Origin of the sequence: Paraburkholderia xenovorans LB400 (assembly GCF_000013645.1) — a bacterium.
In the GTDB taxonomy this organism is placed as follows: Bacteria; Pseudomonadota; Gammaproteobacteria; order Burkholderiales; family Burkholderiaceae; genus Paraburkholderia; species Paraburkholderia xenovorans.
Genome location: NC_007952.1, coordinates 3218541 through 3276211, shown reverse-complemented (window position 1 = coordinate 3276211; position 57671 = coordinate 3218541). Strand labels below are relative to the sequence as shown.

46 protein-coding genes and 7 pseudogenes (1 of these 53 only partly in view) are annotated in these 57671 nt (G+C 58.7%); 36 read left to right on the top strand and 17 right to left on the bottom strand.

What is annotated here, in order from left to right:
* Both BXE_RS36360 and BXE_RS36355 read left to right on the top strand, forming a co-directional pair.
* Window positions 1–1058, top strand: the 3' portion of a protein-coding gene (locus tag BXE_RS36360; protein ID WP_040124233.1) for an L-serine ammonia-lyase. It extends 331 nt beyond the left edge of the window; only the last 1058 of its 1389 coding nucleotides appear in the window; its start codon lies off the left edge, out of view; the stop codon is at window positions 1056–1058.
* A gap of 186 nt (window positions 1059–1244) precedes the next feature.
* A pseudogene (locus tag BXE_RS36355) lies at window positions 1245–1731 on the top strand (XdhC family protein); the annotation flags it as partial.
* Between the two features lie 68 nt (window positions 1732–1799).
* Here the strand turns inward: BXE_RS36355 and BXE_RS47505 are convergent.
* Entirely contained in the window at window positions 1800–2051 is a 252-nt protein-coding gene (locus BXE_RS47505) for a hypothetical protein (protein WP_233519023.1), read from the bottom strand.
* Between the two features lie 130 nt (window positions 2052–2181).
* Between BXE_RS47505 and BXE_RS36350 the strand changes: the two genes are divergently transcribed.
* The 9 genes and pseudogenes from BXE_RS36350 (at window position 2182) to chrA (ending at window position 9148) form a co-directional block, all read left to right on the top strand.
* The gene (locus tag BXE_RS36350) at window positions 2182–2799 is read left to right on the top strand and encodes a TetR/AcrR family transcriptional regulator (RefSeq protein WP_011493108.1); all 618 of its coding nucleotides are present in this window, start codon (window positions 2182–2184) and stop codon (window positions 2797–2799) included.
* A gap of 80 nt (window positions 2800–2879) precedes the next feature.
* Complete coding sequence (locus tag BXE_RS36345; RefSeq protein ID WP_011493107.1) at window positions 2880–3926, top strand: aldo/keto reductase; 1047 nt, start codon at window positions 2880–2882, stop codon at window positions 3924–3926.
* A gap of 9 nt (window positions 3927–3935) precedes the next feature.
* Complete coding sequence (locus BXE_RS36340) at window positions 3936–4787, top strand: SDR family oxidoreductase (protein ID WP_011493106.1); 852 nt, start codon at window positions 3936–3938, stop codon at window positions 4785–4787.
* A 162-nt stretch (window positions 4788–4949) separates the two neighbouring features.
* A pseudogene (locus BXE_RS47500) lies at window positions 4950–5150 on the top strand (alpha/beta fold hydrolase); the annotation flags it as partial.
* Window positions 5151–5413: 263 nt separating this feature from the next.
* Entirely contained in the window at window positions 5414–5548 is a 135-nt protein-coding gene (locus tag BXE_RS48330) for an SEC-C metal-binding domain-containing protein (RefSeq protein WP_081435619.1), read from the top strand.
* 341 nt (window positions 5549–5889) lie between these two features.
* Window positions 5890–6393, top strand: coding sequence for a nitroreductase family protein (locus BXE_RS48325; RefSeq protein ID WP_081435607.1), 504 nt, complete (start codon window positions 5890–5892; stop codon window positions 6391–6393).
* 514 nt (window positions 6394–6907) lie between these two features.
* Window positions 6908–7246, top strand: a complete 339-nt coding sequence (gene fliE / locus BXE_RS36330) for a flagellar hook-basal body complex protein FliE (RefSeq protein WP_040125102.1) — start codon at window positions 6908–6910, stop codon at window positions 7244–7246.
* Between the two features lie 55 nt (window positions 7247–7301).
* On the top strand, window positions 7302–7562 hold the full coding sequence (locus tag BXE_RS48320; RefSeq protein WP_011493102.1) for a DUF4148 domain-containing protein: 261 nt from the start codon (window positions 7302–7304) through the stop codon (window positions 7560–7562).
* A gap of 347 nt (window positions 7563–7909) precedes the next feature.
* Window positions 7910–9148, top strand: coding sequence for a chromate efflux transporter (gene chrA / locus BXE_RS36325; RefSeq protein WP_011493101.1), 1239 nt, complete (start codon window positions 7910–7912; stop codon window positions 9146–9148).
* A 661-nt stretch (window positions 9149–9809) separates the two neighbouring features.
* On the opposite strand, the pseudogene BXE_RS44850 reads toward chrA, so the two are convergent.
* A pseudogene (locus tag BXE_RS44850) lies at window positions 9810–10231 on the bottom strand (NUDIX hydrolase).
* 169 nt (window positions 10232–10400) lie between these two features.
* Here BXE_RS44850 and BXE_RS36320 point away from each other — a divergent pair.
* Window positions 10401–10622 carry a hypothetical protein gene (locus BXE_RS36320; RefSeq protein ID WP_040124237.1) on the top strand — a complete coding sequence of 74 codons (222 nt, stop codon included), beginning with the start codon at window positions 10401–10403 and terminating at the stop codon, window positions 10620–10622.
* 394 nt (window positions 10623–11016) lie between these two features.
* On the opposite strand, the pseudogene BXE_RS36315 reads toward BXE_RS36320, so the two are convergent.
* A pseudogene (locus BXE_RS36315) lies at window positions 11017–12332 on the bottom strand (PQQ-dependent sugar dehydrogenase).
* A gap of 364 nt (window positions 12333–12696) precedes the next feature.
* Here BXE_RS36315 and BXE_RS36310 point away from each other — a divergent pair.
* The 3 genes and pseudogenes from BXE_RS36310 to BXE_RS47005 all read left to right on the top strand — a co-directional run bounded on the left by BXE_RS36310 (window position 12697) and on the right by BXE_RS47005 (window position 14683).
* Entirely contained in the window at window positions 12697–13272 is a 576-nt protein-coding gene (locus BXE_RS36310; protein ID WP_011493097.1) for a cytochrome b, read from the top strand.
* A pseudogene (locus tag BXE_RS36305) lies at window positions 13269–13972 on the top strand (VIT family protein). The gene BXE_RS36310 and the pseudogene BXE_RS36305 overlap by 4 nt, the downstream one beginning before the upstream one ends.
* A gap of 246 nt (window positions 13973–14218) precedes the next feature.
* Window positions 14219–14683 carry a reverse transcriptase domain-containing protein gene (locus tag BXE_RS47005; RefSeq protein ID WP_199577128.1) on the top strand — a complete coding sequence of 155 codons (465 nt, stop codon included), beginning with the start codon at window positions 14219–14221 and terminating at the stop codon, window positions 14681–14683.
* A 415-nt stretch (window positions 14684–15098) separates the two neighbouring features.
* Here BXE_RS47005 and BXE_RS36295 read toward each other — a convergent pair.
* The 7 genes and pseudogenes from BXE_RS36295 to BXE_RS36265 form a co-directional block, all read right to left on the bottom strand.
* Window positions 15099–15827 (bottom strand): annotated as a pseudogene (locus BXE_RS36295) (IS110 family transposase); the annotation flags it as partial.
* A 380-nt stretch (window positions 15828–16207) separates the two neighbouring features.
* Complete coding sequence (locus tag BXE_RS36290; RefSeq protein WP_081435606.1) at window positions 16208–16891, bottom strand: class I SAM-dependent methyltransferase; 684 nt, start codon at window positions 16889–16891, stop codon at window positions 16208–16210.
* A 52-nt stretch (window positions 16892–16943) separates the two neighbouring features.
* On the bottom strand, window positions 16944–17276 hold the full coding sequence (locus BXE_RS36285) for a hypothetical protein (protein WP_040124241.1): 333 nt from the start codon (window positions 17274–17276) through the stop codon (window positions 16944–16946).
* Between the two features lie 88 nt (window positions 17277–17364).
* Window positions 17365–17703 (bottom strand): flagellar hook-basal body complex protein FliE, encoded by a 339-nt coding sequence (fliE, locus tag BXE_RS36280; RefSeq protein ID WP_040124243.1) that lies wholly within the window; start codon window positions 17701–17703, stop codon window positions 17365–17367.
* Window positions 17704–18099: 396 nt separating this feature from the next.
* Entirely contained in the window at window positions 18100–19362 is a 1263-nt protein-coding gene (locus BXE_RS36275) for an alpha-hydroxy acid oxidase (RefSeq protein WP_011493092.1), read from the bottom strand.
* A gap of 58 nt (window positions 19363–19420) precedes the next feature.
* Window positions 19421–20914: an aldehyde dehydrogenase family protein gene (locus tag BXE_RS36270; RefSeq protein ID WP_011493091.1), complete on the bottom strand. Its 1494-nt coding sequence runs from the start codon at window positions 20912–20914 to the stop codon at window positions 19421–19423.
* A 75-nt stretch (window positions 20915–20989) separates the two neighbouring features.
* Window positions 20990–22732 (bottom strand): alpha-keto acid decarboxylase family protein, encoded by a 1743-nt coding sequence (locus BXE_RS36265; RefSeq protein ID WP_011493090.1) that lies wholly within the window; start codon window positions 22730–22732, stop codon window positions 20990–20992.
* 171 nt (window positions 22733–22903) lie between these two features.
* Here BXE_RS36265 and BXE_RS36260 point away from each other — a divergent pair, with 171 nt between their 5' ends.
* The 5 genes from BXE_RS36260 to BXE_RS36240 all read left to right on the top strand — a co-directional run bounded on the left by BXE_RS36260 (window position 22904) and on the right by BXE_RS36240 (window position 26320).
* Window positions 22904–23362: an Lrp/AsnC family transcriptional regulator gene (locus tag BXE_RS36260; protein WP_011493089.1), complete on the top strand. Its 459-nt coding sequence runs from the start codon at window positions 22904–22906 to the stop codon at window positions 23360–23362.
* A gap of 394 nt (window positions 23363–23756) precedes the next feature.
* Window positions 23757–24128 carry a helix-turn-helix domain-containing protein gene (locus tag BXE_RS36255; protein WP_011493088.1) on the top strand — a complete coding sequence of 124 codons (372 nt, stop codon included), beginning with the start codon at window positions 23757–23759 and terminating at the stop codon, window positions 24126–24128.
* A 114-nt stretch (window positions 24129–24242) separates the two neighbouring features.
* A complete protein-coding gene (locus BXE_RS36250) occupies window positions 24243–24671 on the top strand; it encodes a hypothetical protein (protein WP_148223047.1) in 429 nt (142 codons plus the stop codon).
* 169 nt (window positions 24672–24840) lie between these two features.
* A complete protein-coding gene (locus BXE_RS36245; protein ID WP_011493086.1) occupies window positions 24841–25299 on the top strand; it encodes a hypothetical protein in 459 nt (152 codons plus the stop codon).
* Window positions 25292–26320: a serine/threonine-protein kinase gene (locus tag BXE_RS36240; protein ID WP_011493085.1), complete on the top strand. Its 1029-nt coding sequence runs from the start codon at window positions 25292–25294 to the stop codon at window positions 26318–26320. Before BXE_RS36245 ends, BXE_RS36240 begins: the two co-directional genes overlap by 8 nt.
* A gap of 305 nt (window positions 26321–26625) precedes the next feature.
* Here the strand turns inward: BXE_RS36240 and BXE_RS36230 are convergent, their stop codons facing one another.
* Window positions 26626–27030, bottom strand: a complete 405-nt coding sequence (locus BXE_RS36230; RefSeq protein WP_233518991.1) for a hypothetical protein — start codon at window positions 27028–27030, stop codon at window positions 26626–26628.
* 83 nt (window positions 27031–27113) lie between these two features.
* On the opposite strand from BXE_RS36230, the gene BXE_RS46755 reads away from it, so the two are divergent.
* The 3 genes from BXE_RS46755 to BXE_RS36210 all read left to right on the top strand — a co-directional run bounded on the left by BXE_RS46755 (window position 27114) and on the right by BXE_RS36210 (window position 29209).
* Entirely contained in the window at window positions 27114–27566 is a 453-nt protein-coding gene (locus tag BXE_RS46755; protein WP_158340985.1) for a hypothetical protein, read from the top strand.
* Window positions 27563–27916: a hypothetical protein gene (locus tag BXE_RS36220; RefSeq protein ID WP_011493082.1), complete on the top strand. Its 354-nt coding sequence runs from the start codon at window positions 27563–27565 to the stop codon at window positions 27914–27916. The genes BXE_RS46755 and BXE_RS36220 overlap by 4 nt, the downstream gene beginning before the upstream one ends.
* A gap of 498 nt (window positions 27917–28414) precedes the next feature.
* Complete coding sequence (locus BXE_RS36210; protein ID WP_011493081.1) at window positions 28415–29209, top strand: HesA/MoeB/ThiF family protein; 795 nt, start codon at window positions 28415–28417, stop codon at window positions 29207–29209.
* Between the two features lie 225 nt (window positions 29210–29434).
* On the opposite strand, the gene BXE_RS36205 is transcribed toward BXE_RS36210, so the two are convergent.
* Window positions 29435–29743, bottom strand: a complete 309-nt coding sequence (locus BXE_RS36205; protein ID WP_040124253.1) for an AbiEi antitoxin N-terminal domain-containing protein — start codon at window positions 29741–29743, stop codon at window positions 29435–29437.
* Window positions 29744–30236: 493 nt separating this feature from the next.
* Between BXE_RS36205 and BXE_RS36195 the strand changes: the two genes are divergently transcribed.
* The 9 genes and pseudogenes from BXE_RS36195 (at window position 30237) to BXE_RS36160 (ending at window position 41534) form a co-directional block, all read left to right on the top strand.
* Window positions 30237–31622 (top strand): hypothetical protein, encoded by a 1386-nt coding sequence (locus BXE_RS36195; protein ID WP_040124257.1) that lies wholly within the window; start codon window positions 30237–30239, stop codon window positions 31620–31622.
* 4 nt (window positions 31623–31626) lie between these two features.
* On the top strand, window positions 31627–32247 hold the full coding sequence (locus tag BXE_RS36190) for a hypothetical protein (protein ID WP_011493078.1): 621 nt from the start codon (window positions 31627–31629) through the stop codon (window positions 32245–32247).
* Window positions 32248–32650: 403 nt separating this feature from the next.
* Window positions 32651–33214, top strand: a pseudogene (gene istA / locus BXE_RS44845) (IS21 family transposase); the annotation flags it as partial.
* An 846-nt stretch (window positions 33215–34060) separates the two neighbouring features.
* A complete protein-coding gene (locus tag BXE_RS36180; RefSeq protein WP_011493076.1) occupies window positions 34061–35455 on the top strand; it encodes a PAS domain S-box protein in 1395 nt (464 codons plus the stop codon).
* 183 nt (window positions 35456–35638) lie between these two features.
* On the top strand, window positions 35639–37123 hold the full coding sequence (gene istA, locus BXE_RS36175; protein WP_038456258.1) for an IS21 family transposase: 1485 nt from the start codon (window positions 35639–35641) through the stop codon (window positions 37121–37123).
* Window positions 37120–37971, top strand: coding sequence for an IS21-like element helper ATPase IstB (gene istB, locus BXE_RS36170; RefSeq protein ID WP_011487036.1), 852 nt, complete (start codon window positions 37120–37122; stop codon window positions 37969–37971). Before istA (BXE_RS36175) ends, istB begins: the two co-directional genes overlap by 4 nt.
* Window positions 37972–38395: 424 nt before the next feature.
* Window positions 38396–39187, top strand: coding sequence for a diguanylate cyclase domain-containing protein (locus tag BXE_RS43480; protein ID WP_052115912.1), 792 nt, complete (start codon window positions 38396–38398; stop codon window positions 39185–39187).
* Complete coding sequence (locus tag BXE_RS43475; protein ID WP_081435604.1) at window positions 39115–39852, top strand: EAL domain-containing protein; 738 nt, start codon at window positions 39115–39117, stop codon at window positions 39850–39852. The genes BXE_RS43480 and BXE_RS43475 overlap by 73 nt, the downstream gene beginning before the upstream one ends.
* Before the next feature lie 110 nt (window positions 39853–39962).
* Window positions 39963–41534 (top strand): methyl-accepting chemotaxis protein, encoded by a 1572-nt coding sequence (locus tag BXE_RS36160; RefSeq protein ID WP_148223045.1) that lies wholly within the window; start codon window positions 39963–39965, stop codon window positions 41532–41534.
* 682 nt (window positions 41535–42216) lie between these two features.
* Here the strand turns inward: BXE_RS36160 and BXE_RS36150 are convergent.
* From BXE_RS36150 to mdlC, 5 genes are all read right to left on the bottom strand, one after another.
* Window positions 42217–43391, bottom strand: a protein-coding gene (locus BXE_RS36150) for an IS3-like element ISBxe1 family transposase (RefSeq protein WP_085953580.1) whose coding sequence is annotated in 2 segments (ribosomal slippage) — window positions 42217–43136 and window positions 43136–43391 — 1176 coding nt in all. Because the reading frame shifts where the segments join, the coding sequence is not laid out codon by codon here.
* A 571-nt stretch (window positions 43392–43962) separates the two neighbouring features.
* On the bottom strand, window positions 43963–44991 hold the full coding sequence (locus tag BXE_RS36140; protein WP_148223044.1) for an AraC family transcriptional regulator: 1029 nt from the start codon (window positions 44989–44991) through the stop codon (window positions 43963–43965).
* 458 nt (window positions 44992–45449) lie between these two features.
* The gene (locus BXE_RS36135) at window positions 45450–46529 is read right to left on the bottom strand and encodes an enolase C-terminal domain-like protein (RefSeq protein WP_011493071.1); all 1080 of its coding nucleotides are present in this window, start codon (window positions 46527–46529) and stop codon (window positions 45450–45452) included.
* Window positions 46526–47710, bottom strand: a complete 1185-nt coding sequence (locus tag BXE_RS36130) for an alpha-hydroxy-acid oxidizing protein (RefSeq protein ID WP_011493070.1) — start codon at window positions 47708–47710, stop codon at window positions 46526–46528. Before BXE_RS36130 ends, BXE_RS36135 begins: the two co-directional genes overlap by 4 nt.
* Window positions 47711–47725: 15 nt before the next feature.
* Entirely contained in the window at window positions 47726–49303 is a 1578-nt protein-coding gene (gene mdlC / locus BXE_RS36125) for a benzoylformate decarboxylase (RefSeq protein WP_011493069.1), read from the bottom strand.
* A 109-nt stretch (window positions 49304–49412) separates the two neighbouring features.
* Between mdlC and BXE_RS36120 the strand changes: the two genes are divergently transcribed.
* The 4 genes from BXE_RS36120 to BXE_RS36105 all read left to right on the top strand — a co-directional run bounded on the left by BXE_RS36120 (window position 49413) and on the right by BXE_RS36105 (window position 57330).
* Window positions 49413–50315, top strand: a complete 903-nt coding sequence (locus BXE_RS36120; RefSeq protein ID WP_040125116.1) for a LysR family transcriptional regulator — start codon at window positions 49413–49415, stop codon at window positions 50313–50315.
* A 1078-nt stretch (window positions 50316–51393) separates the two neighbouring features.
* The gene (locus BXE_RS36115; protein ID WP_011493067.1) at window positions 51394–53832 is read left to right on the top strand and encodes a TerB N-terminal domain-containing protein; all 2439 of its coding nucleotides are present in this window, start codon (window positions 51394–51396) and stop codon (window positions 53830–53832) included.
* Window positions 53829–55127 (top strand): ATP-binding protein, encoded by a 1299-nt coding sequence (locus tag BXE_RS36110; protein ID WP_011493066.1) that lies wholly within the window; start codon window positions 53829–53831, stop codon window positions 55125–55127. The genes BXE_RS36115 and BXE_RS36110 overlap by 4 nt, the downstream gene beginning before the upstream one ends.
* Window positions 55099–57330 (top strand): DEAD/DEAH box helicase, encoded by a 2232-nt coding sequence (locus BXE_RS36105; RefSeq protein WP_011493065.1) that lies wholly within the window; start codon window positions 55099–55101, stop codon window positions 57328–57330. The genes BXE_RS36110 and BXE_RS36105 overlap by 29 nt, the downstream gene beginning before the upstream one ends.
* Window positions 57331–57671: the final 341 nt, after the last annotated feature.

The following is a 57671-nucleotide window of genomic DNA, read 5'->3' as shown; positions in this document are numbered from 1 at the left end:
AGCACATCACGTTCTATCGCCAGGCGCTGCCCGAGCACCCAAACGGCATGAAGCTGCGCGTACTCGATGCGAGCGGCGAAACGCTGCGCGAAAGTACCTACTTTTCCGTGGGGGGTGGCTTCGTCGTGATCGCTGGCGCACCGAAGACGAACGCTCTGTCCGCGGCAGAACGACTGCCGTATCCGTTTCGCACCGGTGCCGAACTGCTGCAACTGTGTGCGTCGACAGGCAAGCCCATCGCACAGCTCATGCTCGAGAACGAGCGCATCTGGCATAGCGACGAGGAGATCCGGTCAGGCCTTCTGCGCATCTGGGACGCAATGCAATCGAGCGTCGAGCGCGGTTGCGGCGTCGGCAATCCGGACGCCGATGGCACGCTGCCTGGCCCCTTGAACGTAAAGCGGCGCGCCCCGAAGCTCTACCGCGCTCTCACCAGCAATCCTGAGCGCGCGTTGCAGGACCAGCTTTTGATGATCGACTGGATCAACCTCTATGCGATCGCCGTGAGCGAGGAAAACGCCGCTGGCGGACGCGTTGTCACCGCGCCGACCAACGGAGCTGCCGGCATCATCCCTGCCGTGCTGCATTACTACGTGCGCTTCACGCCGGGCGCGAACGAGAAGGGAGTGATCGACTTCCTGTTCACCGCCGCATCCATCGGAATTCTCTACAAGCTCAACGCATCGATCTCAGGCGCCGAGGTGGGCTGTCAAGGTGAAGTAGGCGTCGCGTGTTCGATGGCGGCGGGAGCGCTTGCGGCCGTCCTTGGTGGTACACCCCGGCAGGTCGAGAATGCCGCCGAAATCGGCATGGAACACAACCTCGGCCTCACCTGCGACCCGGTCGGCGGCATGGTACAGATTCCGTGCATCGAGCGCAACGGGATGGCGTCGGTAAAGGCCGTCAACGCCGCGCGCATGGCGCTGCGCGGCGACGGCGCGCATTACGTGTCGCTCGACTCGGTCATCAAGACGATGCGCGAGACGGGCTCGGACATGAAGACGAAGTACAAGGAAACATCGCGCGGTGGCCTTGCGGTAAATATCGTCGAGTGCTGAGTGCGATGCGGCCCGAGAGAACTTATGCGATGAGGGAGGCGGTATTACCTCGGCAACGCGGTCGCGGACAGCTCGCCTTGTGACACACCGCGTATCGTGGATGTCGAGGTAGCCTCGTTAGCCAACATCGATAGCGCTGCCGTCGGCAAGGACGCCAGCGACAAGCCGAAAAAGGAGGAAACGATCATGGACAGCGTGGACCTCAGAGGTCCTGAAATCCACTGTACGCTGGCTCGATGAAGGGCGACGCCCCCTGCTGGTGACGGTGGTGAAAACATGGCGTTCATCGCCGCGCCCCGAAGGTGCGATGTTCGCCGTACGTGACGATGGGCTCGTGGTCGGATCGGTAGCGGGCGGCTGCATCGAAGACGACCTCATCGATCGCGTTCGGCGCGAAGGGGTGCGCATTGGGCGGCCCGAGGCGGTGAAGTGCGGCATCACAGCGGAGGATGCACACCGCTTGGGCCTTCCGTGCGGCGGCACCATCCAGATCGTGCTGGAGCCACTCAGCGAGGCCTCCTGCATCCGCGAACTCCTTGGCGCGGTGGAGCGCGGGCAACTTGTCGTGCGCGTGCTGGATATGGCGAGCGGCGCGGCGACGCTCCAACCGGCCCGAGCGACCGATGGCCTCTTCTTCAACGAGAGGCGCCTCTTCACGATTCACGGGCCGCGCTCGGCTATAGCGGGGACGGCGATTTCAACAAAGCGCTCCGAGGTCGCGTCTTCCAGCCGAAACGGTATTTACCAATATTTGATCCGAGCGCGAGCAAGGCGGCGGCTTGAGCCGCATGCGGCGCTTCTTCCCACAACCTTGATGGACCGACCCATTTGCATGGTTAACCCCGGCAGCAGCGGCGTTATGCCCAGCGATGCTAGCAGCAAACCTCGATTGAACGGGTCGCCGAGGCCGATGTTCACCGGGAAAATGGTGTAGGGAGCACCCAATTCTCGACGAGGATAGTCACCTTCTTGCCGTTCGGTATCCGCCAGCATGGACTTCAATCATGATGCGGCTCAAAGCGCGACAGACGGCTCGCGACCTGCCGTACATGAGATTTGAGGCTCATTGCGAATAGATGGTGATTGCCATATAATAAAATCGATCGGATCGACGGAGAGCTTCATGAGAGTCAGTCGTGCACAGGCGGAAGAGAATCGGCGCACAGTCATCGAGGCGGCGGGCCGACTGTTCCGCGAACGCGGCTTCGAAGGGGTCGGCCTCAATGACCTGATGGGTGCGGCGGGCCTGACGCAAGGCGGATTCTACAAACAGTTCAGGTCGAAAGACGACCTCGCCGCTCAGGCCTGTGACCGCGTGCTGGCTGACAGTACCGAGAGATTGACGCAGTTGGTGAAGAGCAGCGGCGAAAATGCGCTTGCCACAATCATTAGCAGGTATCTATCCTTCGAGCACCGCGACCAGATCGCCGACGGTTGCATCTTTCCCGCGCTTGGCCCCGATGCTGCCCGGCACAGTCCAGAATTGATCCGAAGTTTCGAAACGGGTATCAGGTCGTATCTGGATGTCATTGAGCGGGCCGCGCAGGCTTCATCTGATCAACGGGCAGAAAGCGACCCCGCTGTCGTGCTTTCGACGATGGTCGGCGCGCTCGTGTTATCGCGCGTTGCCGAGGACCAGACGCTTTCCGCGCGGATACTCGACTCGGCTATCAACAGTCTTCTCAATCGCAATCGCAGCGACAGGCCTGAAGTAGACACGGTCGATCAAGGTCGTTCATAACGATTTCATAACCCGGCGACGTTTCCGTTCACCTTCGTATTCGCGCCGGATTCTAAACTGTATATTAAGGAGTGCGATTCATGCGTTACAAGCTCTTTGGCAGGAACACCGGTTTGCGAGTTTCCGAACTGGTGCTCGGAACAGGTAATTTCGGTACGCGCTGGGGTCATGGCGCCGAACCCGACGAGGCACGTCGCATCTTCGACGCCTACGCGGACGCCGGTGTCAACTTCATCGACACAGCCAACGGTTATCAATCCGGTCAGTCCGAGGAGATCCTGGGCGATCTGCTGGCCGGTCGGCGCGAGGACTTCGTGCTAGCCACGAAATTCACCATGCGGACGGACGATAGCTCGGGCATCCTCGTCACGGGCAATAGCCGCAAGGCCATGGTCGCGTCCGTCGAGGCGAGCCTGAAGCGGCTCAAGACCGACCGGATCGATCTCTATTGGGCGCACGTATCCGACGGCGTCACACCGGTCGAAGAGATCGTGCGTGGTTTCGACGACCTTGTCCGTGCCGGCAAGATCCTCTACGCCGGTCTCTCCGATTTCCCCGCGTGGCGTGTAGCGCGTGCCGCGACGATTGCGGAGTTGCGTGGCGCTGCGCCCATCGCCGGTCTTCAGGTTGAGCACAGTCTCGTCGAACGCAGCACCGAACAGGAGCTTCTGCCGGCCGGTCACGCGCTTGGCCTCGGCATTGTGGCCTGGTCGCCGCTGGGTGGCGGCATGTTGACCGGCAAGTATCGCCAGGGTGAGAAAGGCCGCGCGGAGGGTTTCGGTGGAAAGGTATTTCAAGCCGAAAACTCCCCGCAGCGCACCGCCATCCTCGACACAGTGATCGAGATTGCGCAGGACGCCGGTGTCACGCCTGGCGAAATCGCCATCGCCTGGGTCGCGGCCAAAGGCCCGTTTCCGATCATCGGGCCGCGCACGCTCGCGCAACTCGAAAACAATCTCGCCGCAACAAAGGTAACGCTGTCGGCCGAGCAGATTGCCCGCCTCGATGCGGTGAGCGCCATCCCCTCGGGCTTCCCCTACACGATGATAAATGACGAGCCGACCCGCCAGTTGTACACGGGCGGTAAGGCCGGGCTGTTCGACGCCCCACCCCAAACCGTCGCATAAGGCCCGGCCATGACCCAGATTCTCGTGACCGGCGCGACCGGCGGCTTAGGCAACCAGGTGGTCGAATTCCTGCTGCGTCGTGTTCCTGCCGGCAACATCGTCGCGCTCGCACGCGATCCGGCGAAGCTGCACGCGTTCGCGGAGAAAGGCGTGCAGGTCCGCGCGGGGGACTATCTAGCCCCAGCCTCGCTCGAACGTGCCTTCTGCGGCGTGGACAAGTTGCTCCTCGTGTCGGCCCGTGCTTTCACCGATGCTGTCACGCAGCATTCAAATGTCATCGAGGTGGCCAAACGGGTTGGCGTGCGCTATTTGCACTACATCTCGCTGCAGCACGTTGAAGGCAGCACGGTGGAAATCCCTCAGGTGACGCAATGGGAAAACGAAACGGAGGCGCTGTTGCACACCTCGGGGCTCAACGTGACGGTCCTGCGCAACACCATGTATTTCGACACGCTGCCCTTCGGTAAGAGCGTAACCGAGGGTGGCATCAGGGTACCCGCCGGCCGTGGCGTTGGCGCTTTTGCCAGCCGGCGCGATCTTGCGGAAGGCGCCGCCGCGGCGCTGTCGAGCGACGGCCACGAAGGCAAGCTTTATACGCTCACCGGTAGCGAGGCCGTCAGCATGGCCGATATTGCTTTGGCGATGTCCGAGGCGAGCGGGCGAGAGATCGACTATCGCGAGGTATCCGTCGCCGAGTTTATTGAAGCGCGCATCAACGAAGGCTTCCCCGCACCCGTGGCAAACTTCTTCGCGGCCTGGTTTCAGGCGATCGCGGCGGGGGAATTCTCCGAGGTCACGGGAGACCTCGGGCACCTTCTCGGGCGGCCGCCACAATCGGCTCGCGATTTCTATCGCGCTTGATGGTCGTGCATTCTCGTAACGGTTGAGGCGCGGTGATCCGCTGAAGAGGTAATCTGCATTGCTTATGCATGCCAGAAAATCCGGCCTCGATGAGGAGTCCGTATTCATTGTCAGTCGATCCGAACGGACCGGCCCTAAATCTGCACGTCATAGGAGAAACACATGCCTTTTGTGACTACGAAGGATCAGACCGAGATCTTCTACAAAGACTGGGGCCAAGGTCAGCCAGTCGTGTTCCATCACGGATGGCCACTCAGTTCGGATGACTGGGATGCGCAGATGCTGTTTTTTCTGCAACACGGCTATCGAGTCGTTGCGCATGACCGCAGGCTGAAAGCGAGAACCGGGTTGAGGACTACCGGAATTGCCGCGCTGGCATATTCGCGGCAGGCTGGGAGTTTGCGACCGACGTACCAACACGCAGCGCGGCGAGGTGCTCGCTGGCCCACGTGCCGAGTGCCGGGCCTAAAGACGGTCTTCTGCGGACGTTGGCGAGGGCTGCGGGATAGAGATCACAGCAGCGTCTACACCCAAGTAGCCGACGTTTGTTGAACAAGATTCGCAACGGCCTAGACTCAAGTCCAGCAGAGACGAACGACCAATCTTACTCGGAGGGCGGGGAGAAAATGGCAAATGAACCAGGACGCAACGACCCCTGCCCTTGCGGCGGTGGCAAAAAATTCAAAAAATGCCATGGCAGGCCTTCTGCAGATGGAGAGAATCAAAAGAGCGATTGCATCTGCGCGGATGATGCGAGCTAGGCTGGAGGCAGAAGAACATCAACGAGCCGTCCAGGAAGGACTCGGAAGGCCGATCGTAGTCTTGGAAATGGATGACCGGGTTCGAATTGTTGCTGTAAAGAATCGCCTGCTTCACTCAAAGAAGTGGAAGACCTTCCATGATTTCCTCGGCGAGAACATCAAGATGGCAATCGGCCCAGGATGGGGCAACATCGAGTTAAAGAAGCCGCTGGAAGGGCGTCATCCGCTATTGGTCTGGTATCAACGAGTCTATGATCACCAGCAGCAGTTTGTCAAGGAGCCGGGGAAAGTATCTGGCGGCCCGGCGACCGGCGCGGCTCGGGCATACGTTCAGCTAGCCTATGATCTGTACGAACTTGGCCACAATGCCGAGTTGCAGACGAAACTCGTGGAACGGCTGCGCAATAAAGAAAATTTCTTTGGTGCACGTTACGAAGTGCAGGTTGCGGCCACGCTTGTGCGCGCCGACTTCAAAATCGAATTTGAAGACGAAGACGATCGAAACTCATCGCATTGCGAATTCACCGCAACCAACACGAAGACCGGGAAGCAATTTTCTGTCGAGGCGAAGCGAGCAGAAACCGGTAGGGCTCTACGGAGCAATCGACTGTGGATGCTACGTCAGCAACTTCCTGCTTGCCGCGCATGACAGCGGACTAGCGACAATTCCCCAAGCTGCGCTGTCGTCGTATGCGAAGGTCGTCAGACGGGAATTGAGCCTGGGCGGGGACCGAAAGATGGTGTGTGCAATATCCTTCGGTTATGCCGGTGAACGGCATCCTGCCAATTCATATCGAACCAGCCGCGCGCCGCTCGAAGAATCGGTCAGCTTGGTCTCCATGTAGACAACGACTCTCTCGAGAAACCCGGCGTCTCGCCGGGTAGAGCACAAGCAAGCGCACCCTTAACGCTGAGGCAGCGTCGAGACGTCATTCTGAGTGTCCAGCCTTGGTAGGTGTGGTTGCCTGCTCGACCAATGCGTGCAGCGTGACGTGATTGATGAGCCGACTGCGGAAAGAAGCGTGACCCGCGCAAACGACGTTTCCAACACAAAACCATCGGAGATCGACCCTTGACGTCACCGCTCAATTAAAGAAGCCGCCAGTCGTCATCGCCACCTGGATCGCCGACAATCGGCGATGTTCGTCTATGGTCCGTCGGGCCTTCGGCCTACGCAAAATGACAAAATTGTAATCCGTCTGTTTGAGATGTGAAATGCAGACATCGCCATGATGATGCAATGCGCAGAATAAACGGTCCGGCGGCGCAACGAGGTGGCGCCGCCCGCACATGTCAGGGCTTTATAGTCCGAAAGATTGAATTTTTTTAGCGTCGGTAGGGCGCACGTTGGGGGAACCGATGAATCAGGTGAATCCGATCGCATCTGCATTGCAGCAGATACAGGCAATGCAGACTGAAGCAGCGGGATACGGAACGCAGAACTTGGCGGCTGCCCTTTCAAGCGACGCCGGCTCAGTTAGTTTCGGAGAACTGTTGCAGAAATCGCTGGCAAAGATAAGCGATAGGCAAGCATTGGGCAAGCGTGAGGGTCAGGCATTCGAACTCGGGGCGCCAAACGTTTCGCTTAGCGACGTAATGATCGATGGGGCGGAGGCAGGTATTATGTTTCAGGATTCACTCCAGATTCGCAATAGGCTGGTAAGTGCCTACAAGACGATAATGCAGTTGGATTTGTAACCCCTGGAATGGCGCAGCAACGGTCGTCATTCGTATCTGCAGGACTCGCCCCATCATGAGAATTTTTATTCGTGCTGTCACGTTAAGCAGCATCTTTGCGTTTCCATTTCTGGTTCACGCACAGTCTGACAATGTCCCACTAACACGAGCAGAAGTTCGGGCCGACCTATTGAACGTTGAACGAGCTGGTTATATGAGCCGGTGGACTGAGCCAAACTACCCGGTCGACATACAGCAAGCAGAGGCAAAGATTGCGGCCGACAAAGCGGCGTCGGTTCCAGCAGTTAGTTCACGCCGAAGCCCTGACGGCCATTGACCTCGCCTCCCGCCAGCGCTGTTCCGGATACATTGTGCAAGGTCCGTGGGGGGCGAGCTCACATTGGAGGGCGATCAAGTTTAATTTGATGCGGTAATGACGCGCCGTACTAGGAATGACCGCGACGGGGCAAATCGAAGGTCCTATCAGGGTTGCTTTGGCGCGGTCGCTGTGGGCCCGGTTCGGCCCAATTTCAGTCACCCGTCGGCAGATCCTGGCCGCTCGGTGTTGCGTCAAGAGGGGCCTGCCGAATCGCAAAGGAACATCGCCTCGCAGTTAAGTGCAGAATGCGGGTACCTAGCCGTTAACAGCCCCATCGTCTGTCGCTACTGGAAAGCCGCAACTCCATGGAAACTGGAATGACTTCGCCGCGCTCGGCCGCCGCAGGGACTGCTTCCGAAGTCCTCACGGTGTTTCTCAAACTGGGCCTAACGTGCTTTGGCGGTCCTATCGCGCACATTGGCTACTTCCGGCGGGAATTCGTTGAGCAGCGTCGCTGGCTCGACGAAGAAGCGTACACGGATCTCGTCGGCCTCTGTCAATTTCTGCCAGGACCGACCAGCAGTCAGGTGGGATTTTCTATTGGGCTTTTGCGGGCCGGCTGGCTGGGGGGACTTGCGGCCTGGTGCGGCTTCACGTTGCCTTCGGTTCTTCTGTTACTCGGGTTTGCTACTATCGCTCCGAGCCTGGGCGGGCCGGTAGGTGGAGGGCTGATCCACGGCCTGAAGCTGGTTGCCGTTACTGTCGTGGCGCAAGCGGTATGGGACATGGCACGTCGCTTGTGTCCGGATCCTTGCCGGACGGCCATCGCACTTGTCGCCATGGCGGTGCTCAGCGTCCTGACCACCGTTTACGCGCAGCTTTTCGTTATCGGCCTCGGCGCAGTGCTCGGACTCGCATTATGCAGGACGTCCGGTTCGGCAGTGGAAGTGCGCGTGCAGCGGCATACCGATGAGAGGCGCATTTCCCGCGTGGTTGGCGCCATGGCGCTTGCGCTGTTCGTTGTGTTGCTGATCGGATTTCCAGCAACGGCCACACTTTTCCCCACAAGCCAGACGATCAATGTATTCGAGGCCTTTTATCGCTCGGGTGCACTCGTGTTTGGCGGTGGTCACGTGGTACTCCCGCTTCTCCAGCAGGCAACGGTCGTAACCGGATGGGTAGCACCGAACGATTTCCTCGCCGGTTACGGCGCCGCGCAGGCAGTCCCGGGGCCGCTGTTCACGTTCGCTGCATTCCTCGGTTGGGTTATGGCCCCGACACCGAATCACTGGACAGGTGCGGCCATCGCGACCGTAGGAATTTTTCTTCCTGGCCTGCTGCTCGTGCTGGCGGCTTTGCCATACTGGCAAGCGCTTCGGAGCCGCCCGTCAATGGGGGCGATTTTGAGCGGCGCCAACGCTGCCGTTGTGGGGTTGCTGGCAACAGCACTCTACTCCCCTGTGTGGACGACCGCGGTTCTGTCCCAAGTCGACTTCGCCATTGCCGCCATTGGCTTTTTCATGTTGACACTCTGGAAGACCCGCCCGCTCGCTGTCGTCAGCTTCTGTGCGCTCGCGGGTATCGCCGAGTTCGCACTACGCTGATAGCCTGACTTCCTGATCACGGACGGCGGGGTACTGCGAGCTACTCCGAGCACTCGCCCAGCCGAACTGCCGCGCGAAATCAAAAAGAGACGTGGTCAAATGATTGTCCACGAGACAGACTCAGCGACCGGTATCCACTACGCACGCTGGATGCGTCGCATCACGTAAACTCGTTTACCCACCTTGTCCGGAGGAGCAATGAAAAAAGCAGGCTGGTTTCCGGCGCACACGAAGGCCGCACGAGTTTGCTGGTACGAGAGCCACTGGCTGATCGATTCGTGCTCCAGGCTACGCTATTGGACGGGGACAAGTGGTTGCTCGATGACAAACAATGCGCCAGGCAGGACTACACCTAGCGCGGGCTGACCAAGGCTGCAACATGAACCTGCTCGATCGTGTCTCCGATGGCGCATGCTCGAGGCGCCCGCTGGTTTTGTCCGCTGACCATCTGACTATGAATGGAACAGGTCATCGACGATTCGCCGGCCCGCGCTATAACCGCCCGTGAGCGCATCCGCTTTGCTGAGAAATGGCTTGCCTCTTGATTCACCCAAACGAAGAGGAGATAAGACTGCTCCGGTAACGGTGCGCGCGCTCTTCCAGACGAAGTCGGCCTCAACGGCCACTTCGATGTCGAAGCCTTGATATTAGTAGGTTCGGCTCATACAGTCACATCTCCGGTCCGCTCCAGCATCCGCTGGGAATCATTGTGTTCGACAGCGGCCATATGCCGAAAGAAAAGCTCGACAATTCCCTGGGTCGGAACACTTGTAGAAAGGGTCTTGATCTTGATCGGGACGAACCATTTGCATCTGGCGATTTCGTTGCTCGGCTGCGCGGTCGCCTGATGCGCCACATCAGCGAAGAAGACATGGTGTACCGTGTTAATCCACTGAACTGAAAAAGGTACACCAGTTCGGTCGCAGCGAGCGTCGTTTCCTCTTCCAGTTCGCGCAACGCAGCCTCGTGTGGCTCTTCCCCGCGACGGATACGGCCGCCCGGAAGCGCCCATCGCGACCTCAGCCTGGCAACCAGCAAGATACGGTTGTCGCGGACACACAGAACGGTTGCCCTCAATTTCATCGGTGTCTGTCCGTTTGATCGCAAAGCGCCGAATACCTCAATGATAAATCTAGCCTGTTGATGGTGTCTTTTGCCCGCGTACGCTACCTGTATGTTATGTAGTGCGACTGCGTAGCTCGCAAGGGCCTGCAGTTGGGAAAATTCCGTGCAGGCCGGACGGAGTATAGCGATGAAAATGTCTCACAAATCAGGAAGCACCAATACGGCGGGACCGGTGTGGGGGCTTGTCTTTGGCGTTCTCATGACGGCGGTCGGCACGGGCCTTTGGTTTTACGCGACGTCGTCGGTTCCCCCCGGACGGCAAGACGAATCGCTGGCAATAGCGGTCGTGCTCGTAGGCCTGTTTCTGGTTATCTATGCGGGCCGCGAACTCTGCAACAAACGTCGGTAGATCGCCTGCTGGGACCAAGGATGCTGTCGCTTAGATCGCTCTCCTCCCTGCGCTGGAGCGCAGAGCCTTTGCCGCTGGCAGGTTGTGCCGAAGTCTGACGTTGGGCGACCTCTGCCGAAAGTTCTTCACGCGTCGGCAAGGCAAATTCGTGTCGAGGCCGAGCTGCTGACCCGCGGACGCTGGCCGAATATTTCCATCTCGGCCACGAAGAGACGGTTAAAGGGGTCTTGCGAACGGCTGATAATTGTTCAGCTATCGGTCGTTCGACAATTTGTCCGTGCAGCGATCGACTAGCGCGGATGTTCATATCAAGTTTCGCAGACTGCCGAAGCACGATAATGCGGGCTCTAAATCTTGCGCTCACGCCCTTCCGGAACAAACCGCTGGTGCCGTGTCATTTACCTACCGGCGCTATGTCAGCCAATTTGGCATTGTTACGCGGCGCTACCCGCCATACGGCGTTACCGACATCGTCAGCTACGAGCAGGGCCCCATGCGCGTTCAGTGCGACGCCAACGGGTCGACCCACTGCGTAGCCGCCTGCCGTCAGAAAGCCGCGCAGGAAACCCTCAGGCACGCCTGCAGGTTTTCCATCGACAAACGGCACAAACACCACCTTATAGCCGGTACGCGGTTTGCGGTTCCATGATCCATGCTGGCCGACAAATGCGCCTCCACGATAACGAGGCGGGAACAGCGTCCGGTCGTAAAAGACCAGACCTGGCGAAGCCGTATGATTGCCGAGCGCATAGTCCGGCGCGATGGCCTTTGCAACCAGATCGGGGCGTTGTGGTTTGACGCGGGTGTCGATGTGCTGGCCGTAGTAGCTGTAGGGAGAGCCATAAAAGCGCCATCTTTCACGGCGGTCATGTAGTCGGGAACAAGATTGTTGCCGAGATCGTCCCGCTCATTGACTACCGTCCACAACGCGCCACTGTCCGGTTGCCAGCCAAGTCCATTGGTGTTGCGAAATCCAGTCGCATAAGGCCGCACATGGGCCGTTTCGATGTCGAACACAAGGACACGCGCTCGACCTTCTTCGGAATCGACTCCATTTTCCCCTGCGTTGCTGTTCGATCCCACCGTGATGTACAGATGCTTGCCGGACCGATCGGCAAGGATATTTTTGGTCCAGTGATGGTTGATCGGCCCGCCCGGCAAGCTGGCAACCTTGACGCCGGGACTTGTAATCTGAGTGGTGCCCGTCACATAGTTGAAACGCAACAGAGCGTCCGTATCGGCAACATAGAGTTGATTGCCAATGAGCGCCATCCCGAACGGCGAGTGCAGGCCACCCAGAAGCACGGCCTGAGTCCTCGCCACGCCGCTGCCATCCACATCGCGCAACAGCACAATCCGATCGGGGCTCGGCACACCGGCGCCGGCGCGCTTCATGACCTGCTTTCTGATCCAGCCGAATAGGCCGCTGCCTTCATCGTGTTCATGTGGCGCGTCGCTTTCCGCGACCAGTACGTCACCATTGGGCAACGTGTAAAGCCAGCGCGGATGCGCGAGGCCACCGGCAAACTGGGTGACGACAAAGCCGGCGGCAGCGGTGGGTACGAAACCGTCGGGAGGCGCCTGAATGGGCGCGATGTTAACCACCGGAACCAATGACGATTCTGGAGCCGGCATGGCGGGCGATGCGCCGAAGCCCGTATCGGTTGAACTTGATGGTCCAATCGCGCAGGAGGCCAGCGGCAAAACCATTGAAATAGCCAGACGGTTTAGCAGGCGCTTATGGTTCAGAGTGAAGGGCGTTAATTGACGATGCATCCGACCGATAGCAAGAAACCGGCCTGTGACGTTGCCTGCTAACGCGTAACCTATTCGCGTGACCCGTGTGGAAACCTAGCCTCCCGGCTTCCCGGTCGTGCTGACGCCACGTTGACGGCTGCGCGGAAACAGCAGCGGAGTCAAGCATCCGGATCGCCCCTCCCCAGCGTCAGGTTCCCTTAAGGTAAGGTCGCTAGCATCGCTCGGACTTGCGGAATGCTTTTTTTGGCCATCAGTTCAGAATTCGCAGGCCGCGAACCCATCAATTCATCAAGTCGTGACAACTTGAGGAGCAAGAATGGCCAAGGTCTACGAATTGCGGCGTCCGGCTTATGACGCGGTCGCACGCACACTGCACTGGCTAACGGCCCTGTTGGTCGCATTGCAATTTATGATCGGCTGGACGATGCCAGATTTCCACAAAGATACGCAGCCGGTTAATCTGATCGCCTGGCATCTTGGGGTGGGCGCGACGCTCGTCGCCGTCATGGCAATCCGGGTGATCTGGCGACTGACGCATCAGCCGACGTCGGACGAGTTGCCGCCTCTGCTTAGCAACGTCTCGCGTATTACACATGTTCTCCTCTACGCCGCCCTCGTGATAGTGCCGCTGCTCGGATGGATCAACGCGTCCTCACGCGGCTGGACGGTCCGCTTGCTGGGCGTGGTGCGTTATCCTGCACTTAGCGAACTGGGCTCGGCTTTCGGCCGGGAGATGGGTGACGTGCACGGCATCCTCGCATGGGTGCTCTTCGCACTGATTGGTCTGCATGTCATGGCTGCGCTGTTCCACCGTCTTATTCTGAAAGACCATGTGCTGCAACGGATGCTGCCCCACGCAGGGCTGTCTCGCGATCAGGGGCGACAGCGATAGGGTCTGCCAATTCCAAAAGCTACAAGGAACCACATCGAATCAAGGCGATTGGCTGGTTACGCGCTGCGGTGCTTGGTGCAAACGACGGTATCATTTCGACGGCGAGTCTGATAATCGGCGTCGCGTCCGCGCACGCCGAACACGGTCATCTGGTGTTGACCGGCGTGGCTGGATTGGTACCCGGCGCGATGTCGATGGCTACAGGCGAGTACGTATCGGTTTCGTCGCAGGCGGATACAGAAACTGCGGCGCTCGCCGAAGATCAGGAGGAACTCGATGCGGATGGCGCGCGCGTGCATCGGGAGCTGGCGGCGATTTACGTACGGCGCGGCCTCGATATGGCGCTTGCGAAACAGGTCGCGCAGGCTCTAATGGCTCACGCCGCACTGGGCGCGCATGCCCGAGACGAATTGGGTATTTCGGAAACGACCAGGGCAAATCCGTTGCAGGCCGCGCTAGCGTCAGCCAGCAGCTTTTCGGTGGGGGCAGCTTTGTCGCTCATCGTTACGGCGCTCGCCCGTAGCCATGGGTGGCCCCGAGCATCGCGGTGACGGCGCTGGTTTCCCTGGCGATCCTTGGCGGACTTGCCGCGCGCGTTGGCGGGGCGAAAATAGGGCCTGGTGTATTGCGGGTCACCTTCTGGAGCGCGCTGTCGATGGGGGTGGCATCTGCGGTCGGTGCCATATTCGGCGCAATTTAAACCGTGACATCTTTCCGCAATAGAGTCACTTGCTATTCCGCGACGGCTGTCATCTGCTTGCTCGGCTCAAATTTTTTCGGAATGTCCAGCAGCCAAAGCCGCCGCTATTATGCTGCCTATTGCCGTTTTGAGGGTCGTCCCGACCCCGGTCGAATTGGAGCATTGTCGTAGATACGCGATCCGAGGTGACCTGTTCGAAGTGCTTCAGGTTTCCCTCAGGTACTTTCGGCAAAGTGGAAACTGGTTTTGAGACCGTTAAGACCTGTTTTGATTGCCGACCGGCGGACGATTCGCCTGATCCGTAAATGGCTGAAGGCTGGTACGATTGAGGAAGGCCGCCGCGTTGCATCGATGCGGGGCACACCTCAGAGCTCGGTGATCTCACCGTTACTCGCCAATGTCTATATGCACTACGCGCTGAGTTTATGGGCGCAGCAATGGCGTAACCGACATGCGGCCGGCGACGTGATTATCGTTCGCTATGCCGATGACAGTGTGCTGGGATTCCAGTGTGAGGGGGAAGCACGACGTTTTCTGCGAGCATTGCAGGAGCGAATGGCGCACTTTGGATTGCAACTGCATCCCGACAAAAACGCGGTTGATTCGCTTCGGGCGATTTGCCACGCAGCAGTGTCGGGAGCGCGGCATGCGCAAGCCGGAGACCTTCGACTTTCTGGGGTTCACGCATTGTTGCAGTACGCGGCGCAGTAATGGCGACTTCAAGATCGTGCGGCTGACGATCAAGGAGCGGATGCGCGCAACGCTGGCGAGCACTCGGGAAACGCTCATGCGGCGGCGTTATGAACCTGTGCTTGTGACAGGTCAGTGGCTGCGGCGAGTACTCCGGGGATATCTGAACTACCGTGCGGTGCCTGACAACATGCGGCGGCTGGCTCGATTCCTTCGGGAAGTCGGTCGTGCATGGCGGCATGCGTTACTGCGCCGAAGTCAACTCAGACGCCTGCCGTGGTCGCGTTTCGCGAGGTTGCTTCGCCGATACCTGCCACCAGGTCGAATCGTCCATCCACATCCCACGCAGCGGTCTCGGGTTAACACTTTTGGTAGGAGCCGTATGCAGTAATGCTGCACGTACGAATCTGTGCGGGGGGTGCCCCTATGTGATTCGTCAAGCGGTAGGGGCGGATTTTGGTTGGTAGAGGGTGCCGTCGCGCAGCACGTCGCAGCGTCGTCGAGCGAGAGCGATGAGCGCCTGATTGTGGCGGTTGCCCTGCTGGACCTTGCGCGCGTAATAGTCCCTTGAGATCGGGTCTCGCAGGGTAGCAAAGGCCGAGAGGAAGAGCGCTCTCTTGAGTACCTTGTTGCCCCGTCTGGACGGGTGTTCGCCACGGATGGACGAGCCCGAGCGTCGGGTCACCGGGGCGAGGCCGGCGTAGGCGGCGAGATGCGCAGCCGATGCGAAGGCTTTGTGAGCGACTTCAGTGAGGAGTCTGGCGGCGGTCCTGACGCCGACTCCCGGCATGCTGGTCAGGACCGGCCAAAGAGGGTGTGCGTGCACCAGACGTTCAACTTCGCTGGCAACCTCCTCGCGTTGCTTGCGCAAGGATGCGAGTTGCTGGGCAAGACGCGGCATGACGATGGTTGCGGCCTGAGTACCGGGCACGATCACAGCCTGTTCGCTGAGCGCCTGGACGATGTCGGCAGCCAAGCTCTTGCCCATGCGAGGTGCGAGTTTGGTGAGGCGGTTGGCGAGTGTTTTCTCGCTGGCTGAGGCGAGCTCGGCGGATGACGGGTATCGCTCAAGCAGATCGAGCACGGCCGGATGGTCGAGGCGCGGCCCCAGGACCCTTTCCAGCGCCGGATGAATCTGGGTGAGCAGACCTCGAATGCGGTTGGCCTGCAACATCGGTGGCAAGTCTCGGCATCTACGTTACGGACGGCCTCAAGATATCCTGGCCGAGCCCCTATTAGCGATCACCAGCCACCCACCAGGCCCGGTGACAACACCCCCCGGATCATGGCTGCGACTGGGGGCGAGAATCATGCCGGGCCTAGCTGGCCAAATCCCCGATTGTCGAGGAATGAAGATAGTAACGGGGCGATGGGTAACCATCGTCCCTACCGCGACCGGTGTTCCGTCCACGAGTCGATTCTGGTTAGGTCTTTGGTGCCGAACGCATCGTATACCTGAGTGCGAGGGAGCCGCTCATCTGACGAGGCTTTTCGAGTGCGCAGGTCAACTCCCCCTGGCTAGCGGCGTGCGTTCGTTCGACTAAACTACCTCTTGATGAGATACATGGGGCGGACACTCGACGAAAGATGACTCGAGAAGTTCCCCAGGTGTTGAATCTGGATGTCGAGGCATGCAGAGAATATTTCTAGAGGATCTACTGGAAGAGACGCTCGCCACGCAAAGTTAACGTCTTCGTCGCGATGAGCAAGCTCGACGATCAGTGTTGGAATGCGGGCGATCAGTTCAGCAACCAACTGCGTGACGTAGTCCATACCACGTCGTAACGTGATGTGGTGAAGCACACTCAGTGCGAGCGCTACGTCGTATTCGCCGGGAGAGATTGCGCTGACTGTCGTCAAATCGAGAGGCGCGGTTTTGAACGTGGCACTCAGACCGTTGACGCGTTGGGTGGCAAGCGCGACCGCCGTGTTCTCGGGGTTGATATCCACACCGGTCGTCTGGGCGCCACGGTCCGCAAAGAAAAATGGAAAGTATCCGAGCGACGAGCCGAAGTCGACAAGGCTAAGGCGCCGTCCTAAGGAATCGAGCGCCATTTCAATGACCACAGCTCTGTCACGGCACGAACGCAGCGGGCCCTCGACGCCTGTGACCCCATAAAGCGGCTGATAATACTCAACCCGGTTGAAACATTGTTCGATCAGTTCCGGCGGAGCTGGAACGGGGGACTCCTCTACTAGGTTTAAGCTGCGAGAAGCGATATGACTCATAGATGACACCTTGATCGCGTTAGAGATAAAAAAAGCTCGCCGCGTATCAAACTCAATCCACCAGATCAAAGAGTCTACGACTGAACCGCAAGTGCAGGATGACAAGTTGAAGTCGTGGACATCTGCGGGAGACGGAGATGCTGTGGCTCAGTGCTTCGATGCGGGTGCTGTGGCGATTGGCGACCGCGGTATGGAACGCGAGTTCAGCCGCCTTTTTGGTCAATAGTACCAGGTAAATGACGGCGGCAAAGGCACCGGCCCGAAAGGCTGGCGCTTGAAAGGCCTCGTCGGATATTCCGAATACCTCAAGCGCGGCCAGTGCGAGCGTCGCGATGAAGACAGATGCCAGCGACGCCGTCGTCAGGTACGCCCGAAGCATGTCCATGGTTGACGGATTCATAGGGTTGGTAGCGGCTGGCAGTGGGCAACGAGCACTCGAACTCAAGTCCGATGGAACTCTGTAGATTGCAGGACTATAAATCCAACCGCATGATCGTCGAGTACGCGCTTATCAAGCTGTTACGAATCTGGAGTGATTCCTGAAACAAGATGCCGGCGTTCGCTCCATCGATCATCACCTCAATAAGCGCCACGCTTTGCGCGCCCAATTCGAATTTCTGAGTCTCACGCGTACTTAACGCCTGCTCGCTGCTTATCTTGGTCAGCGACCGCCGCAACAGATCTCCAAAATTAGCGGATCCGGCAGCGCCCGAAATGATAGCCGTCAGGTCCGGCTTTGTATCTGCAGGCGCTTCGGTCGCGATTGCCTGAATTTGGTGCAATGCAGAAGCGATCGGATTTAATTCATTCATCGGATGCCCCAATGCCTGCCCTGCCGACGCTCATATATTTTGCTGATCAGATCGCAAATCGGACCTATACAAGCGATGACGCAATCGGTCGCGCCGTGAACCGATTGTCTCGGAATCTGTTGTGATCATAGCAACGTCAGCATTTCACAGTTCAGGCAGTCGGATTACATCTTTGTCATCTGGCATAGGTCGAAGGGGAAGGTCGAATGCCGTATCGCTATATCCGGCAGGACTTTGTATTACCGCCTTTTCGAGTTGCATAGCACGAGCTCAATCATGGGTACCCAGCGCAAGCGGTCCGGCAAACCCGGCCCGGTTGCAATTTTGGACAATGAGCGTCACGGCATCCGGCTCGGGGTGTCGCGAGCTTCATGCTTCAACCTTCGTCGGCCTCGGTCATGCAACGCTTGAACCGCGTATTTCTACAACGTGCGCATTCGGCTTTTCGCGGACGGCGGCGTCGTTTTCCGCTAAGTGGGATGTCGAGGGGAACGAAGCGCTCAGGCGCAGCGCGTCGCTGCCTGCTGCCTTAAGCTGATCGATGGTGCGAAAGCCCATCATGTTCAGTGCGGGGCGCATCTCTTCCCTGAGCAGATCGAGGCAACGGGTCACGCCTTTTTCACCGCCTGCGCCGAGCCCGTAGATGTATGCCCGACCGAGGAGTACCGCAGTTGCACCGAGCGCCAGTGCCTTGAGGACATCCGCTCCGCGGCGGATGCCGCCATCCATCAGGACTTCGGTTCGCTTTCCCACTGCCTTGGCGATTTCGGGCAGTACGCTGATCGTCGACGGCGCCGGGTCGAGCTGGCGCCCGCCGTGATTCGAAACCACGATCCCGTTGGCGCCCGCGTCGACCGCACGACGTGCATCGTCGGCATCGAGGATACCCTTGATAACGATCTTGCCTTCCCAACGATCGCGCAGCCACTTGATGTCGCTCCACGCGAGTGTCGGATCGATCATGCGCCCGAGGTTCACGGACTGTTCCATGAGCGAGCTGCCGAGTTCCGGGTACGGCTTGCAGTTGCCTACGCTGGGTATGCCGTTGGCGATTGCACCCATGCACCACAGTGGATGCCGCAGCATCGAGAGCAGCATGCCGGGCGAAAGCGTGGTGCGGGCACGGAAGCCGTTACGTGCGTCGCGTTCGCGTACCGGTGCGAAGGGTGTATCCACTGTAAGAAAGATCGTGCCGATCTTCGCCTTGCGGCAGCGCTCGAGCATGTGTTCCGTCAGTTCGCGCTTGCGGAATACATAGAGCTGGAAATACAGCGAACAGCGATGCGACTGCGCGACTTCCTCGAGCGACGCAATCGAAAAGGTCGACAGCACCTGTGCGATGCCGGCTTTCCCGGCTGCGCGACCTGCGGCGATTTCGCCGTTGCGGTGATACATGCCGGCGAAACCTACGGGGCCGAGCAACACAGGAAGCTCATGGCGTTCGCCGAGATAGGTCGTGCCGAGATCCGTGGAGTTCTCCTGGATGCCGGCGAGCACCTTCTGTATCAGAGCCCACTGGGCAAAGTCCAAGCGGTTCGACTGCATTGTCGTCTCGCTGTTGGCGCCACCCTGCAGGTAGTCAAGGAAATGCTTCGGTACATTGTGACTTGCCATGCGGCGAAGGTCGTCGATGTTCCATGCTTTAGAGACGTCAGACATTCACGTATCTCCTGTATCCGTATGTTTGAGGCTTTCCATGTCGCCGCGGCCGCTGGCATCAATACCGGACGATCACTGATTTCAATTCCGTGAAGTACTCGATGAACGCCTCGCCGAACTCGCGGCCGATACCGGAGGACTTGACGCCTCCGAACGGCATGGCTGGATCGATATAGTTGTGCATGTTGACCCACACCGTACCCGCTTCCACACGCGGCACAAAGCGCAATGCCTTGGAGAGGTCATTAGTCCAGATGCTTGCCGTGAGGCCGAAGTGCGTGTCGTTCATGTAGTGCAGCATTTCTTCTTCGTCGTCGTACGCGAGAAAGCTCGCGACCGGCCCGAACGTTTCCTCGGTCATGATGGTGTCGGCTTGCGAACGGGCAGGGATTGCCGTGGGCTGAACGAAGAAGCCGTCGCCTGGTGCGACTGTGCCGCCGTGGACGATCTCTCCATCCTGCGCGCGCGCCTTTTCGAAGAACGCCATCACCTTGGCGAAGTGTGCGGCGTTGGCCAGCGGGCCGAACTGCGCGCTTTCATCGAGCGCGGAGCCAATTTTTAGGGTCGCGAGCGTGTGATGTAGAGCCTCCAGAACGTCGTCGATGCGCGAGCGGTGCACATAGAACCGTTCGGCCGATGCGCAGACTTCGCCCTGGTGCAAGTAGGCCGCCTCGATGATGCCGTCCACCGTACGCTCGACTGGAAAATCTCGCAGGAAGCCCGCCGGGTTTTTGCCGCCGAGTTCAAGCGTGACGTGCTTGAGTCCGGCCTGCATCGCGGCCACGCCGACGCCCACCCCGGTCGGAACCGACCCTGTGAACGTGACTTTCGCGACTTTGGGGTGCGCAATCAGCGCGGTGCCGACCGTCCTGCCGTTGCCGTTCACTATGTTGAGCACCCCGGGCGGGATCCCCGCTTCAAGGGCGAGTTCTGCGACCCGCAGCATCGTAAGCGGCGTGAATTCGCTTGGCTTGATAACCGCCGTGCAACCGCAGGCAAGAGCGGACCCGAACTTCCAGACCGCAATCATGATCGAGAAATTCCATGGCACGATGCCGGCCACCACGCCGATCGGCTGACGCAGCGTGAAGCCCGTATACTGTTCACCGTTCGAGGACGGCAGCGACAGGTTCATTGTCTGGCCATGAATCTTCGTCGCCCAGCCGGCGTAATAGCGCAGGAACGCAATCGAGTAGTCGATCTCGAACGCGCGCGACAGGCCGATGAGCTTGCCCGATGAGAGGCTTTCGATTTGTGCGAGTTCCTCGCGATGCGCCTGCATCAGATCGGCAAGACGGTTCAGCAGTTCGCCGCGGCGCGCAGCCGAGGTCTGTTGCCACACGCCGGTAAAAGCCTCGTGCGCACTCGCCACGGCGTGCTGAACCTGGGCAGGTGTGGCCTGACGTACCGACGCGACGACCTTCCGGTTCGACGGGTTGATGATGTCGGTCGCAACCGTGTCCATCGCTGCTACCGCCTGGCCGTCAATGTACTGTCTGTGCTGGCGTGCGAGGAAGGTTTCGACTTCGGAAAGAATGCGAATGTCTGCCATGATCGTGTCTCTGGTTGCGGTTGGGCGGCTGTAGGAAGACGCGCAACTTGCGTATGGGATGCGGCGCGTCCGAGCTCAGGCGGTTTCGTCGGTCAGGCTGTGGCCATGAGCCGGGGCCTCGGACGCTACGAGCTTCGAAGGGTTCCGTGGCCCGCGTTCGCCGTAGTCGAAGTCTGCGAAGATATCGGCGAACTTTTTCAACGACTCCGGTGCGTCCATCATCGGCAGCTTCAATTCGATGAACACGAGGTGCTCGGCAGACTCGGCCCGATTCAGCGCCGCCTCAAGATCTGCGACCGTCTCGACGACGAGAGACAGTGCGCGCTCGCGTCGGTCGAACGCATGCGGCAGTCCGGCGTAGTGCCAGTTGGCGACGTCGTTATAGGCGGAGTGTTCGCCGAGAATCAGCCGCTCGATCGTGTAGCCCGAGTTGTTCAGCAGAAAGATCACCGGCTTCAGGTCGCGGCGCAGAATGGAAGACAGCTCCTGGGCCGTGAGCTGGAATGAGCCGTCGCCGATGAACAGCAAATGGCGGCGTGAAGGGGTACCGACCAGCGAGCCGAACAGCGCGGGCAGCGTATAGCCGATTGCACCCCAGATGGGCTGTGCGATGTAGGTCGCGCCGGGCGGCAGCTTCATCGCGGAGAGCGATGCGTGTGAGGTACCCGCTTCACCGAGGATCACGTCGCGAGGTTTCAGGAAGCGGCGGATACGCGGCCATAGCGCGGCATGCGTGAGCGGCACGTTGCCGGATGAGGCGGGTAGCGCGTCGCTAGCAGCGGCGAGAGCCTGGGTTGCACGTTCGCGGACCACGGGCTGTGCGTCGTCCACCACCCGGGCGAGCACGTCCCTGAGCGTGACGCCTGGAATCTGGGTTGTTCCGAGACTCAGGTCGTGCCGGCGCAGGTCGATGAAGGCTTCCGGGTTGAAGTGCTGCGAGAACAGCGCGGTACTCGTGTCCGTGAAGCGCAGGCCCACGCCGATCAGGCAGTCCGCGTTTTCGACGATCGAGCGCACCGGCTCAGCGCTGGCAGCGCCCACATAGGTCCCCACGTAGTGCCGGGACGTTTCGTTGAGTGCACTCTTGGCTGGCGTCAGCGACGCGCATGGGATGCTGCACTTCTCGGCGAGTTTCTGTACCAGTTCCGTGACCCCAAAGCGGTCAGCGTCCGCGTCCACGACGATGGCGGGGAAACGTGCGGACGCAAGGGCTTCAACGATGCGTCGCGTGGCTTCACGCAACTGGTGGGGATCGCTGGAGGGATCGGCGAGCATGAGAGGCGCTTCGGGCACCTCCACGACGACGTGCGTGACATCGGAAGGCAGTTGCAGGTGCACCGGACGGCGTTCAAGCCAGCAAGAGCGCAGCACGCGGTCGATCTCGAAGGCTGCGTTGGCGGGCGTGATACGCGTCTGGGCTACGGTGAATTCGGACATGCAGCGCCCGATGTTGTCATAGTCGCCATTCACGAGCGTGTGATGCACGAGCGCCCGGCTGTTGACGGCGTGCAGCGGCGGCGTACCGGTGATGTGCACGACAGGCACGTTTTCCGCATAGGCACCCGCGATACCGCCGATCGCTCCCAGGTCGCCCACGCCAAATGTTGTGACGAGCGCTGCGATGCCGGACGTGCGAGCGTAGCCATCGGCGGCATAGGCAGCGTTCAGTTCGTTGCAGTTGCCAACAAACTCGATCCCGTCTGCTTCCTGGATCTGTTCGAGAAAGGACAGGTTGAAGTCGCCTGGTACGCCAAACAGATGTCGGACACCGGCTTCGGTGAGCCGACGGGCAAGAAAAGCGCCGATTTGCATACGCATGATGGGATGCCTCCGAAAGAAAGAACAGTGCATGGCGGGACGACTCGGCTGTGATGTCGTTTGGCCGCCGGATGACTACAATGTAGTGCGTCAATACCGCATGTTGTGTGCGTTTTACGGCCTGTTTTGTCACTGTCATGCACAGATTGTGCATAGTTAGAGGAGTGGAAATTGGATAGCTTCGACTGGAAAATGCTGGCCGCACTGCAGGCTGACGCACGTTTGACGAACCAGGAAGTGGGCAACATGATCGGCCTGTCCGCGTCGCAATGTTCGCGGCGCAGGACCGCGCTTGAAGAGGCGGGGGTGATCGCCGGTTACTCGGCTCGGCTCGACAGCAAGGCCGTCGGGCTGGATGTTCTCGCCTTCGTCCACGTAAACCTGCAGGCACACGACGCGAAGTCGTTACGTGCGTTCCAGCGACTGGTGGAATCGGACGACGCGATACAGGAGGCGCATGCGGTGAGCGGGGACGCCGACTATATGCTGAAAGTCGTGGCGGAGAACCTTGAGCAACTGGCGGACTTCGTCACGAACACGTTGCTGGTCAGCGACACGATTTCGCATGTGAAGTCGTATGTCGTCCTGAAGCAGATGAAACAGACGAGTCAGTTGCCGACGAAGCGGTGATGGTGTATGTAGCAGTACCCATAACGTGAGATTTCTCGCCCCGTCTCGCAACGCTTTGCAAGGCGTGGGATGTATCGCGTGAGAATTTGGGAAGCGAAAGATGAGATTGCTTTCCTTGCGGTGACAGTTGCCGAGTGTCCCCATATATTCCCGATGTCCCTCACCCGTCACCGTCGCCCATGGAGGCGCCTCCTGATACGCGTCGAGCCGGGTCACCTCAACAAACGCTACCGCGACGCTTCCGCGGCGCGAGGACGTTTCGCGGTGGCCCTTACGCAAGGTGCAAGGCGTCTACAGCGTTAAGCGCCCACCAACCCAACTAACCAATACTTGCGCGCAAAACAAACGTTTGATAACCTTTGCAAACTTTTTGGTGCAAAGGAGCTAACTTCAGATGGCCACGCAACTACCCAAGGTTACAGACCCGAACTTTCGCACCGCACTGAAAGAGGCGCGCCTTGCCGCTAACCTTAGCTTTCGCGAGCTCGCGAAGCGGGTAGGAATTCACGAGGTCATGCCGTCGCGCTATGAGAACGCGGAGCATAGTAACGCCACTTTTCCCGGCCTGAAAACATGGGAAAAGCTCAATGGAGTTTTGTTTCCAGACAGCCCCCCTGTCGCCAATGTCGACTCGCCGCCAACTGCCACCGCCACATATGCGAGCGAAACACTACCTAATGCTCGCTTGCTTCGCGACGCCCCTATCGACGAAATCGTCGCCGAGCTGAAGCGGCGCGGCGCGGCGTCCGTCTCGATTAACTGGTGAACCCCGACGTTGCTAAGATGAAGCCAGACCATGGCGGGGATGCCGGCATATTATTGAATGATGTTGCGGCAATGTCCGCAGCCCAAAAGAGAACCACACATGGGGGAAATGGCCATGAATGAGCCAGTAGTCAACACGGAAGCGGTTCCCGGCCTTATAGAAGGAGCGGAAGGAAAGGTTCGCGAATTCGAAGAGAAGGTAAAGAGAATCGACGCTCGCATCCGGCAACTTGAGAATGATAGAGATGCAGTCGAGGCCTTACTCGAGTACGTAAAAAAGGCCGCGGAAAGGAAATCTGCGCTAACTGGCCTATTCGTGCAGGAATTCGAGTACGGTACCGGCGAACAGGTCCATCCCGAGATAGTTGACCAGTACGAGAAACGACTGGAAAGGCGAAAAGCGTCGATTGAGCACCTGAGCGCATTGCGTGAGCAACGCTTACGTGGAATCGAGTTTGCGAAGCGGGACATCGAGTTGCTGAAGAGAGTCTCTGCGGTTGAACATTGGCCTGTCTACCTTGAAGCAGCGGTTGAGGACTTCTAAGGCGGGTACGCTCGTTCGGATTGCCCAGGCTCCAGGTTCCTGAGGCCCGCGCGAAAGCGTGGCGTAGCCTCTCTCGGCTATACTGCGTGCCGCGCAGGCTCAGCCCCGTATGTTTTCGGACTAGCGAAAAGAACGCGGCTTACATACTGACATCTGCCAAGGGGACGAAATGCGAACTATCGGAATACGCGTCGCGCCGAAACGGGTGACGTTCGTAGTCTACGATGCTTCCGAATCCGAGATTCTCAACGTCGAGGAAATCACGGTACCTAAGGCGATGGATACGCCCGAGCAGTTGAAGTTCGTGCGCGGCACCATCCTTGATGTCATACGCGAGTACGGCGTCACGAGGGCCGGCATACGGGTAAGCGAGGCAGTTGCTCAGAACCCGTCCATCGAGCGGATAGAACTTGAGGGTGTAATCCAAGAGGCGTTTGCGAGTAGCGACGTTGAAGGTTACTTCTGCGGCCGCATTGCGAATATTGCTGCCAGACTGGGGATGGCGCGCGCGCAACTGAAGTCCCATCTGGATGGTGACACCGACTACGCCGCCGTTGAGGACTGGATGGCCCACAGCAAGGAACAGCGTGAGGCTATCGTCGCAGCGATTGGGGCAGCTTATGTTTAAAGCAGATACGCAAGCGCAGTTGTGCTTCAAGCTTGGCGATGAGATTGGCTCAGAAGGCAAGAACTCGGCGGTTTTTCGCGCACGCGACCTGCAACTGGACGCGGAGCTTGCGATAAAACAAGTCAAGAAGTCGTCGATTAGCGACACGGCAGACTATTTCCGTGAGGCCAGCATTCTTTACCTTGGAGACCACACGAATGTGGTCCCGATTCACTATGCATGCGAGGATGCGGACCACGTTTACCTCGCGATGCCGTACTATCCGAATGGTTCGCTCAATCGTCTAATCGAACAGCGATTTCTCACGGTCCGGGAAGTAGTTCGCTACGGTATTCAGTTCCTCAGCGGTCTGCACAACATACACTCGAAAGGGCTGATTCATTTCGACATCAAGCCAGACAATATCCTATTGTCTAGTCGGAACGAGGCTCTCCTGTCTGATTTCGGCCTCGCGCGACGAATGAATGCCGACGGCACTGCTGAACCGCCGCTGAGCTACTGGAAGAACATTCCGCCGGAGGCGCTCGCAACGTCGGAACATACGGTCGGCTACGACATCTACCAGGTGGGGCTCACACTCTACCGAATGTGCTGTGGGAACGACACCTTCTACGAACAACTGAAGCAGTTCAAGACGTTCGCGGATTTCGGGGCCGCGGTGAACAAGGGACTCTTTCCGGACCGGTCAACGTTTCCTGCACACATTCCTAACGCTCTTCGAACGCTTGTGAAGAAGTGCATCAACGTAGATGTCGACGCACGCTACGGCGCAGTCATCGAGGTCTCGAATGCGTTGGGTGGCATCGAAGGCAATGAGCTGGATTGGCAGTACGAGGTTTATCCGGACGGCACTCGAGAGTGGACCAAGGCGGTCGATGGGCGCGAGTTCGCGTTGACTGTGACGAGCAGCGGACAATCGAATGCGACGAAACAGACGGACAAAACCCTGTCCAAGCTCAAAGATTTTTGTGCGGCGAAAATCGATGAGAAGACCATACGCAAGTTCTTGAAGGAGTTTTGATGACTACTGTCAAGAATCAAAGGGCGTCCTATCTCACCCGGGCGAAACTGGCGTCACCCAAGACGCCGTCCTCTGCGAAAGCTGACGCGCCTCAGGCTCGCGAACGTCCGCATCGCCCGATTGAGTTCATCGATGCAGCGGGATACGTGCATTGGAAGTTGCTCCCCAAGCGGGTCGGCTGAGGGCATTCGTTAGGCGGCACCGCGCCGCAACCGGGCGCGCGGTGTCAGTTGTCAAGAATAGGCCGGTCGGCGGCGCTCGCCCGACATTGCCCCGCCTTTGCCACGCTTCCGTGGCTCGCCGCCCTACTTCTTGTCCTTTTTTCTAAGGCTGATGTAGGCAGCCTTCATCATTTCCTCCAATGCATCTTTTGAGCTGTCGCTGAGGCTGGGGTCCGCTCGTAGATGAGCAGTCGCGAGAGCCAGCGGCTCGCCCTTCGGCGCTTTCGCGGCCAGATTCACAAAGGCCGAGAGGTCCAGTCCAGCCCATGTTGCTAGTACCGCGAGGCTAGCGCCGTCCGGCTTTCGGCCCTTCGCCATTCTTGTCAGGGTAGTTGGACTCACACCGGTTTCCTGACTTGCCTGTTTCCAAGTAATCTCGCGCGCGTCCACCGTGGCCGCCAAAGCACGATAGAACGCATCGTTATCAAACGACCGTTCGCTTTCATTCATCATCACACCTCCAAAAAATTGCTCATTGGCAATTGACATGCCCAAAAGCAAGTTCTATGATTTCCTCATTGGATTGCTCAAGAGCAATTAATAGCAGTTTAGCAACTTCGCACGGAGTTACCATGAAACCTTTAGGTACTGAAGGGAATAGCGACGAAGCGCAGGCGGTTTCCCCTGCCTTGGTAAGCGAGGTCGACGAACGGTCTTCCTCCGGCGTCGTTCGCGAAATTGAGATTCAAGCGGAGGTTCTGCTCCCGGAGGGCGGGGTCGAACTCATCGACGCCAAAATCGAAGAGGTGGAAACGCCGGCGCATGACGGGCAACGGCATCACCATTCCCACGAAGGCGAGCACGGGCATCTTGTCGAGGTCACTGTTGACAATCGCGAGGTGCGCGTAAAAAAAGGCGCATACGTGGTCGCAGCGTTCAAGGCAGTTGTCGGCGTCGCGGCCGACCGCGTGCTCGACCGTATATTGGGACCGGGAAAGTTCGAAGAATTGGTGGATGACCAGACCATTCACGTCCATGCAGGAGAGGTCTTCATCAGCCACGTCAAGCAGGGAAGTTCATCGTGAGCCTCGAAGCTGCACGCATGGCAGCCCTGCAAGCCGTCTATCCCGACGCTAGGCTGATGGCAGACGGCACAAAGGAGTTCGTGATACTGCCGGCACTGCATATCCAGGTCGGAGAACGCGAATATGTCCTCGATGCACTCCTATTACCGTCGAGCGAGCCGGGAGGGTACCCCACGCGGCTGTATCTGACGCAGCAAATCGCCGAGCGACAAACGATTGGCGGCAAGGCGGGAAACTGGACTTGCGAATCTATCGCAGGAAAGGCTTGGTACACGTGGTCCTGGACCGGGGTGCCGTCAAGCCTCCCGCTGATGGACATGCTGCTTGCCCACCTGCGAGCGCTGCGATGACAACAACCGCCATCACGATTTCGACAGGACTGCTTAGGCAGATTCACAAAGATTTGCACCGGCCCCACCCATTCGCGGCGGAGCGGGTCGGCTTTATCACTTGTCGTTCGTCGCACGTTAGCGGCGCATGGCAACTGACCGCTATTCATTACGAGGCGGTGGCGGATAACGAATACATCGATGACCCCACGGTAGGTGCATCGGTTTCGGGAGCGGCCTTTCGGAGACTGATGATGCATGCCCATGCCGAGCCACTAAGTGTTTTGCATGTACACCGACACGACCACCGAGGGGTGCCGAATTTCAGCGCTATTGACCGCAGAGAGAATGCGCGCTTTGTGCCTGACTTCCTTATCGTTCGCCCAGAACTCCCGCACGGCGCAGTCGTGCTGAGCTACGACAATGCCCGCGCGCATGTCTGGGACCCACTTGAATCCGAGCGACCGACTGTCGCACGACTCTGCATTACGGCAGTTCCGAACAAACAAGGAGCACAACATGGGCAATCGACACAGCAGGCAGAGTTTTCTCGGACCGATGTCGGAAGAGCGCCTGCGCATAGCCTCCGCCGCCGTCATTGGGCTGTGCGGTGGTGGCTCGCATGTGTCGCAGCAGTTAGCGCATATTGGCGTCGGTGACCTTCTGCTTATCGACCCTGACCGTGCCGACGACACGAATACGAACCGCATGGTCGGGCTAACGGAGCAGGAAGCGGACGACGAAGATTACAAGGTCGACGTAGTCGAGCGCAAGTTGCGCCTCGTCAACAGTAACGTCAAGATTCACGGCTTCGCAAGACCCTGGCAGGAAGTGCTAGACGAACTCAAGCGATGCAACGTGATTTTTGGGTGCGTCGATTCCATAACGGTTCGCGAACAACTCGAGCGTTTCGCGCGGCGCTATGCCATTCCGTACATCGATGTTGGGATGGATGTTCACGGCGATGACGGTCGCTACTTCATAACCGGACAGGTCATTACGTCGCTGCCGTCTCGGCCTTGCATGCGGTGCATGGGATTTGTCACCGAAGCGAAACTTGCGGCTGAGCAGGCTCGGTACGGTGCCGCCGGCGGCCGGCCCCAGGTGGTCTGGCCAAATGGCGCACTTGCCTCGACGGCGGTTGGAGTGTTTATGTCGATGTACACGCCATGGAACAAAGACGTGACGCCGGCAATCTACATTGAATATGACGGCAACCGCAACGCTCTTGCTCCGAGCAACCGACTCCAGTATCTCGAAGGCGTCCAATGCGACCACTTCATCGGTACGGAGGGTGTAGGCGACGTGTTCTGACTTGCGCGCGGAAGAGGCTTCAGGCATCCGCGTTTTTAACCCATCGCTGACATTCACCCCGCCAACACCACCTAGTTCCTGAGCGGGGCAATAAGCGTTGACACGCGCATCGCTCGCGGCCGCCCTGACGCGCGCGACATCATCCGCGCCTCGCGAGCAGAAGCGATTGTTCAGGTCTTTTACTGAGCATCGGTTTGGCTGGACAGGCGTCGGGCCGCCGGCGAACTACTCGAACCCGCCATATAGCGGCCGGGCATTGTCCACGTCGTCCCAACGGGATTCGACAGTGGGGTCCAACCAATCCGCCGCCCGTCGGGTCAGTTTTGCGTGCTTATCAACACATCGAGTCAGATAAGTGATCGTACCGTCCCGGGAAGGAGTGTCGCCGGTCAAAAGATAGACTCCCTGCGAAAGGCGCCGTAGCCAGCCGGCCTTGACCATGTAAGCAGCAAGCGCGTTACTGATCCCCATTTCCCGGAGCAGGGCGGAGTCGATAGGGTGGCCGCGCCCACATCCCCGGAGCATCTGCTGCACGGTTTTGTTGCTCAGCTACCTCTGTCCGTTGCGTTATTTATTTGCAATATATGCTTAAAAATTTTTATTATCTGCGATTTTTCAACGCGCCGCGCAGTTAGCGCGCCGGAGAGTTCCGCGGCTTGAGCGGCTCGCATGGGTCGCCGCATGTGACAATCGTCATGATCGCGCGCATCAACGGAAACAGTGCATATGCTCGGCTCTCCGGCTAACGTTGCGCATCTGGAGCGGTCCATCGTCCAAGCGCGGGCAGCAAAGGTCGGGGCTCGCAAGCCGGTGGACGATGTCAATGAGCGGTCTGAATGCAATGGGACTGAGCTTGCGCGCAACGCTATGCTCCCGCAGCGGGACCAGACGTTCGCCCCGGCGGGCCGTGAGCATCGACCGTTGCAGTGCTAACATTCCAGCCCCTGAGCCTTCCGCGTGCGGTGACCGATCAACGGCAGCAACGCCGCACGAACCCTGCCACCTTCCTCCCGATGTCTACGAGAGCATGACGATCAACAAGTCCTTGGGCGTCACGCCCACAGAGCAATTACTTGCTGAGTTTGGCGAGCGTTCGTTCCTGAAGCTTTGGACCTATCCCAATCCCTACAAGGACGATGGCAAGGAACTCTGCGACCTGATTGCCGTCTTCGGAGATACCGTATTCATCTTCTTCGATAGGAACGCAGGGCTGAACCCGGCCAGCGCGAAGACCCCCAAGGTGGCTTGGGAGCGGTGGAAACGGAGGGCCATCGATGCACAGATCTCCACGGCGCATGGGGCTGAACGCTACGTGCGCAGCGGCCGCCAGCTCTTCCTTGACGCTGCGCGGAAGAAGCCGTTTCCACTCCCGGTTCGAGGGGTGGGCAAGGTGCACAAGCTGATCGTTGCTCATGGGGCCGCCGAAGCATGCAAGGCGGCCTCGCCCGAGAACATCGCGGGCAGCCTGGGAATCGCTTACACGGACACACCGCCGAACGAGCCTTGGCCGTTCTTTCTCTTCCTACCAAGAACCTCTCCAGTCCACGTGTTAGACAGCCACAATTTGCCGATCATCTTGGGCGAGTTGGACACTGTCACCGACCTCTCCGTCTACCTCACCGCCAAAGAGCAGGAGATCGAGCGGCTCGAACTCGTCTGCTACTGCGGCGAAGAAGACTATCTTGCCCGCTATCTTGCGGCGTCTGACCCAGGCGCGGAAGAAATGGTGAACAGGTACATCGAGCCGAGCCTCAAGGGCTTTAACATGCGCGAGGGGCTTTGGGCGGAGTTCTCAAACTCCAAGACCTACGAAGCGACCGCCGAAGCGAACAGGATGTCCTATGGCTGGGACAATTTGATTGAGGGCGCCTGTCGCGACTTCTTGTCAGGAGCCGCAATCACCAACGCTGACCTGCATCGCGGGCCGAACCCAATTTTTGAGATGGTGAAGGAGCCTCGCCATGCGAGGCGAGGTATGTGGAGCCAGATCTTGCGGGCAATTGAAGCTTTTCCCCCACCGGGCTCCGGCTTCCAGCGGATGGTGACTTCGGTCCCGCGAATGGACGACGATTCTGCCTACGTATTCCTGCAGCTCGGACCTACCCCCGAGTTCCTTGCCCTTCCGGATTGGCAAGAAAAACGCAGGTTCCTTCTTGAGTTGGCCTGCGGCGCTGCGAAACTGAGGATGCCGAATTTGAAGCAAGTCATCGGTATCGGCATTGAGCACCCGAACTACCCTCACTCTTCTTTCGGCATCCACTTTTCCCTCCTACCCTGCGATTCTCTGACCCCCAAAGAATTGGCCAAGATCGAGCAACAAAACGCTATCTTCAATTTCTTCCAGACGGACTCCATGATCTCGTTCGAATCGGTCACCCCTCACCTGATGACCGCCGAACATCGCGTCGAGTAGACACATGACAGCCAACATCCCCGCCTCGACCTCGCTGCGTCCGACCTCACCGACCCGCGAGGAGGCGGCATATCACGAGTCGGGACATGCAGTCGCTGCATACTTGACAGGCTATCACTATGTCGATGACGACATAGTGATTGACGGCGGCAAGACGGCGGTGACAACAATCCAGCCAGACTTGCACTTACTGCAAGTTCGAGTTCAAGAACTCGGCTGGGCCGTGCCGGACGAACTGGAGCTGCGGCGGCAGCAATGCTTCATTGCCGCGGCTGGCTATGGGGCAGAGATGGTCCTCGCGGAGAAACGAGGCCGACCCTTCGATACATATTCGGTTGGGGTGGCAGCCCTCGGAGACCGACAGCATGTGGGCGCAATCTGGGGCCTGGCCAATGGCGCTTTCTACAAGTTCGCAGACGAGATGGCTGTGCAATTCCGAGATCCAAAGGTCTGGACCATCGTGGAGACGGTCGCACAGGAGCTGTTGAGCAGAGGTCGCATGTATGCCGATGAGTTTATTGGGCTCCTAGAAAACTTGATGCCTCAACTAGGCGTGCCGTTTCGTCTCTTTAGCACCGTCACCCCCGAGTTGCAGACTCCCACACTGCTACCGGCCTCAAGTTGACACCTGGATCGAGCCGAGCGGTGGCAGACCTTCGCCGAGATTTCGAGCGTTACGGGCTGGCCCTGCCTCCTGCCATCCCTTCCCGACCGTCGACAGTACTAGCTGGGGGCAACATCTCAATCGCCCGCATGCTGCAAATTTCGTACGGGCGCGGGCATATAGTTCGCTTGATCTTGAACGCGCAGCGCAGTTTGATCTGGTCAATTGGACTGGGCTTTGTCATGGTCGCGCCAAGTCGACATTTTGTCCAAGTAGCTCGGCAACATCGTCAATTAGTTCGGCCATTTGCAAAGCAAGATGTGCCAGCACGCTAATTTGTTGTCGATGATCTCCGCATCCCGTCTAAACTCGCCTGCCGCTCACATTCTTTGCGGCCGCGGAAAGTGGACCAGCGTACGAGCGCAGCCGTCTGTATGCGATGGTGTGCGAGCGCGGCTATCGGGGCAATCACCACCACTTCAGGCATTTGATCTCGGTCCGCCGTCCAAGGCCGATCACCGAGGCTTATTTGCGTCTACGAACACTGCCCGGTGAGCAAGGACAGGTCGACTGGGCCCATTTCGATCACCTGCAGATCGGTCGCGCACGCCGACCGTTGATGGCCTTCGTGATGGTCTTGTCGTGGTCACGGCAGATTTACCTGCGCTTCTTCCTTGATGCCCGCATGGACAGCTTTCTGGCCGGCCATGCAGGCGCCTTCGAGACATGGTCCGGTCTGCCCAGGGTCCTGCTCTATGACAACCTCAAGAGCGCCGTCCTTGAGCGGCACGGTGACGCGATCCGGTTCAATCCTCAACTCGTCGCGTTCGCCGCCCATCACCGCTATGAACCCCGTCCTGTGGCCGTTGCGCGAGGCAACGAGAAGGGCCGTGTCGAACGTGCAATCCGATACGTCCGCGAGAACTTCTTTGCTGCGCGTAAGTTCATCGACCTCGACGATCTGAATGCTCAGGCGGCGCTCTGGTGCGCTGACCGACGCACGATGCCCTCTGGAATTCCCGTAAGAAGTAGTTGGAAATCGACGGCTCATATTGTTCGGCTAGCGTGCTGGCTCTTAGCCAACCGCTCACTCTGCAGATCTTCAGGAGGTCTGGTGTGCGGAGATCGCTCGTTCGCGATGTTAGTGAGCCGACGAAAAGAACTCTGACGGAACCGGGATGCACTGCGAACTTGTTTTGTCCTTGGAAGCGATTAGCCGCCTGGCGGAACCGCTCTCATGGTCAAACTTGGCTGAATGGTGAAATTGTCCAACCAACGTCCAGCATCGAAATGCTGGCTGACGTAATGCAAAAGCGCGAACCCCGAATCCTGGGCACACCGATCCGATCCGCACGTCTGGACCGGGCACCGCAAGGCCCCGCTCCACATGAAGAGGAGAGGGGCCGCAATGTTGAAAAGACCGGGTTGGGAGCGCTTCGGATTTTTATCGCGGAGAAGAAAGGCCGGGGACTGCAGGGGAGCCAGGAAATCACATTCGCACGGACACAGGGCGGCGCAACGTCGGGATGGTGAGTAACCGTACGTTGACTCCTGCCTACTGAAAGGCTGGAAGGGCATGAATGGCGGGTTCGGCTCACCAGGCAAAATCTGGTGCGACGTTTTGCCTCTATTGGTACTCGACATGCGAATTGAAAACGAATCGTTTTTTTCTGAAAACCCGATTGAGAATTCAGCACTATCCTTGAATCGCATTTAATTTCGTCATGTAGTCGACGGAAATGGACATCACTGTCGCAGTAGCCGTTCAGGTGCCGATCGACCGGAGGGGCGACCGTGAGCGTGCACGACATGCCAATCCAGAATCTTCCCAATAATGTTTCAAAAAAATTTAAAAATTGGCACCCTGCTTGGGTTGGGATTCATCGCCGTCATCGTCCTGCTGATCGCACTGGGGGCGTCCAGCCTGCACGCGGTCAGCAGCGAATACGATTACGTCCTGCAGTCGAGGGACAAATGGGCGCGCCGAATACAGATTGGTTTGCAGATTCAGGCAACCCTGTACTTGATGCAGGTTCACGAATACCGTATTGCCGCGGCTACCACGCCGTCCGAAATAGAAGCGACCACAGTTTCGTTAGGCAGGGTCATGGCCGCCTACCAGCGGGAGGCAGCCCACTATAAGAGGCTCGATCCTTCACCTCCGCCAGAAGAAGAAGCGACTTGGTCCGATATGCAGCGACTAATGTCAATGTATATGTACATCGTCAACGATCGGTGGATAAGTTCCGATACAAATATCCGGAATGAAATAACCTCGGGCGTCGACGGCAGCTCTGCCAGGACATTGAAACAGATCGTGGACGATGCGCAGAGGTTGGTTGATCTTAACCTCGAAGACGGCAAGCGACAGCAACTTGCGGCACAACGGGTGTATTCGCGTGCGGCCATCTTTGTCGGCGCACTAATCGCCGCAGCAATAGCAATTGCGGCGGCACTAGTGTTGATCATACGGCGGGGACTGTTGACGCAACTGGGTGGTGAGCCGCGGGATCTGGTCGTGCTCGCGAGCGGCATCGCAAACGGGAACTTACAGGTAGAGTTTGAGTTGAAGCCGGGCGACCAGACGAGCTTGAAATGGGCCCTTCGAATCATGAGGGACCAGTTGGTCGCCGTCTTAAAGGAGAACAAGGATGCAGCGTTTCGCTACCGGGCGTTATACGAACGGACGCCAGTGATGCTATTTTCTGTCGACCAAAACGGGCGGCTGCGCAACGTCAGCGATCAATGGCTTGCAACGACCGGGTACGGACGCGAGGAGGTACTCGGACGCTACGTCGGCGATTTCTACATGCCAGGCGAGGGGAATCCAACCAGACAGGCTCTTACCGACCTGCTTCATACAGGCCGAATCTCGGATGTCGAACGAAGGGTTGCATGCAAGGACGGCAGTCGCATAGATGTTCTGCTTTCCGCCAGTGCCACGCGTGATCCGGACGGCAATCTGGTATCACTGTCTTCATGGCAAGACGTGACTGAGCGTAACCGGATAAAAGCAGAGCTGGTGTCTGGGCGTGAGCGTTTGCGTGTGACGCTCGACTCCATTGGCGACGGTGTCATCGCCATAGATCATCACGGTCGCGTTGAATATCTGAACCCGGCAGCGGAGACTCTGACCGGATGGCGCGGCGAGCAGGCTCGCGGTTTGCCGCTAGACAAGGTATTTTGCCGCGCGTCAAACAAGATGAGAGCAGCGCGTCAATCTGGATGAGAGTACTGGCGTTGCGGCAGCGGTGGAGGGCGTAGCCCGGAACCGCTGCCGCAACGCCGCGCCGAGGAGTCCGCCCCGCTGCCGGGGTGCCTTGTCGGTGGTCGCGGTAAATCGGGTATGAACAGCTCTTCCATGTAGCGAAGGGAGGCTGAGTTGCCCGGCCGACACATCAACGACCATCAGATGAGGCTCTACATGAAGTACAGACTCAAGGAAGGACCAGCTCAAGCGGCTGCGCGCGCCGGGTTCAGCGCCGCCACGGGTTATCGCATCGATCGGGACCGGCGACTGCCATCGCAGAAGAAGGCCCCGCGCGGGCGTCGCCGGGCCGATCCCCTCGTCGCGATCTTTGACACCGAGATCGTGCCGCTGCTCCAGTCCGCCCCCGGCATCCGGCCGATAGCCGTACTCGACGAGATGCTTCGGCGCCATCCCGAGCTCCCGGGCAACGTGCGTCGCACTCTCGAGCGGCGTATTCGCGACTGGCGCGCCCTTCATGGCGAGGAACGTGACGTCATGTTCCGTCAGGTACACCAGCCCGGTCAGCTAGGCTTGTCCGACTTCACCGAGATGGACAGCCTGGGCATCACCGTGGCGGGTATCGCGCTGGACCACCGCCTCTATCACTTCCGGCTGGCCTGCTCGGGCTTTGAGCACGCTCACGTCATTCTCGGCGGCGAGAGCTATGTCGCGCTGGCCGAAGGGCTTCAGAACGCCATCTGGGCACTCGGAGGCGCACCGCGCGAGCACCGCAGCGACAGCCTGTCGGCGGCGTTCCGCAATCTCGATGCCGACGCGCGCGAGGATTTGACCACGCGTTATGATGCGCTGTGCGCTCACTACGGCATGCAGCCCACACGCAACAACCGTGGCGTTGCCCACGAGAACGGCTCCATCGAGAGCCCTCATGGGCACCTCAAGAACGCAGTGCGTGATGCGTTGCTTCTGCGCGGCAGTCACGACTTCGACGATCTCGATTCCTATCGCCGCTTCATCGACGAGATCGTCGGTCGAATCAACGCGCGTAATGGCAAACGCATTGAGGCCGAGCGTGCACTGCTTCAGCCGCTTCCGGTCCAGCGTACGTGCGACTACGAGGAAACGCGCGTGTACGTCACGACCACCTGCGGCTTCGTCCTGCGCAAGGTGTTCTATACCGTCCCGTCACGACTGATAGGCCATCACCTGCGCGTGCGGCTGTATGACGACCGCCTGGAGCTGTTCCTGGGCGGCACGGCCCTGATGACACTGCAGCGCGGCCGTGCGGGCCCCAATGGCAAGCACGGCCACGTCATCAACTACCGGCACGTCATCCACGCGCTGCGCCGCAAGCCCATGGCGCTGCTCAACCTGGTCTATCGCGATCAGATCTTTCCGCGCGAGGCCTATCGCCTGACCTTCGATCGCCTGCTCGAGCAGCTCCCGGAGCGTCAGGCATGCAGGACCATGGTTGAACTGCTTAGCCTGGCCCACGAGCACAACTGCGAAGCGCAACTGGCCCAGGCACTGCAGCAGTGTCTGGGCGATGGACGGTTACCCGACCTGGACACACTGTGTTCGCGTTTCGAAGCGAAGCGCACGAACAGCATGCCGGAGGTGAACGTCCAGCTGGCACCGCTGAGCGACTACGAAGCCCTGCTTGACATGGCAACGGAGGTGACGGCATGAGTCTCGACATCGACGCCACCCGCCTGTCGCTGCTGCTCAACGATTTGCGGCTGCCCGCCATCAAGCAGATCTGGTCCAGCTTTGCCGAGCGATCCGACACGGAAGGCTGGCCGGCAGCGCGCCTGCTGATGGCGCTGGCCGAACACGAGATCGCCGAGCGCGATCGACGCCGGGTCGAACGTCACCTCAGGGACGCAAAGCTGCTGCCGGGCAAGACGCTGGAGAACTTCGATTTCGACGCGGTGCCGATGGTGTCCCGCGCGCACGTCTCGGCGCTTTGCGCTGGCGACGGCTGGCTGCGTAACGGCACCAACCTGATTCTTCTGGGACCGAGTGGCGGTGGCAAGTCGCACTTGTCGTCGGCCATCGGACTGAGTCTGCTGGAGAAGGGCTGGAAGGTCCTGTTTGCGCGTACCACCGACCTCGTGCAGCGGTTGCAGGTCGCGCGCCGCGAACTCGCTCTGGAGTCCGCCATCAACCGGCTGGATCGCTTCGATTTGGTCATCCTGGACGATTTCGCCTATGTCAGCAAGGATCAGGCCGAGACGTCGGTCCTGTTCGAGCTCATCAGCGCCAGATATGAACGCCGTTCTCTTTGCATAACAGCAAATCAACCGTTCGGCGAATGGGACAAGGTCTTCCCCGACCGGGCCATGACGGTGGCCGCCGTCGACCGGCTGGTCCATCACTCGACCATCTTTGAGCTGAACGTCGAAAGCTACCGTCGCCGTACGGCCCTGCAGCGCAAGCAGCAGGAACCGGGACGCCCGGCCAGTCGCGCGACACCAAAGAACGTTGGCGTGCCACCGACACAGGAGGATCAGCACGGCATTGACCTCACCAACTGACCCGCTGTCTCATCCTGATTGACGCGCGGCTCGCAGGTAAAGCTAGCCGGCGTCAATCAACCCATCACCTTCCACGCCACCCCATTCTCATCCTGATTGTCGCGCAGCCAGAATACCTGCGGCGTCACACATTACACAGCAATCCTCAACGACGGAAGGCTTCAGCTTGATTGTCGCGCGACACCCGCTCGCCCGCGTCAATCAACACCGCGCGTCAATCAACAAACGCTTGCCAGCGTCAATCAACATCGGCATCATCATTCCTGCCGCGACATTCTCAACTTGATTGTCGCGCGTCTCTCATCCAGATTGTCGCGCCACAGTATTTGACCTGGCCGATGAAGACGGTGTCAAGGGGCTGGGTGAACCTAACTCCCGGACAAGCCGTGGCGCCTCCGATGTCTCGACGAACGGATACTCGATATTGTCCCGCCGCGATGGTCAGCAGCGTTATATCGAGAGTCTGGCCTCGGAGATTACCGAAGCATCGGGGAGCGAAGTCGGAACGGTAATGGTCTTTAGGGACGTTTCGGAAAGGGTACGTCTGCATCGTGAAATGATATATCGCGCAACGCACGACGCCCTGACCGGAGCCTTGAACAGGGACGAGTTCGAACGCCGTGTACAAATGGCAGTCCGCACCACTCATGCCTGTGGAACGCACTACGCGCTAATGTATATCGATCTCGACCGATTCAAGCTTGTCAACGACGCCGGGGGGCACGCCGCAGGAGACAGGTTGCTAAAGCAGGTGGCGGGTCTCATCACACGCCATAGTCGTCCCGGTGACACGGTTGCACGAGTTGGTGGAGACGAATTTGGTCTGCTCATTGAACAGTGCGCCGCAGACGATGGCATGAAAATGGCACAGCGCATCTGCGAGGAACTCGACGCATTCCGTTTTCGCGAGGGAGACCTGTATCTGCATGTCGGAGCGAGTATTGGACTCGTGATGCTTGACCTGAGTTGGGTTTCTGCTGAAAACATTCTGCGCGCAGCAGATAGCGCATGCTATGCCGCGAAGGCCGCGGGACGCAATCGCGTGCATCTCTATACAGCGACCGACGAACTGATCGAGTCCCAGCACGAGGATATGCAGTGGGCGCGCCGCCTGGAGATGGCGCTTGACAATCTCAGTTCGCATTGCTGTGGCAGCAAATCAGCCCACTCGAGCAGAGCGAGGACGCTTTACATGGCGAGGTGCTGCTGCGACTGATTGGTGACGAGGGGCAGCTGATTTCACCCGGGCTCTTTCTCGCAGCTGCAGAGCGCTTCCAGATGGTGTCGCGCATTGACCGATGGGTGGTTCGTGAGGTTTTTGAGCTCATGACGCGACATCGGGACAAGAGCGACCATATTGCGACGGTTTCAATTAATCTGTCCGGCCAGTCGATTGGCGATCGCGATTTCCACCGCTACGTGTTGGGCCTGATAGACAGCATGACATTCGACGCGCGGAAGGTCTGTTTCGAGATCACGGAGACCGCCGTAATATCCGATCTGGCAGCAGCGAATGAATTCTTTGAGTCGATGCGCATCCGCGGAATACGTTTCTCTCTGGATGACTTCGGCAGTGGCGTGTCGTCCTTCGGCTACCTGAAGCTGTTGCCGGTTGACTATCTGAAGATAGACGGCCAGTTCATCCGGACGCTTGCCGACGACCCGGTGGATCAGGCAACGGTGCGGTGCATCAACGAGATAGCCCATATGACTGGCAAAAAGACAGTCGCAGAATTTGTTGAGGTCGAGGCTGTCGAGACCCTGTTAAGAGAAATGGGCATCAATTACACGCAGGGTTTCCTTCGCCATCGCCCGGCACCCATCCAGCAGTTTTTTGTAATGGCAGACAGCACTGTCTCGCCCAGCGAGGCGCTGAGCTGATTCGAGATGGTCGCTCACGTCCATCGTGCCGTCCTCCGTGTACCCGTTTTCCTGCACTACGTTCTTGGACCATCCGCGAAGCGAATGATCTGGAGCGACAGGGAGGTCGTATGTCTTCCGAACCTTGGCAAAAAGGTAGAAAAAACATGAAAATTGGAACCCGGCTTGCGGCAACGTTCGGGGCACTAGTGATTTTGATACTGGCCATTGCAGTTACGACGGGCATAGAGATGGCGCGCATGAGCGTGAACACACAACTTATCGTGAACAACCATGCAAGGAATGTGGAACTTGCCACCGATCTCAAAGAGGGGACGTATCTCGTCGCATTGACCGTATATCACGCGTTCAGTGAACAGGACGAAGTCCAGCAAGCCGACCTTGAGTTGATCCGCCAGCAGACAGAGAGGACGTCGGGCGTTTATGAAGAACTATATGGCCAGCAACTTACTCCCGGCGAGCAAACGGTTCTCGATTCCGTGAAGCAGGCACGTTCGAGTTATTCTGCGGCCATGAAATCGGTGTTCGTGAGCTTGAGCTCTCACGACATTGCCGCAGCACGCGCCGCAATGGGCGGCGTGATTCCACTGCAATTGACACTCCTCGGTGCGGAAAACCGATTCATTGCTGAGGAGCGTACTGCAATGCACGCTGCAGTACGCGATAGCGCCCGGTCATACGCTACCGCACGCCTCGTCGTTTGCATGCTGTCAGTGGCCGCCGTTTTGGTCGCTGTCGTGACGTGCCTGATGGTGACACGTTCGATAGTTCGCCCATTACAGGATGTGGTTGGCGGCGCGAAGGCCTTAGCCGCTGGTGATCTGGGCGTGCAGATAGCGATTGCTCGTTCAGATGAGGTCGGTATTGTTGGGGAGTCGCTGAATCGTGCTGTCCATCAGCTGGCGGCAATCGTACGGGGTATCAAGCAGGCAAGTGAAACGGTTGCCAGTGCGACGCAGCAACTTGCTGCAGGCAACGTTGACCTGTCAAGGCGGACTGAGGAGCAGGCCGCGTCGCTGCAGGAAGCGGCGTCCAGCATGGAGGAGATAACGGCGACGGTACGCCACACAGCAGACAATGCTAGCCAGGCAAACGCATTTGCCGTTCACGCGTCAGAGATTGCGCAACGTGGTGGAGAGGCTGCCGGCCATGTTATCGAAACGATGCATGGAATTTCGGAAAGTTCGTCGAAAGTAGCGGAGATTACGAGTGTCATTGAGGGCATCGCGTTCCAGACCAATATCCTCGCGATCAACGCATCGGTCGAAGCTGCGCGCGCTGGTGAGCAGGGGCGGGGTTTCGCCGTCGTGGCAGGCGAAGTGCGTCTGCTTGCGCAGCGCAGCGCTACTGCGGCCAAAGAGGTAAAGGCATTGATCGGCGAATCTGTCGGGCGTGTACAGGCGGGTATGGAACTCGTCGCGAGGACGGGTAGTACGATTGACGAAGTCATCCAGTCGGTGCGCCGCGTTTCTGACATCATGGGCGAAATATCTTCCGCATCCAGGGAGCAGAGCTCTGGTATCGAGCAGATCAATCGCACTGTTAGTCAGATGGACCTGGTAACGCAGCAAAATGCTGCGCTTGTGGAACAGACTGCCGCTGCGGCAGCGAGCATCCAGCATCAAGCCGCCGAGCTTGTCGATGCGATCAGCGTGTTCCACTCGCATTCTGGAATGCCCTGAATACAATACAGCCGGGATAACGTAACGGACATCCAGACTGGTACCGGATGCCGCTCACGCAGTGCGTGCTACGGGATAAGTCGACGGATATTCCGCTATGGATTTCGGAGCGGTTAATGGACGCACCTGTGAGTTTGCTGACCGGCGTGTGTCCATGTACAGCCAGTTGCTTTGCCCGTCACGTGTTGAAGACTGACTCGTCCACGAGGTACTTTCGAAAGAAGGCGATGCAATTTCCGTGGCACAGAAGCAAGCGTCAGCTACCGTGGTCGGACCTCGATCCAAGGGTAATACGAAATCGCTCCGTTCCAATTGACTTTTGCCGGAACGAATTTATGGCGCCGTTCAGACTGCTGTTCGAACCTTTATTGCTCGACGAGGAAGGACGTGCTCTGGCCCGAGTCGCAGATCTCACCACGTACAGCGCCATGCTTTTCGCGAGACGTGGAAGGTTCACGGCCGGTGAAACGGCAACGGGCTGGTTGCAGTCACCGCCACACGGTGGAGTGGACGATGTTCTTGTCCGGCTCTCATTTTCAGTCCTCTGGACTTCACGGCAGAACATGGGCGGCTGGAGCAGTTTGTCTTGTTCCGTGGGCACGCTTGACGATCTTTCGTACACGAGGCTGAAACGGATGCTGTGACGTTGCCCGCGAATTTCGGATCCCTTAGCTGAGTGAGATTATGCCACCCGTTGGTTCTGGGCAGCGTACCAGTCCCGCTCGAACTGCATCGGACTGACGTAGCCCAACGTCGAGTGCAAGCGCGAATGATTGTAGAAGCTCAACCAGTCGATTACCTCGTCCATCGCTTCCCGACGCGTTGCAAAGCGCTGGCCAAGGATGCGTGCTCGCTTGAGCGATCCCCACAAGCTCTCGGTCGGCGCGTTGTCCCAACAATTTCCTCGACGGCTCATCGAGCTGCGCATGCCGTAGCCCTTAAGCAGGTCCTGGAAGTCACGACTGCAATACTGGCTACCGCGGTCGCTATGGACGATCAGGCCCGCTTCCGGCCGGCGGCGAAACCACGCCATACGCAGCGCGTCAGACACCAGCTCCGTGCGCATGTGCGGCTGCATCGACCAGCCCACCACCTGACGGCTGAACAGGTCGAGGATGACGGTCAGAAACAGCCAACCCTCGTCCGTCCAGATGTACGTGATGTCCGTAGTCCAGACCTGATCTGGACGCGCGGGAGAGAAGTCTCGTTGCAGCAGGTCCGGCGCGACCGGCAGGCTGTGGTTGCTGTCGGTCGTGACCTTGAACCGGCGTTTGGTCTTCGCCCTGATGCCGTGCAGCTTCATGAGCTGTTGGACACGATCCTTGCTGACGCGAATGCCCTGGGCCAGCAACTTCTTCCACACGCGCGGCCAGCCGTACTCGCCTTTGGATTCAGCGTGCACGGCCTTGATGTGCACCAGCAGAGCGTCGTTGCTGATGCGTCGGCGCGCTCGGTCAGTATCGACATCCCGCGCCTTGCGCGCGTGGTAACCGCTGGGGCTGACACCCAGCACCTGGCAGGTCAGGGACACCGGCCATTGTCGGCTGTGAAGCTCGATCCAGGCGTACTTCATGCCGACACCTTTGCAAAGTACGCCGTGGCTTTTTCCAATATGTCGCGCTCCATTTTCACGCGTGCCAACTCCGCGCGCAGCCGGGCAATCTCCATCTGTTCAGGAGAAACCTGTTTGCCTGCGCCGTTCAGCTTCCCAGCGGCATCGGCCTTAACCCAGTTGTGCAGCGTCTTCGGGCTGATACCCAGTATCTTCGCCACCGCCGCCATGCTCTGGCCGCCGCGGACCATGCGCACGGCTTCCAGCATGAATTCCCGCGTATATCGGGCTCTCGGATTACCCATCTTTCCTTCCTCCTTGCGTGAGTTTTACACACTCAGCAAGGGATCCATTTTTTGCGGGCAAGCTCACTGGAATTCACCGTCCCATAGGACTGTCAGCCTCTTGGGCAAAGAAAGCAATGGCGTATTTGCAGTTGGCCCTTTGGTCGCTCCTGTCAATTGCCATGTATTTCTACGATTGCATCTATTGCCAGTTTCGTAGATTGCTCCGTATCTCGGAGCATGGTGTTTAGATGCATTAAGCCCCATTGCCGGAGCCTCACGAATCCGGCATCTGTGCAATTGCCATGATCGCGATCGAATGGTTCCGCGGACAGAGATGCATTATTGCTAACCGGCGCGAACGCCATGCTGGCTCGTGGCCGGTTGACCCTGTAGTAGTGCCGCTTTTGCTGTCTCTCCAGATCGGCGCATTCCTTGTACCGAACCGGTTGACCAGCCGGGCTCGGGTGACGGAAACCGTCGATAGCATCTCCGCGGCGGATATAGCGCATCCATCTGTTGTCCCACGTGCCAATCTACGACCCCGCCTCGTTCCAAAGGAGGGCGGGAACGCGTCCGCATGCCTGACTGTTTAACGAAGGCGCTTGCGCCATTGCGTGGGCGATTCACCTACGATGTGCCTGAAAACTGTCGAAAAATGTGCTGTTGTTTTGAACGCCAGCGCGGACGCAATGTCCGTTACCGATAGCGCCGGACTGCACAGCAACTGTTGGGCTCGCATGATACGGCAACGGAGAACGTATTGGTGAGGTGTTTGGCCTGTCACTTCACGAAATCTGCGAGCGAAATGCATGCGGCTAAGTCCGGCCACATTGGCGAGTTCTGCCAGTCCGATCGGGCTGGAAAGATGTGCATCAATATACTCGATCACGTGCCGCAGTCGCCACGCAGATAGTCCCTGTGACCTGTCGACAGGATTGCGGCGTTCGCCATGCAGTGCGATCAGTCGAGCACCGATCGCGAGCCCAATACTGTCGACGTAGATGCGACCCATCGCTCCGTCCGTCTGATCGACCAAAACCAAGGCCTCGACAAGATGCCTGACTTTCTGATCGGCAACAAAATGAGGATGGCTCAACACGATGTCCTGGTTGGGCGGTCGACCGTATGCGCCCTCGTGGCACTCGGCGAGCAACGCCTGTGGAAGGTACATTCGGATTGAATCGAACACTTTGTAGAACACTGCCCGACCAGGCTGCCCTGGTCCGGTCATCAGGACTGCATGGGGAGTGACCCGGCCGTTCGAGACACGCTGTCCTTCCATCCAGAAATCGACTGAAGACTGCCGAAGGGAGTACGTTATGATGTGCGAATCTTCGTTGCCATCCGAGCGGAACTCAACCGGCGTCGGCTGTTCGGGTATAGTCCACCGGGACAGGGTTATGGACTTGTCATCGGGGAGCGGTGAGGAATAAGCGGGCCGCTTGCGCCACACCTGCTCGGTCAGAATCAACGGCGATCTTTTCTCGTCAACGCTTGTGTCATCTCCATCATCTGCATCACCTGCGGGTACCGTCTGGCTCGTTTTCTGTCTGTCCATCGCGTTGTATCGATATTGACGCTTCAAAGTTAATGACTGCGGATACTGGTTGTTGTCCACCGCCGATCTATCGTTGATTAAGCTTGGGCTACCGACAGTGGGCGCCCGCCGGATCGGCTCGTTGCGGCGTAAGCACCGAATGGCAGGTAACCGGGAAAGCCGCGCCCAGACACGCTCAGGAGAGTCTGGCTGTGGGCGCCTTTCCCTACTGCTACTGCCAAATTACAGTTTCGTCATATGTCGCCTGTTACCGGTCCCGGGCAAGCACTACCCGCTCTGCTGTTGGACCGCGGCGATCTGCTCATATGATGATCAACCAGACCTGTAATGCGGGCGGTTATGCGCATGAGCCTGGTTGGCAAGCTACGGAGCGTCTCTTGACTGCCAGCCTCGACCGGAGTCATTGGACAAGGCGCGCGAGCGCTAGAGTTGCAAACGCTCGCGTGGCCTATGCAGCGATGCGGGTAGCCTACAGATACGCGGAAAGTACACTAATCGTCCGTCAGGGCCGGCGCAAATCACACTAGGAAGCGGCGTATCTCTTCCTCGCGCCAGACTATGCCGGCACCCGGTTCGTCTCCGAAGTGCGCTTTCCCGTCCGAAAACTCAAGGACGGGTTCCAGAATCGGCCCTGCAAGATCCATCTTCTCGAGCCAGTGGCACGTCGGGCTGACCGACAGCAGATGTACGCTGAATTCCTGGAAGATGTGATTGGACATTGGCAGACCGTATTGTTCGGCAAGCGCGCTGGCCTTTAACCATCCGCTCACTCCGCCGATCTTCATGAGATCGGGCATGCAGAGGTCACACGCTTGCGCAGACAGCGCCTTGTGCATTTCGTCGGGTCCGAACCAGTTCTCGCCCATCTGTATCGGCACATGCAGCGCTTCGCGCACGGTGGCATGACCGGCGTAGTCATACTGGAGCGTGGGCTCCTCGATCCAGCCGATGCCTTCCTGCTCGATGGCTCGTCCGCGGCGGATTGCTTCGGGAACCGTAAGGCCCTGGTTGTAATCGACCATGATCTGCACCTGAGGCCCGATAGCAGCGCGGATCGACCGGATCACCTGCAGGTCTTCTTCGAGCGTTGGATAGCCGATTTTGGTCTTGATTGCGGCGTAGCCGGATTCGGCGGCCGTCTTTGCCCGGGAAGTCGCGAGTTCGATGCCGTCCATGCTGTGGCTGTCGTATGCTGCAAGGGGCCGCGCTTTGCCGCCCAACAGTTCGACGAGCGGGAGATTGAGAGACTTTGCTTTTGCGTCCCATACCGCCATGTCAATTCCCGCGCAGGCTATCCGCACGATCCCGGTATTTCCGATGAGCCGGAAGCGTGAATCGAGCGCCTGCTCAATGAGGCGGGGCACCAATGGCATGCCTTTGATCACGGCTGCCAGATCCTGCAGCATCTGCTGCACCGACTTCAGGGCAAGCGGTGTGTACGTAAAAACATACGAAGTCCCGGTGACGTTGCCATTGGTCACAAGATCAATGAGCACGAGCGGCGAGGTCGCGACTGTACCCACCGATGTTTTTACAGGGTATTGCAGCGGAACATTCACTGCGCGGGCGCGCAGGCCCTCGATAACCAGTTCGCTCATGATGTACCTCCGTCGGTGAGCGCCATTTGACTTGATCCGGTATTGCGGTGATGCGGGACGCCCGACCAGAGGAAGTCCGACGTTACGCTCGCAGCGTCCGTACATCCAATCTGGGCCAGGGTGATATCAATTTCGTTCTGGATGATCGACAGTACGTCGGCGACGCCTGCTTCGCCACGAGAAGCCAGCCCATACAGTGTCGCTCGGCCGAGAAGTACCGCCTGCGCGCCCAGCGCGAGCGCCTTGACGACATCCGATCCGCGCCGTATTCCGCTGTCAATCAGAATGGGCTTGTGCAACTGGGCGGCGGTCTCGCGCAGTGCCTCGATCGGTGCAATCGCGCTATCGAGTTGGCGGCCGCCGTGATTGGAGAGAATCACGCCATCAGCACCGAGCGAGAAACATCGCGCCGCATCGTCGGCACGACTGATGCCCTTGATCAATAACGTGCGGGGCCACAGGTCGCGTAGCCACTTCAGATCGTCCCACGCAAAGCTGGCGTCCATCTGCCGACTCATCAGCGCGGCCTGCAGTTCGGTGTCCTGTACGTGATCGCTGGCGAAATTTGCCAGTTGTGGTACACCATGCCGGACAAGATCGAGCGACCAGCGGGGATGCAGTATTCCGTCAACGATCGTGCGCGGGCTGTACTTAATCGGCATGCCGAAACCGTTGCGTGCGTCGCGTTCGCGCTTGCCGTTGACGCCGACATCGGTCGTGAGGACCAGCGTCGAATAGCCAGCTGCCAGCGCACGCTTGACGAGCAGTTCCGCGAGCTTGCGATGGACTACGTATAGCTGAAACCAGATGTCCCCCGTTGCCGCATCAGCAACCTTTTCGATTGACGAGGTGGACGCAGTCGAAAGTGCGAATGGGATGTCGAACTTGCCCGCCGCGCGAACAAGCGCCAAGTCCCCGTCGGGCCAGAAAATTCCGTTCAGACCAGTTGGTGCGATGACGAGCGGCGCTGTCACGGACTTGCCGAACAGCGATGCTGTCGTCGTGCGCTTACTGATGTCAACCAGCCGGCGTGGCTGGAATTTCACGCTTCGGAAAGCATCCCGGTTATGTTGGAGACCGATTTCGTCTTCCGCACCGCCGTCCAGGTAGTCGAAGACGATGCGTGGCAGGCGTTTCCTCGCAAGGCGACGATAGTCTTCGATGTTAAGTGGCTTGCTCATGGCTGCATCCTTGTGTCACGCCAGGGTTTCGACCTCGATGAGCGTCGGCCTGGAGGAACTCAATGCCCGTTCAAGCGCGACAGTGAGGGAAGCTCCCGAATCAGCGTGCAGCGCCTCGACGCCGTAGCCACGGGCGAGCGCGCAGAAGTCGATCCCTGGCACGTAGAGCCCCGGCACGTCCTCGACGCCCAGCACGCCGGCGAACCAGCGCAGTGCGCCGTATGTGCCGTTCTTCATGATGATGAAGATGGTCGGGATGCTGTATTGCGCGGCGGTCCACAGCGCGGTGATGCCGTAATTCGCGGAGCCGTCGCCGATGATGCCGATCACGCGCCGACCGGGCTGCGCGAGCTGGATCCCCGCCGCCGCCGGCATCGCGAACCCGAGACCGCCTGCCGCCGCGAAGTAGTAGCTGCCCTGCGACGTCATGCGCAGGCGCTGCCACATCAGGTTTGTGGTCGACGTCGATTCGTTCACGTAGATGGCGTCTCGCGGCGCGATTGCGTCGACGATGTCGAACACCCGTTCCGGTGCGAGCGGGCCCGGCGTTTCTGCTGCTGCGGCAGGGCGGGCGACGGCAACGGGCATCGGCCGCGCAGCTGGTTCGGCGCGCGCGGCGAGCGCTTCGAGCGTCAGTGCGATGTCGGCGACGATCGCATCGCCCATTGGTGCGCGTGCCGCTTCGAGCACGTCGCAGGTAATGCTGACCAGCTCCGCGCCGGCCGGCAGTAGTGCGCCTGGTTCGTACTGGTGATACCGGAACACCGGCGCACCGACCACGAGGATCAGGTCGTGGCCGTCGAGCAGCCGGGAGATGCTTGCGATGCCCGCCGGCAGCACGCCGCGAAAGCACGCATGGGTCGTCGGGAACGAACAGCGCGGTGCGGACGGTGCCATCCAGGCCGGCATCTTCAGGCGCTCGGCCAGGGCAACGGCCGACTCGTTCGCGTGCTGCGCGTCGACGTCCGGGCCGAGGACCAGTACTGGGTTCGTCGCGCGCTGTAAGCGGTCAGCGAGCGCCTGCAGGATCGCCTCCGAAGGCAGTCCGGCATGCTGCACCTCGCGTGCTGCCAGATAGTGCGCGTACTCGGGTGCGGGCTGGTCCCAGTCGTCGTAGGGAATCGAAAGATATACGGGGCCGGTGGCCGGTGTACGGGCGATGTGAATCGCCTGGGCGAAGGAACGGGGGACGTCTTCGGCGCTGGCTGGCTCGGTGCTCCATTTCACTAGTGGCCTCGGCAGGTTGACGGCGTCGACGTTCGCGAGCAGCGGTTCCATCCCGATGGTCGAGCGGACCTGCTGGCCCGAGGTCACGACGAGCGGCGTATGCGAATTCCACGCGTTGGCGAGCGCGCCCATCGCGTTGCCGGTACCCGCGGCCGAGTGCAGGTTCACGAATGCAGGGTTGCCGGTGGCCTGCGCGTAGCCGTCTGCCATGCCCGTCACGACACCTTCGTGCAAACCGAGGATGTACCGAAAATCCGATGGGAAATGCTTCAGGAACGGCAGCTCGTTCGAGCCGGGATTGCCGAAGATCGTGGTCAGGCCGTGGCGGCGAAGAATTTCATAAGCTGCATGCTGAACAGTTTTCATGGCGGGCTTCCTCGAAGGGTTGCCTGCATTCTAGGAATGCCCTTAATATCTATCAAATGATGATTTTTTAAATCCAGTAATAGATCACATCTATATGATGCCGGGCACGATGCAAACAGCCAGCACGGATCTGAACCTCATCAGGGCGTTTGTCGCCATCTACGAAACCGGCAGCGTCAGCGCGGCCGCGCGGCGGTTGAATCTCACGCAGCCTACCGTCAGCTATGCGCTGTCGCGCCTGCGCACGCTGCTGCATGACCCGCTCTTTTCGCGCACGCGCGAAGGCATGGCGCCAACATTCAACGCCAGCCAGCTCTACGAAACATTCCGGCAGGCGCTCGATCGTATCGAAGGTGCGATTGCGGCCACGCGCTACTTCGACGCCGCCACGTCGACGCGGTGTTTTCGGATTGCGCTGTCCGATCTCGGTGAACTCTATTTCCTGCCGCGTATGGTCGAGCGCCTGCAGCGCACCGCTCCGGGCGTCGAGCTCGAAGTCGTTCAACTCGACGTCGAGAGGACGGCTGAATGGTTGAACACCGGGCAGATCGACGCTGCGGTAGGCAACCTGCACCTCGTTGGCGGCAAGGCACGACGACGTTATCTGTTCTCGGAGACGTATTCATGCCTCGTCAGTCACCGACACCCGTGGATCGGAACGACGCTATCGCTCGGCGACTACGTTCGCGCGAAGCATGTCGTCGGCGCGTCGTCGTCCGGCCATCGGCTCGTCGAGGATGTGATGACTGGCATGGGGCTATCGCGCAAGATCGCGCTGCGTGTTCCGCATTTTACGAACGTGGTCGACGTAGTGGCGGGCAGCGATCTTGTGCTGACGCTTCCCGCGCGTGTTGCGAACGTATATCAGTCGACGGGCACCGTACGCGCGTTGCCGCTGCCAGTGCCGGTCGATCCGTTCGACGTCAACTTGTACTGGCAGGACCGCGCGACGGACCTGTCTGCGCAAAAGTGGCTTTGTGAAATAATCGCCGAAACGTTGACGTTCACCTAGCTGTCGGTGCCAGCGCTTTCAGCGCGGCTGATCGGAAGAAATAAAGTCGGTCGGAGTGAAATATAAATGGTCGAAGTGATCCGAGAGAGTAAAGTCGGTCATGGTGTCTCGTTGACCGAGGCGGAAGGGAAGGGCTGACTGGGCGGAAGTGGAGTATCGACGGAATCTGGCGAGGTCGGTGACGGTGGAGTCGGAGGGCGACGATCGGCAGCTTGTGTGGCAATATGGATTAGAAGTCGTTACACAGCAGCGAAATTTCGGCAGAAGAAGTCGTTACGTGAATGCAAGCAATTGATTTAAAAACGTAAACATTTCTAATCCGTCGACACCAAATCGCCCGTTCCCGAAGGGAAATTCCGGAAAAAATGTCTCGGAATGAATCCTTCGAGCGAGCGGACCGGGGCCGAGGTGGGGAGCACCATTAGTTTCGGTTAAGAGCGGCTCCTCGCTGACTCTAAGTCCTTGTCAGCAAAGGGGATTAACCGGAACTAATGGTCACGTCTCATTGCCGCAGCTTCCAACGGACCGTCTGACGCTCCGAGGCGGTAACAAAAACCGCCCACCGCCCCGGCCGGATAGTCTCCCGGCCACTCCCCTTGCCAGCGATTCGACCGCCTTCCGAATTTCCCTGACAGCATTCAGTCGCATCATCGTGGTCCATTCCCCGCCGACATTGCCTTTATCTGCCCACGACCGTTCCTGCGAATATCCCCATAGCGGCAATTTCCCTCATTGGCCACCGCGTCAGGCACAAAGCAGTTGCGCAAATCGGCGAGTTGGCGCGCGATGTAAGTGAGCGCAAACTTTCGACTTGATTGTCTGCAGGGCTACTTAGAATGTTCCATCGCAAATAGAACGATGTGATTTATACGGCCTTATAGCAATCGGGTGGTCTTTTACCGACCGTTCCGCTATCCAACGAAGAGCGTGTAGAACGCCCCTCGTTTCGCCAAATCAAATTCCGTTGTTAAGCCCAGACTATGTTTTCATAGACGGAACGTCCCGTGTTTGTCAGCCGACCGCGCGGGACCGCTTGATTTGGTCGTACTATACTGCTCAAAATTGCGGCAATGACCGGATGAGTCATCCGCAAAATTCAAAAGACGCGAGAGAGATTGAGACCATGGGCCGGAAGGCGAAGAAATCGGGCTCCGGCACGGGCATGCTGGTTGTCGCCATCGTTGTTGCCATCATAGTTGCCCCAAAGGGCGGCTTAACCGTATTCCTTGTCTTCGTGCTGGGCTGCGTGCTCGTTGCCATATTCTCGAAAAAGAAGGAACCGGCGACTGCCGCCAACAGCAGCGAATCTTCCCGAGCCGAACCAAATGGGCTCAACGTGAGTGTGTCGATGACGTCCGCCCCCACGCGCAAAAGCCGAGTTCAGTCGGCCGACGAGTTTTTAACAGTAACTCTGTCATCGGATTCACCCTCTTCCTCGTATCGCATTGAGCGCCCCTCGCTTGAAACGGCTCCTAACGTTCGTTGGGTGAGTGCCGAAGAGTCCATAGAAATCGTTGGATTATCCATTACGGGCGGCAGGTTCTACGTGGGGGTACCCAAGCGAGCCGAGGCCAACAGCCTTGACGGATGTGTCCTGAACCCGAAAGCGAACGTCGCGAAGTCTCCGAGCGACGTCTCGACCGGGACCACCGATTACTGGATAAGCTACCACTCATTTTCGGCAGAGCAGCGTCGCGCATACCTGCAATGGTTGGCTTCGGACCGCTCCGACCCGCGGGCTCATCGAAGCTACCCCATGCTATACCTCTACGGATTGGAGAGACGTGTTCTGGTCGATGGACTGCAGGGCAAGGTCGACAAGACCGAGCTCGAATCTATCTCGACTGAGCTCAAACGCCTGCATTCAGTTTATTCGGCCGTCTTGCAGACCAGCTACTTGGAGAGCCTGGTTGACTTCATATCCGTACATCTGGTCCAGCCCGCACGCCAGTACGAGCAAGCGCCCGGAACTATCATCAATGCGTTCGAGGTGCCGCTGAGCGTTCGTGTGGCATTCGGCCAGGCAGCGATAGACAAGAAGCCAGTACCCGTGAACTGGGCACTCGCATGGGCGTTAGGCGACGGTGCCGTGTACAAGCGAACTCCCGTTACACGCTGCGAGAACGAATTCCGTCAACTCTTCCTTCGAAAATACGCGGAGCAGTTTCGCGAGGGTATCAAGCTGACGGCGAACAAGACGAAGCTAAAGGGGTCACCTCGCACTGCTTTTCCAGCATTGCAGAGTATCGAATATCCGGACTACATTACCTCGCTTCCCGACATCGCCGCAGTAACGGGGCCTCGGAACAAAATCCAGCAACTGGTCAATGAATGTTCGGATGCCCTTGACGGTTACAGCAGATTTCTTGGAAGAAATCCAGATGCTCACGGGACGTTGGAAAGCGCCCTCATGCTTCCAATCGACCTCTGGCCGGAATTCGCACGCCAGGAACTCAGCTCTTTAGTGGCAGCCGTGGCCAATGCGCCGACAGTGATGACGTTCGGCGACCTCTTTGGCCGTTTCAAGGCGTCGGGCAACATCACGCGCGACAAACTGACCGCATTCGCACGTGTTCTCGGAGAGTCCGGCGTTGCAGTCGAACCCGATGTTAGAATTACCGGTAGGGCTGCAAAAGGGGGCGACTTCGTTGCCTTGTATGCAACGCCGCCAAGCGCCTCTATCAATCAGGTCGATGAAAACTATCTGTCAATCGCCCTGATGGTCGACCTGGCAGCATCGATTGCAATGGCAGACGGCAAGGGGTCCGAGCAGGAGACTGCGACCATTTATCGCCAGATTGAATCGTGGCCCGAACTCACTCCGAGGCAACAGGCGCGGCTTAAAGCGCGTGCCGCTGTACAGTTTGCCCAGCCGCCGAGCCTTGCCAGCTTGAAGAAGCGCCTTGAGCCACTATCGTTAGAAGCGAAGATTGTTGCGGCGTCGCTGGTGGTCCAAACCGCGAACGCTGACGGCGTTGTGTCTCCGGCTGCGGTGAAGATGCTGGAAAAGCTCTACCAGATACTAGGTCTGGACTCGACGCGACTTTATAGCGACCTTCACGGCAATGCGGTTGTCGGCGGACCTTCTACCCAAACGACACCCGCAACCTCCGGGAAGGAATCGCCGGCCGCATCCAAAGCGGCTTTCTCGCTGGATTCTTCCCGAATTGAAGCTCTGCAGAAAGAGACCGCAAAGGTTTCGGCGCTATTGGCTGGTGTCTTCGCTGAAGATGAGCCAATAGCCGAGACCGCCGATGACGTCGCAGAGCAGCCAACAGCGAGAGGTCTGCTTGGACTCGACGACGCACATTCCACGTTCTTGCGCCTACTTCTTTCACGACCGTCCTGGACTCGCTCGGAGCTGGCGGACGCAGCCTCTGACCTCGACTTAATGCTCGACGGCGCTATCGAACAGGTAAACGAAGCTTCTCTCGACCATTGGGATGAACCACTCACCGACGGCGACGACCCGGTCGAAATCAATCAGGAATTTGCACAAAGGTTAGCCACATCATGACAGCCATTCGCCCGAAGGACCGCGACGCGGTCCTTCAATCTCTCCGTGCCGGTGTTGTTCCCCGAATCGGACAGCATCTAATCCAGGTTGGTCGCGCCAAAGAACTGGAGGCGCTGATTCAGGATATCACGCGAGTGGCGGATGGCGGCTCAAGCTTCCGCGTCGTCGTTGGCGAATACGGTGCCGGGAAAACGTTCTTCCTGAATCTCGTCCGAGCCATCGCACTCGAGAAGAAACTCGTCACCGTACATGCGGACCTGAATCCTGACCGGCGCCTGCATGCATCGGGAGGACAGGCTCGCTCGCTCTATGCCGAGCTCGCCAAGAACATGTCGACGCGCACGAAGCCGGACGGCGGAGCCCTAGCTGGCATTGTCGAGAAATTCATCGGAGAGGCCAAGACCGAAGCCAAGGCGACTAGCCGAACGAGCGAGGAAGTAATTCGTACGCAGCTAAACGAGTTGACCGAGATGGTGAATGGCTACGACTTTGCGGATGTCATTGCTGCCTACTGCCGCGGTTTCGACGAAGGAAACGAGCAACTCAAGGGCGATGCGATTCGCTGGTTGCGCGGTGAGTTCTCCACCAAGACCGATGCCCGCGCTGCACTCGGGGTTCGTACCATCATCGATGACGCATCGGTGTACGACCAACTCAAGCTCATGGCTCGGTTTGTCAAACTCGCCGGGTACGGCGGGATGATGGTGTGCCTCGACGAGCTGGTGAACCTGTACAAACTCGCGAACGTCCAGGCGCGGAACTCGAACTACGAACAGATTCTGCGGATTCTCAACGATTCGCTCCAGGGCTCTGCAGAAGGATTGGGGTTCGTTCTTGGGGGTACTCCCGAGTTTCTGCTCGATACGAAGCGGGGGCTCTATAGCTACACCGCACTTCAGTCGCGGCTTGCCGAAAACACGTTCGCCACGAATGGTTTTGTCGACTACACCGGTCCGGTGATACGGCTGGCCAGCCTTACGCCTGAGGACTTTTATGTCCTCCTGGATAAGATTCGCATCGTCCACGCGTTCGGCGACGCGACCAAGGCGATGTTGCCGCAGGAGGCGATTCCGGCCTTCATGGCGCATTGCGCCATGCGGCTCGGAGACACCTATTTCAGAACGCCGCGCACGACGATAACGGCGTTCATTAACCTGTTAGCGGTTCTGGAACAAAATCCGTCGGCTGACTGGCGGCAGTTGATTGGGACGCTCGAAGTCGAGAAGGATACGGGAGGCGTGGCTGACGTTGCGACCGAGGGTGACGATGAACTCGCCAGCTTCCGCCTCGGCTGACTCCCGAAGCTTCGACCTGCTCCACGAAAAGATTCGACGTTGGGTCTGGAGGGAGGGGTGGACCGAGCTACGCGACGCGCAGGAGCGCGCCGTGCCCGCGCTCATCAATGCAGACCGTGACATCATCATCGCAGCAGCGACAGCGGCCGGGAAAACGGAAGCTGCGTTCCTTCCCATTCTGTCGAATTTGCTGCGCGACGAGCCGTGTACCGGGTCGGTGCTTTATATCAGCCCGTTGAAGGCCCTTATCAACGACCAATGGTCGCGATTGAATGACCTTTGCGAAGAACTTGAGATTCCCGTGATTGGTTGGCACGGAGACGTGTCAGCTAGCCGCAAGCAGCGATTCTTTAAGAATCCAAAGGGCATTCTTCTGATAACGCCCGAGTCTCTCGAAGCGATGTTTGTCAATCGTGGTTCGTCCTTGCAGGCAACATTCGGCGCGCTGCGCTACGTCGTTGTCGATGAATTGCATGCGTTCATTGGGTCTGAGCGCGGAAAGCAGCTCCAGTCACTGATGCACCGGGTCGAGCGCACATGCGGACGGCGGGTTCCTCGCGTTGGGCTTTCTGCCACGCTCGGCGACATGCAGCTTGCAGCGCAATTCCTTCGGCCTGGCCACGACGCCGCCGTCGAGGTCATCGAATCGAAGAGCGGCGGTCAGGAACTGAAGGTCCTGATAAAGGGCTTTGTCCTCCGACCGCCCAGAATCGAACTGGAACCCGATTTAGAAAATCCGGTGCTGGAGGATGCGGTCCCCGGAAGTACCGTCGACGTCGCGAACCAGCTGTACAAGTCGCTGCGTGGCTCAAACAATCTCATATTTCCCAACAGCCGGCGGCTCGTCGAAACCTATGCCGACCTTTTGCGCCGCGCTTGCGAAAGAGACGGATATCCGAACGAATTTTGGCCTCACCATGGAAGCCTGTCGAAGGAGCTCCGCGAGGACACGGAGCAAGCACTCAAGGACGGTACCAGGCCGGCAAGCGCCATCTGCACTACTACGCTGGAACTCGGTATCGACATCGGTGCAGTAAAGAGCATCGCGCAGATTGGCGCACCGCCATCGGTAGCGGGCCTCCGTCAGCGTCTCGGGCGCTCAGGCCGGCGCAAGGGCGAGCCGGCAATCTTGCGCGGGTACTGCGTCGAATCGGAGCTGAAGGCGGATTCCGATTTTTCCGACCGGATACGGGAAAGTCTAGTCCAGTCAGTCGCGATGGTAAGTCTGTTGATGCGAGGATGGTTCGAGCCACCCAGGGTTAGCGGAATGCATGCGTCGACTCTAATCCAGCAAATTCTATCCATCATCGCCGAGCGTGGTGGGTGTACGGCCGCAGAGCTTTGGGCCAGCCTGATAACCAGTGGTACGTTCGAGGCAATAGATAAGTCATCGTTCACGGAGGTCTTGCAGAATCTGGGCAAGCTGGACCTTCTTGCCCAATCGTCAAACGGTCTGCTCCTTCACGGCGGGGTCGGTGAAAAACTGGTCAACCACTACGAGTTTTATTCGGCTTTCGCCAGCGATGAAGAATTTCGGGTGATTGCTGGTGGACGCCAGCTTGGAAGCGTCCCAGTAGCGCACCCGCTGACCACGGGTCAGGGCTTAATATTTGGCGGACGACGCTGGCGTGTCGAAGAAGTCGACCAGGAAGGAAAGACCATTTACGTAATACCCGATAAAGGTGGCGCTCCGCCGCAATTTGATGGCAACGGCGCAATGGTTCATGACGAGGTGCGGCGCGAAATGCGACGCATTCTTGGTAGTGGTGAACCCGTACTGTTTCTTGACGCTCGAGGACAAGAGCTCCTCCGCGAGGCGCGTCGGTACTATGCTGAGGCATCGCTGGCAAGTAGCGCGATTTTCCAGGAGGGTACCGGCGTGCTTTTGGCAACGTGGCGTGGCGACTGGCTTAACGATGCGTTGGTCCTGCTGTTGCGGGCAAACAAACTTGATGCACACAACAACGGCGTAGCGATTTGTGTTGCCAATGGGAGTGTCGACCGCGTGGTCGATGTACTTCGTGATGTCGGTGGACTAAGCGCAGCGACTGCGATGGATGGTGTGGCTGAAATTGAGAATATTGACCGCGAGAAGTGGGATTGGGCGCTCCCGCTGTCAGTAAAGCGCAAGGCGTTCGCATCCACTCATCTGGACGTCGAGGGCGCCCTGTCATTTGCGCGAGGTACCGCGCAGTGGCCGTAGGTTAAGCCGCTTCTTCCTTCACCTTGGAAACGCCGTGTGAAAATGTTGCTGCGTTAGCATGCTAGGCCGATTAGGTGGATGCATGGCGTTCAAAATTAAAAGCGAGGAGTGACAATGTTAGGCCGGATTTCACGTTATGGGGGAGTCCGAACCTGGGTAGGATTGACTAGGTCAATGTTCGGACCTGCGCCCTGACTCCGAACGGAAGCCGCAGTGGAGCGCAGGCCGAAAAGTCGAGCATCGAGCGGGTAAGTACGCCGACCTGGATTGACGACAGCAAGTACGCCAATCGGTTTTTGAGGGATGGGATTCGTTTCGCTGAAAACCACATCCCACTTGCA

Bases quoted from the DNA above. Each gene is read 5' to 3' on its own strand.
- BXE_RS47505 (WP_233519023.1), bottom strand. From the start codon at position 2,051: ATGCTGGCGGATACCGAACGGCAAGAAGGTGACTATCCTCGTCGAGAA.
- BXE_RS36350 (WP_011493108.1), top strand. From the start codon at position 2,182: ATGAGAGTCAGTCGTGCACAGGCGGAAGAGAATCGGCGCACAGTCATC.
- BXE_RS36345 (WP_011493107.1), top strand. From the start codon at position 2,880: ATGCGTTACAAGCTCTTTGGCAGGAACACCGGTTTGCGAGTTTCCGAA.
- BXE_RS36340 (WP_011493106.1), top strand. From the start codon at position 3,936: ATGACCCAGATTCTCGTGACCGGCGCGACCGGCGGCTTAGGCAACCAG.
- BXE_RS48330 (WP_081435619.1), top strand. From the start codon at position 5,414: ATGGCAAATGAACCAGGACGCAACGACCCCTGCCCTTGCGGCGGTGGC.
- BXE_RS48325 (WP_081435607.1), top strand. From the start codon at position 5,890: ATGATCTGTACGAACTTGGCCACAATGCCGAGTTGCAGACGAAACTCG.
- fliE (WP_040125102.1), top strand. From the start codon at position 6,908: ATGAATCAGGTGAATCCGATCGCATCTGCATTGCAGCAGATACAGGCA.
- BXE_RS48320 (WP_011493102.1), top strand. From the start codon at position 7,302: ATGAGAATTTTTATTCGTGCTGTCACGTTAAGCAGCATCTTTGCGTTT.
- chrA (WP_011493101.1), top strand. From the start codon at position 7,910: ATGGAAACTGGAATGACTTCGCCGCGCTCGGCCGCCGCAGGGACTGCT.
- BXE_RS36320 (WP_040124237.1), top strand. From the start codon at position 10,401: ATGAAAATGTCTCACAAATCAGGAAGCACCAATACGGCGGGACCGGTG.
- BXE_RS36310 (WP_011493097.1), top strand. From the start codon at position 12,697: ATGGCCAAGGTCTACGAATTGCGGCGTCCGGCTTATGACGCGGTCGCA.
- BXE_RS36290 (WP_081435606.1), bottom strand. From the start codon at position 16,891: ATGAGTCATATCGCTTCTCGCAGCTTAAACCTAGTAGAGGAGTCCCCC.
- BXE_RS36285 (WP_040124241.1), bottom strand. From the start codon at position 17,276: ATGGACATGCTTCGGGCGTACCTGACGACGGCGTCGCTGGCATCTGTC.
- fliE (WP_040124243.1), bottom strand. From the start codon at position 17,703: ATGAATGAATTAAATCCGATCGCTTCTGCATTGCACCAAATTCAGGCA.
- BXE_RS36275 (WP_011493092.1), bottom strand. From the start codon at position 19,362: ATGTCTGACGTCTCTAAAGCATGGAACATCGACGACCTTCGCCGCATG.
- BXE_RS36270 (WP_011493091.1), bottom strand. From the start codon at position 20,914: ATGGCAGACATTCGCATTCTTTCCGAAGTCGAAACCTTCCTCGCACGC.
- BXE_RS36265 (WP_011493090.1), bottom strand. From the start codon at position 22,732: ATGCGTATGCAAATCGGCGCTTTTCTTGCCCGTCGGCTCACCGAAGCC.
- BXE_RS36255 (WP_011493088.1), top strand. From the start codon at position 23,757: ATGGCCACGCAACTACCCAAGGTTACAGACCCGAACTTTCGCACCGCA.
- BXE_RS36250 (WP_148223047.1), top strand. From the start codon at position 24,243: ATGAATGAGCCAGTAGTCAACACGGAAGCGGTTCCCGGCCTTATAGAA.
- BXE_RS36245 (WP_011493086.1), top strand. From the start codon at position 24,841: ATGCGAACTATCGGAATACGCGTCGCGCCGAAACGGGTGACGTTCGTA.
- BXE_RS36240 (WP_011493085.1), top strand. From the start codon at position 25,292: ATGTTTAAAGCAGATACGCAAGCGCAGTTGTGCTTCAAGCTTGGCGAT.
- BXE_RS36230 (WP_233518991.1), bottom strand. From the start codon at position 27,030: ATGTCAATTGCCAATGAGCAATTTTTTGGAGGTGTGATGATGAATGAA.
- BXE_RS46755 (WP_158340985.1), top strand. From the start codon at position 27,114: ATGAAACCTTTAGGTACTGAAGGGAATAGCGACGAAGCGCAGGCGGTT.
- BXE_RS36210 (WP_011493081.1), top strand. From the start codon at position 28,415: ATGGGCAATCGACACAGCAGGCAGAGTTTTCTCGGACCGATGTCGGAA.
- BXE_RS36195 (WP_040124257.1), top strand. From the start codon at position 30,237: ATGACGATCAACAAGTCCTTGGGCGTCACGCCCACAGAGCAATTACTT.
- BXE_RS36190 (WP_011493078.1), top strand. From the start codon at position 31,627: ATGACAGCCAACATCCCCGCCTCGACCTCGCTGCGTCCGACCTCACCG.
- BXE_RS36180 (WP_011493076.1), top strand. From the start codon at position 34,061: ATGTTTCAAAAAAATTTAAAAATTGGCACCCTGCTTGGGTTGGGATTC.
- istA (WP_038456258.1), top strand. From the start codon at position 35,639: ATGAGGCTCTACATGAAGTACAGACTCAAGGAAGGACCAGCTCAAGCG.
- istB (WP_011487036.1), top strand. From the start codon at position 37,120: ATGAGTCTCGACATCGACGCCACCCGCCTGTCGCTGCTGCTCAACGAT.
- BXE_RS36160 (WP_148223045.1), top strand. From the start codon at position 39,963: ATGTCTTCCGAACCTTGGCAAAAAGGTAGAAAAAACATGAAAATTGGA.
- BXE_RS36135 (WP_011493071.1), bottom strand. From the start codon at position 46,529: ATGAGCGAACTGGTTATCGAGGGCCTGCGCGCCCGCGCAGTGAATGTT.
- BXE_RS36130 (WP_011493070.1), bottom strand. From the start codon at position 47,710: ATGAGCAAGCCACTTAACATCGAAGACTATCGTCGCCTTGCGAGGAAA.
- mdlC (WP_011493069.1), bottom strand. From the start codon at position 49,303: ATGAAAACTGTTCAGCATGCAGCTTATGAAATTCTTCGCCGCCACGGC.
- BXE_RS36120 (WP_040125116.1), top strand. From the start codon at position 49,413: ATGCAAACAGCCAGCACGGATCTGAACCTCATCAGGGCGTTTGTCGCC.
- BXE_RS36115 (WP_011493067.1), top strand. From the start codon at position 51,394: ATGAGTCATCCGCAAAATTCAAAAGACGCGAGAGAGATTGAGACCATG.
- BXE_RS36110 (WP_011493066.1), top strand. From the start codon at position 53,829: ATGACAGCCATTCGCCCGAAGGACCGCGACGCGGTCCTTCAATCTCTC.
- BXE_RS36105 (WP_011493065.1), top strand. From the start codon at position 55,099: ATGAACTCGCCAGCTTCCGCCTCGGCTGACTCCCGAAGCTTCGACCTG.